The 54,362-nt window shown below is 62.9% G+C and carries 61 protein-coding genes and 1 tRNA gene (2 of these 62 cut by a window edge); 40 read left to right on the forward strand and 22 right to left on the reverse strand.

Annotation, left to right across the window (positions count from 1 at the left end; all coding sequences use genetic code 11):
- From NKJ04_RS01360 to NKJ04_RS01370, 3 genes are all read left to right on the forward strand, one after another.
- Nucleotides 1-194 carry the end of a transglutaminase-like domain-containing protein gene (locus NKJ04_RS01360; protein ID WP_023810752.1) on the forward strand. 616 nt of this gene lie to the left of the window's left edge, so only the last 194 of its 810 coding nucleotides appear in the window; the start codon falls outside the window, past its left edge; its stop codon occupies nt 192-194.
- A gap of 143 nt (nt 195-337) precedes the next feature.
- Nucleotides 338-1,303, forward strand: coding sequence for a cation diffusion facilitator family transporter (locus tag NKJ04_RS01365; protein WP_023810753.1), 966 nt, complete (start codon nt 338-340; stop codon nt 1,301-1,303).
- Between the two features lie 62 nt (nt 1,304-1,365).
- Entirely contained in the window at nt 1,366-1,770 is a 405-nt protein-coding gene (locus tag NKJ04_RS01370; protein WP_023810754.1) for a GFA family protein, read from the forward strand.
- 20 nt (nt 1,771-1,790) lie between these two features.
- Here NKJ04_RS01370 and NKJ04_RS01375 read toward each other — a convergent pair whose 3' ends face one another.
- A complete protein-coding gene (locus NKJ04_RS01375) occupies nt 1,791-3,062 on the reverse strand; it encodes a DNA recombination protein RmuC (RefSeq protein ID WP_352673009.1) in 1,272 nt (423 codons plus the stop codon).
- 103 nt (nt 3,063-3,165) lie between these two features.
- On the opposite strand from NKJ04_RS01375, the gene def reads away from it, so the two are divergent.
- The 6 genes from def to truA all read left to right on the forward strand — a co-directional run bounded on the left by def (nt 3,166) and on the right by truA (nt 6,887).
- Nucleotides 3,166-3,696, forward strand: a complete 531-nt coding sequence (def, locus tag NKJ04_RS01380) for a peptide deformylase (protein WP_352673214.1) — start codon at nt 3,166-3,168, stop codon at nt 3,694-3,696.
- A gap of 116 nt (nt 3,697-3,812) precedes the next feature.
- Nucleotides 3,813-4,073 (forward strand): hypothetical protein, encoded by a 261-nt coding sequence (locus NKJ04_RS01385; RefSeq protein WP_023810757.1) that lies wholly within the window; start codon nt 3,813-3,815, stop codon nt 4,071-4,073.
- A 5-nt stretch (nt 4,074-4,078) separates the two neighbouring features.
- Nucleotides 4,079-4,495, forward strand: coding sequence for a type II toxin-antitoxin system VapC family toxin (locus NKJ04_RS01390; protein WP_023810758.1), 417 nt, complete (start codon nt 4,079-4,081; stop codon nt 4,493-4,495).
- A gap of 43 nt (nt 4,496-4,538) precedes the next feature.
- On the forward strand, nt 4,539-5,492 hold the full coding sequence (gene fmt / locus NKJ04_RS01395; protein WP_023810759.1) for a methionyl-tRNA formyltransferase: 954 nt from the start codon (nt 4,539-4,541) through the stop codon (nt 5,490-5,492).
- Nucleotides 5,489-5,995, forward strand: coding sequence for a GNAT family N-acetyltransferase (locus NKJ04_RS01400; RefSeq protein ID WP_023810760.1), 507 nt, complete (start codon nt 5,489-5,491; stop codon nt 5,993-5,995). Before fmt ends, NKJ04_RS01400 begins: the two co-directional genes overlap by 4 nt.
- Nucleotides 5,996-6,116: 121 nt before the next feature.
- Nucleotides 6,117-6,887, forward strand: coding sequence for a tRNA pseudouridine(38-40) synthase TruA (gene truA / locus NKJ04_RS01405; protein WP_023810761.1), 771 nt, complete (start codon nt 6,117-6,119; stop codon nt 6,885-6,887).
- Here the strand turns inward: truA and NKJ04_RS01410 are convergent.
- Nucleotides 6,854-7,489 carry a transporter gene (locus NKJ04_RS01410; protein WP_352440611.1) on the reverse strand — a complete coding sequence of 212 codons (636 nt, stop codon included), beginning with the start codon at nt 7,487-7,489 and terminating at the stop codon, nt 6,854-6,856. The genes truA and NKJ04_RS01410 overlap by 34 nt on opposite strands.
- Nucleotides 7,490-7,494: 5 nt before the next feature.
- Nucleotides 7,495-8,688, reverse strand: a complete 1,194-nt coding sequence (dapE, locus tag NKJ04_RS01415) for a succinyl-diaminopimelate desuccinylase (protein WP_352440610.1) — start codon at nt 8,686-8,688, stop codon at nt 7,495-7,497.
- Nucleotides 8,689-8,815: 127 nt separating this feature from the next.
- On the opposite strand from dapE, the gene NKJ04_RS01420 reads away from it, so the two are divergent.
- The gene (locus NKJ04_RS01420; protein WP_023810764.1) at nt 8,816-9,856 is read left to right on the forward strand and encodes a 2-dehydropantoate 2-reductase; all 1,041 of its coding nucleotides are present in this window, start codon (nt 8,816-8,818) and stop codon (nt 9,854-9,856) included.
- On the opposite strand, the gene NKJ04_RS01425 is transcribed toward NKJ04_RS01420, so the two are convergent.
- The 4 genes from NKJ04_RS01425 to dapD form a co-directional block, all read right to left on the reverse strand.
- Complete coding sequence (locus NKJ04_RS01425; RefSeq protein ID WP_023810765.1) at nt 9,759-10,532, reverse strand: hypothetical protein; 774 nt, start codon at nt 10,530-10,532, stop codon at nt 9,759-9,761. The two genes, NKJ04_RS01420 and NKJ04_RS01425, sit on opposite strands and share 98 nt — an antisense overlap.
- A 13-nt stretch (nt 10,533-10,545) precedes the next feature.
- On the reverse strand, nt 10,546-10,923 hold the full coding sequence (locus NKJ04_RS01430) for a DUF805 domain-containing protein (RefSeq protein ID WP_023810766.1): 378 nt from the start codon (nt 10,921-10,923) through the stop codon (nt 10,546-10,548).
- Nucleotides 10,916-11,278: a DUF805 domain-containing protein gene (locus NKJ04_RS01435; protein WP_128304182.1), complete on the reverse strand. Its 363-nt coding sequence runs from the start codon at nt 11,276-11,278 to the stop codon at nt 10,916-10,918. Before NKJ04_RS01435 ends, NKJ04_RS01430 begins: the two co-directional genes overlap by 8 nt.
- A gap of 72 nt (nt 11,279-11,350) precedes the next feature.
- Nucleotides 11,351-12,205 carry a 2,3,4,5-tetrahydropyridine-2,6-dicarboxylate N-succinyltransferase gene (gene dapD / locus NKJ04_RS01440; RefSeq protein ID WP_023810768.1) on the reverse strand — a complete coding sequence of 285 codons (855 nt, stop codon included), beginning with the start codon at nt 12,203-12,205 and terminating at the stop codon, nt 11,351-11,353.
- Nucleotides 12,206-12,432: 227 nt separating this feature from the next.
- On the opposite strand from dapD, the gene NKJ04_RS01445 reads away from it, so the two are divergent.
- Nucleotides 12,433-13,278, forward strand: a complete 846-nt coding sequence (locus NKJ04_RS01445; protein WP_013528481.1) for an LOG family protein — start codon at nt 12,433-12,435, stop codon at nt 13,276-13,278.
- A 79-nt stretch (nt 13,279-13,357) separates the two neighbouring features.
- Here the strand turns inward: NKJ04_RS01445 and NKJ04_RS01450 are convergent, their stop codons facing one another.
- A complete protein-coding gene (locus NKJ04_RS01450; protein ID WP_127272323.1) occupies nt 13,358-14,083 on the reverse strand; it encodes a pyrimidine 5'-nucleotidase in 726 nt (241 codons plus the stop codon).
- 160 nt (nt 14,084-14,243) lie between these two features.
- On the opposite strand from NKJ04_RS01450, the gene NKJ04_RS01455 reads away from it, so the two are divergent.
- The 3 genes from NKJ04_RS01455 to NKJ04_RS01465 all read left to right on the forward strand — a co-directional run bounded on the left by NKJ04_RS01455 (nt 14,244) and on the right by NKJ04_RS01465 (nt 16,812).
- On the forward strand, nt 14,244-15,005 hold the full coding sequence (locus NKJ04_RS01455) for a GGDEF domain-containing protein (RefSeq protein WP_127296470.1): 762 nt from the start codon (nt 14,244-14,246) through the stop codon (nt 15,003-15,005).
- A 194-nt stretch (nt 15,006-15,199) separates the two neighbouring features.
- Nucleotides 15,200-15,376 (forward strand): hypothetical protein, encoded by a 177-nt coding sequence (locus NKJ04_RS01460; RefSeq protein ID WP_352673017.1) that lies wholly within the window; start codon nt 15,200-15,202, stop codon nt 15,374-15,376.
- A complete protein-coding gene (locus NKJ04_RS01465; RefSeq protein WP_352673018.1) occupies nt 15,373-16,812 on the forward strand; it encodes a GMC oxidoreductase in 1,440 nt (479 codons plus the stop codon). The genes NKJ04_RS01460 and NKJ04_RS01465 overlap by 4 nt, the downstream gene beginning before the upstream one ends.
- A gap of 22 nt (nt 16,813-16,834) precedes the next feature.
- Here the strand turns inward: NKJ04_RS01465 and phhA are convergent, their stop codons facing one another.
- Nucleotides 16,835-17,671, reverse strand: a complete 837-nt coding sequence (gene phhA / locus NKJ04_RS01470; RefSeq protein WP_128304180.1) for a phenylalanine 4-monooxygenase — start codon at nt 17,669-17,671, stop codon at nt 16,835-16,837.
- 138 nt (nt 17,672-17,809) lie between these two features.
- Here phhA and NKJ04_RS01475 point away from each other — a divergent pair, with 138 nt between their 5' ends.
- From NKJ04_RS01475 to NKJ04_RS01485, 3 genes are all read left to right on the forward strand, one after another.
- Entirely contained in the window at nt 17,810-18,286 is a 477-nt protein-coding gene (locus NKJ04_RS01475) for an Lrp/AsnC family transcriptional regulator (protein WP_023810775.1), read from the forward strand.
- A gap of 117 nt (nt 18,287-18,403) precedes the next feature.
- A complete protein-coding gene (gene bchE / locus NKJ04_RS01480; RefSeq protein WP_352673021.1) occupies nt 18,404-19,990 on the forward strand; it encodes a magnesium-protoporphyrin IX monomethyl ester anaerobic oxidative cyclase in 1,587 nt (528 codons plus the stop codon).
- A 207-nt stretch (nt 19,991-20,197) separates the two neighbouring features.
- A complete protein-coding gene (locus tag NKJ04_RS01485) occupies nt 20,198-20,596 on the forward strand; it encodes a RidA family protein (protein WP_352440605.1) in 399 nt (132 codons plus the stop codon).
- 37 nt (nt 20,597-20,633) lie between these two features.
- Here the strand turns inward: NKJ04_RS01485 and argB are convergent, their stop codons facing one another.
- Both argB and NKJ04_RS01495 read right to left on the reverse strand, forming a co-directional pair.
- Complete coding sequence (gene argB, locus NKJ04_RS01490; RefSeq protein ID WP_013528489.1) at nt 20,634-21,527, reverse strand: acetylglutamate kinase; 894 nt, start codon at nt 21,525-21,527, stop codon at nt 20,634-20,636.
- A gap of 159 nt (nt 21,528-21,686) precedes the next feature.
- Nucleotides 21,687-23,186, reverse strand: coding sequence for an amidase (locus NKJ04_RS01495; RefSeq protein WP_352673024.1), 1,500 nt, complete (start codon nt 23,184-23,186; stop codon nt 21,687-21,689).
- Nucleotides 23,187-23,337: 151 nt separating this feature from the next.
- Here NKJ04_RS01495 and NKJ04_RS01500 point away from each other — a divergent pair, with 151 nt between their 5' ends.
- The 4 genes from NKJ04_RS01500 to msrB all read left to right on the forward strand — a co-directional run bounded on the left by NKJ04_RS01500 (nt 23,338) and on the right by msrB (nt 26,097).
- Nucleotides 23,338-23,877: a sigma-70 family RNA polymerase sigma factor gene (locus NKJ04_RS01500; protein WP_013528490.1), complete on the forward strand. Its 540-nt coding sequence runs from the start codon at nt 23,338-23,340 to the stop codon at nt 23,875-23,877.
- On the forward strand, nt 23,874-24,602 hold the full coding sequence (locus NKJ04_RS01505) for an anti-sigma factor (RefSeq protein WP_023810778.1): 729 nt from the start codon (nt 23,874-23,876) through the stop codon (nt 24,600-24,602). Before NKJ04_RS01500 ends, NKJ04_RS01505 begins: the two co-directional genes overlap by 4 nt.
- 223 nt (nt 24,603-24,825) lie before the next feature.
- On the forward strand, nt 24,826-25,383 hold the full coding sequence (locus NKJ04_RS01510) for a fasciclin domain-containing protein (protein ID WP_352440603.1): 558 nt from the start codon (nt 24,826-24,828) through the stop codon (nt 25,381-25,383).
- Between the two features lie 210 nt (nt 25,384-25,593).
- Complete coding sequence (msrB, locus tag NKJ04_RS01515) at nt 25,594-26,097, forward strand: peptide-methionine (R)-S-oxide reductase MsrB (protein WP_352673028.1); 504 nt, start codon at nt 25,594-25,596, stop codon at nt 26,095-26,097.
- Nucleotides 26,098-26,210: 113 nt separating this feature from the next.
- On the opposite strand, the gene NKJ04_RS01520 is transcribed toward msrB, so the two are convergent.
- Entirely contained in the window at nt 26,211-27,806 is a 1,596-nt protein-coding gene (locus NKJ04_RS01520; protein ID WP_023810781.1) for a DHA2 family efflux MFS transporter permease subunit, read from the reverse strand.
- 22 nt (nt 27,807-27,828) lie between these two features.
- Complete coding sequence (locus tag NKJ04_RS01525; protein ID WP_352673032.1) at nt 27,829-29,028, reverse strand: HlyD family secretion protein; 1,200 nt, start codon at nt 29,026-29,028, stop codon at nt 27,829-27,831.
- 132 nt (nt 29,029-29,160) lie between these two features.
- Here NKJ04_RS01525 and NKJ04_RS01530 point away from each other — a divergent pair, with 132 nt between their 5' ends.
- Complete coding sequence (locus NKJ04_RS01530) at nt 29,161-29,895, forward strand: TetR/AcrR family transcriptional regulator (RefSeq protein WP_352553170.1); 735 nt, start codon at nt 29,161-29,163, stop codon at nt 29,893-29,895.
- A gap of 152 nt (nt 29,896-30,047) precedes the next feature.
- Here NKJ04_RS01530 and yihA read toward each other — a convergent pair whose 3' ends face one another.
- The 3 genes from yihA to NKJ04_RS01545 form a co-directional block, all read right to left on the reverse strand.
- A complete protein-coding gene (gene yihA / locus NKJ04_RS01535; RefSeq protein ID WP_352673035.1) occupies nt 30,048-30,707 on the reverse strand; it encodes a ribosome biogenesis GTP-binding protein YihA/YsxC in 660 nt (219 codons plus the stop codon).
- Nucleotides 30,704-31,342: a CatB-related O-acetyltransferase gene (locus tag NKJ04_RS01540; protein WP_023810785.1), complete on the reverse strand. Its 639-nt coding sequence runs from the start codon at nt 31,340-31,342 to the stop codon at nt 30,704-30,706. The genes yihA and NKJ04_RS01540 overlap by 4 nt, the downstream gene beginning before the upstream one ends.
- A gap of 124 nt (nt 31,343-31,466) precedes the next feature.
- Complete coding sequence (locus tag NKJ04_RS01545; protein WP_128304173.1) at nt 31,467-31,781, reverse strand: hypothetical protein; 315 nt, start codon at nt 31,779-31,781, stop codon at nt 31,467-31,469.
- A gap of 176 nt (nt 31,782-31,957) precedes the next feature.
- Between NKJ04_RS01545 and NKJ04_RS01550 the strand changes: the two genes are divergently transcribed.
- From NKJ04_RS01550 to NKJ04_RS01560, 3 genes are read left to right on the forward strand one after another with little or no spacing between them, the layout of a single operon-like run.
- The gene (locus NKJ04_RS01550) at nt 31,958-32,422 is read left to right on the forward strand and encodes a MarR family winged helix-turn-helix transcriptional regulator (RefSeq protein WP_352628994.1); all 465 of its coding nucleotides are present in this window, start codon (nt 31,958-31,960) and stop codon (nt 32,420-32,422) included.
- A complete protein-coding gene (locus NKJ04_RS01555) occupies nt 32,415-33,707 on the forward strand; it encodes an HlyD family secretion protein (protein ID WP_352673038.1) in 1,293 nt (430 codons plus the stop codon). Before NKJ04_RS01550 ends, NKJ04_RS01555 begins: the two co-directional genes overlap by 8 nt.
- Nucleotides 33,704-35,245 (forward strand): DHA2 family efflux MFS transporter permease subunit, encoded by a 1,542-nt coding sequence (locus NKJ04_RS01560; RefSeq protein WP_352673041.1) that lies wholly within the window; start codon nt 33,704-33,706, stop codon nt 35,243-35,245. The genes NKJ04_RS01555 and NKJ04_RS01560 overlap by 4 nt, the downstream gene beginning before the upstream one ends.
- Nucleotides 35,246-35,428: 183 nt before the next feature.
- Here the strand turns inward: NKJ04_RS01560 and NKJ04_RS01565 are convergent, their stop codons facing one another.
- The 4 genes from NKJ04_RS01565 to rpmH form a co-directional block, all read right to left on the reverse strand.
- Nucleotides 35,429-35,989 (reverse strand): fasciclin domain-containing protein, encoded by a 561-nt coding sequence (locus NKJ04_RS01565; RefSeq protein ID WP_352440596.1) that lies wholly within the window; start codon nt 35,987-35,989, stop codon nt 35,429-35,431.
- A 176-nt stretch (nt 35,990-36,165) separates the two neighbouring features.
- On the reverse strand, nt 36,166-37,977 hold the full coding sequence (gene yidC, locus NKJ04_RS01570; RefSeq protein ID WP_352440595.1) for a membrane protein insertase YidC: 1,812 nt from the start codon (nt 37,975-37,977) through the stop codon (nt 36,166-36,168).
- A gap of 14 nt (nt 37,978-37,991) precedes the next feature.
- Nucleotides 37,992-38,345: a ribonuclease P protein component gene (gene rnpA, locus NKJ04_RS01575; protein ID WP_013528505.1), complete on the reverse strand. Its 354-nt coding sequence runs from the start codon at nt 38,343-38,345 to the stop codon at nt 37,992-37,994.
- Between the two features lie 16 nt (nt 38,346-38,361).
- Nucleotides 38,362-38,496 carry a 50S ribosomal protein L34 gene (rpmH, locus tag NKJ04_RS01580; protein WP_008833937.1) on the reverse strand — a complete coding sequence of 45 codons (135 nt, stop codon included), beginning with the start codon at nt 38,494-38,496 and terminating at the stop codon, nt 38,362-38,364.
- 278 nt (nt 38,497-38,774) lie between these two features.
- Here rpmH and NKJ04_RS01585 point away from each other — a divergent pair, with 278 nt between their 5' ends.
- The 4 genes from NKJ04_RS01585 (at nt 38,775) to NKJ04_RS01600 (ending at nt 42,195) form a co-directional block, all read left to right on the forward strand.
- Nucleotides 38,775-40,277 (forward strand): sensor histidine kinase, encoded by a 1,503-nt coding sequence (locus NKJ04_RS01585; protein ID WP_352673045.1) that lies wholly within the window; start codon nt 38,775-38,777, stop codon nt 40,275-40,277.
- A 277-nt stretch (nt 40,278-40,554) separates the two neighbouring features.
- Nucleotides 40,555-40,631, forward strand: a tRNA-Arg gene (locus tag NKJ04_RS01590).
- A 383-nt stretch (nt 40,632-41,014) separates the two neighbouring features.
- On the forward strand, nt 41,015-41,203 hold the full coding sequence (locus tag NKJ04_RS01595; RefSeq protein ID WP_352673048.1) for a hypothetical protein: 189 nt from the start codon (nt 41,015-41,017) through the stop codon (nt 41,201-41,203).
- Between the two features lie 161 nt (nt 41,204-41,364).
- Nucleotides 41,365-42,195, forward strand: a complete 831-nt coding sequence (locus NKJ04_RS01600; protein WP_352673050.1) for a hypothetical protein — start codon at nt 41,365-41,367, stop codon at nt 42,193-42,195.
- Between the two features lie 63 nt (nt 42,196-42,258).
- Here NKJ04_RS01600 and NKJ04_RS01605 read toward each other — a convergent pair whose 3' ends face one another.
- Nucleotides 42,259-42,450 (reverse strand): Rmf/CrpP family protein, encoded by a 192-nt coding sequence (locus tag NKJ04_RS01605; RefSeq protein ID WP_352673052.1) that lies wholly within the window; start codon nt 42,448-42,450, stop codon nt 42,259-42,261.
- A gap of 150 nt (nt 42,451-42,600) precedes the next feature.
- Between NKJ04_RS01605 and NKJ04_RS01610 the strand changes: the two genes are divergently transcribed.
- On the forward strand, nt 42,601-43,581 hold the full coding sequence (locus tag NKJ04_RS01610; protein WP_352673055.1) for a HEPN domain-containing protein: 981 nt from the start codon (nt 42,601-42,603) through the stop codon (nt 43,579-43,581).
- A 244-nt stretch (nt 43,582-43,825) separates the two neighbouring features.
- Nucleotides 43,826-44,584 carry an SDR family NAD(P)-dependent oxidoreductase gene (locus NKJ04_RS01615; protein ID WP_352673057.1) on the forward strand — a complete coding sequence of 253 codons (759 nt, stop codon included), beginning with the start codon at nt 43,826-43,828 and terminating at the stop codon, nt 44,582-44,584.
- 62 nt (nt 44,585-44,646) lie between these two features.
- On the opposite strand, the gene NKJ04_RS01620 is transcribed toward NKJ04_RS01615, so the two are convergent.
- Nucleotides 44,647-45,348, reverse strand: coding sequence for a GntR family transcriptional regulator (locus tag NKJ04_RS01620; RefSeq protein ID WP_352440618.1), 702 nt, complete (start codon nt 45,346-45,348; stop codon nt 44,647-44,649).
- A gap of 239 nt (nt 45,349-45,587) precedes the next feature.
- On the opposite strand from NKJ04_RS01620, the gene NKJ04_RS01625 reads away from it, so the two are divergent.
- The 9 genes from NKJ04_RS01625 to NKJ04_RS01665 form a co-directional block, all read left to right on the forward strand.
- Complete coding sequence (locus NKJ04_RS01625) at nt 45,588-46,628, forward strand: ABC transporter substrate-binding protein (RefSeq protein WP_352440619.1); 1,041 nt, start codon at nt 45,588-45,590, stop codon at nt 46,626-46,628.
- A 79-nt stretch (nt 46,629-46,707) separates the two neighbouring features.
- On the forward strand, nt 46,708-47,790 hold the full coding sequence (locus NKJ04_RS01630; protein WP_352628983.1) for an ABC transporter ATP-binding protein: 1,083 nt from the start codon (nt 46,708-46,710) through the stop codon (nt 47,788-47,790).
- On the forward strand, nt 47,790-48,716 hold the full coding sequence (locus tag NKJ04_RS01635) for an ABC transporter permease (protein ID WP_128304158.1): 927 nt from the start codon (nt 47,790-47,792) through the stop codon (nt 48,714-48,716). The genes NKJ04_RS01630 and NKJ04_RS01635 overlap by 1 nt, the downstream gene beginning before the upstream one ends.
- Nucleotides 48,713-49,513, forward strand: a complete 801-nt coding sequence (locus NKJ04_RS01640) for an ABC transporter permease (protein WP_352673062.1) — start codon at nt 48,713-48,715, stop codon at nt 49,511-49,513. Before NKJ04_RS01635 ends, NKJ04_RS01640 begins: the two co-directional genes overlap by 4 nt.
- A gap of 64 nt (nt 49,514-49,577) precedes the next feature.
- Nucleotides 49,578-51,164, forward strand: coding sequence for a gamma-glutamyltransferase (ggt, locus tag NKJ04_RS01645; protein WP_352673064.1), 1,587 nt, complete (start codon nt 49,578-49,580; stop codon nt 51,162-51,164).
- 90 nt (nt 51,165-51,254) lie between these two features.
- The gene (locus NKJ04_RS01650; RefSeq protein WP_352673067.1) at nt 51,255-52,781 is read left to right on the forward strand and encodes an acyl--CoA ligase; all 1,527 of its coding nucleotides are present in this window, start codon (nt 51,255-51,257) and stop codon (nt 52,779-52,781) included.
- Between the two features lie 2 nt (nt 52,782-52,783).
- Nucleotides 52,784-53,764: a 2-dehydropantoate 2-reductase gene (locus tag NKJ04_RS01655; RefSeq protein WP_352673069.1), complete on the forward strand. Its 981-nt coding sequence runs from the start codon at nt 52,784-52,786 to the stop codon at nt 53,762-53,764.
- A 95-nt stretch (nt 53,765-53,859) separates the two neighbouring features.
- Nucleotides 53,860-54,243, forward strand: coding sequence for an SMU1112c/YaeR family gloxylase I-like metalloprotein (gene gloA2 / locus NKJ04_RS01660; RefSeq protein WP_352673072.1), 384 nt, complete (start codon nt 53,860-53,862; stop codon nt 54,241-54,243).
- 104 nt (nt 54,244-54,347) lie between these two features.
- On the forward strand, nt 54,348-54,362 hold the beginning of the coding sequence (locus tag NKJ04_RS01665) for a hypothetical protein (protein WP_352611502.1). Its footprint extends 216 nt past the window's final position; the window shows 15 of its 231 coding nt (coding positions 1-15); the start codon lies at nt 54,348-54,350; the stop codon falls past the right edge of the window.

Raw genomic sequence — 54,362 nt, forward strand, 5'->3', positions numbered from 1 at the left:
TGGATTTCTGCGCCTGGATGGAAGTCTATCTCGGCGGCCGCTGGCATGTCTTCGACCCGCGCAACAATGCACCGCGCATCGGCCGCATCCTGATCGCCTCCGGCCGCGACGCCGCCGACGTTCCGTTGACCCATATATTCGGGCCGGGAACGCTTGCCGGCTTCAAGGTGTGGACCAGCGAGATCATCGAGTAGTCGTTCTGCCTACCAGTCTCTAACGACAGACCTCTTTAACGACCGCCGTTTTTGAACGAGCCAGCGGTTCACACGTTGTGGTGGCTGTGGAGCTTCTTCCATCTGACCATTAGACTGGGTGTGCATCGAATGGGGACAGCACCATGGCCGGGCACGGCGGCTCAAAAAAGGTGATCTACGCGGCGCTCGCCGGCAATTTCGCCATCGCGCTGACCAAGTTCGCCGCCGCCGCCTTTACCGGCAGTTCGGCGATGCTGTCGGAGGGCGTGCATTCGCTGGTCGATACCGGCAATGGCGGCCTGCTGCTCTACGGCATGCACCGTGCCGCCCGCCCGGCCGACCGGACGCATCCCCTCGGTCACGGCCGGGAACTCTACTTCTGGAGCTTCATCGTCGCGCTCCTCGTCTTCGCGCTGGGCGCCGGCGTGTCGTTCTACGAAGGCGTGATCCATATGATGGCGCCGGAGCCGGTCGCCAACGCCGAGGTGACCTACATCGTGCTCGGCCTTTCCTTCCTGTTCGAAGGCAGTTCGTGGTGGGTGGCGCTGAAAGAGTTCCGCCAGCAGAAGGGCAAGCAGGGCTGGCTGCGGGCGGTGCAGTCGAGCAAGGACCCGAGCGTCTACACCGTGCTGTTCGAGGACAGCGCAGCACTTCTCGGCCTGATCGTCGCGTTCGCCGGCATCCTGGCGGCGGAAGTTCTGGAGATGCCGGAACTCGACGGCGCCGCCTCCATCGGCATTGGGCTGATCCTGGGCGCGACGGCAATCTTCCTGGCCCGCGAAAGCAAGGGCCTGCTGATCGGCGAGCCGGCCTCGCTCGAGGTGCAGATGAAGGTGCTGGCGATCGCCCAGCAGGATCCGGCGGTGCAGCGGGCGAACGGCGTCCTGACCGTCCATATGGGGCCGGCAGAGATCGTCGCCGGCCTGAGCATCGAGTTCGAGGACCATTTGACGGCGCCCGAGATCGAAGCTTGCGTCGAGCGCCTGGAGGCGCAGCTGAAGAAGGAGATGCCGGAGATCACACGGCTGTTCGTCAAGCCGCAGACGTCAGGCACCTGGGAGCAGCGGCGCAGGCTGATCGAGAACGCATCCGATCCGGCTCTGGACTAGCGCTGCGCCATTGCCTCACGGTCTTCCCCCGCTAGGATTAAAGGGACTTTGGAGGAGCGAAGATGAAAATCGACGGCGGCTGCCATTGTGGCGCCATCACCTACGAGGCGGAGGTCGACCCGGAGAACACCGGAATCTGCCACTGCACCGATTGCCAACAACTGACCGGAACGGCTTTTCGCGTGACCGTGGGCGCGCCGGAAGGCCACTACCGGATCACCAAGGGTGCGCCAAAGGTCTATATCAAGACAGGATCGAGCGGCGACAAGCGCGCGCAGGGCTTTTGCGGCGAGTGCGGCTCGCATCTCTACGCGACATCGGTTGGCGACGGGCCGAAGGTTTATGGCATCCGGGTCGGCACGGCGCGGCAACGTGAACAGCTGGTCCCGAGACGGCAAAGCTGGCACCGCTCGGCGCTGCCCTGGTTGCCGGAATTCCCAGGTATGACGACCAAGGAAGAGCAGTAGGGCGGATCCGGCGCTGCTGCTCAGTCGTCGCCTTCGACGACCCTCAGCCTGAGCTGCCCGGTTTTCGAATCGGCAACGCGCGCGCCAGTATCGACTTTCGCGGCGGGAGCCCGTGACGCTGCGTCCGCGGCGGCATCGCCGTCGGGCTGCGCGCCGAACTCCAGCGCTTCGATCTTCTGGCCGCGCTTGGTGACCTTCGACGTCGAAACCAGGATGTCGTCGATGTCCTTGGCCGACTGGCCGAAATGGACCTGCAGCTTGCGCACCCGCTCATCGACACGCGCGACATCCTCCATCAGCCGAATGACCTCGCCCTGGATCAGATGCGCCTGTTCGCGCATGCGGGCATCCTTGAGGATCGCCTGGATGACCTGGATCGACAGCATCAGCAGCGACGGCGAGACGATGACGATTCGGGCACGGTGCGCCTTATGGACGATCGCCTCGAAATTCTCGTGGATCTCGGCGAACACCGATTCCGACGGCACGAACATGAAGGCCGTGTCCTGCGTCTCGCCCTGGATCAGGTATTTTTCCGAGATATCGCGGACATGGATCTCGATGTCGCGGCGGAAGGCCTGCGAGGCGGCCTTCTGCAGGTCGGCGCCGTCGGCGGCGCGGATGGCATTCCAGGCCTCGAGCGGAAACTTGGCGTCGATGGCCAGCGACGGCGCGCCGTTCGGCATCTTCACCAGGCAGTCGGGACGGCTGCCGTTCGACAGCGTCGCCTGGAATTCATAGGCGCCATGCGGCAGGCCGTCGGCAACGATCGCCTCCATGCGCGACTGGCCGAAAGCACCGCGCGTCTGCTTGTTGGAGAGGATCGCCTGCAGCTGCACGACCTGGCCGGCGAGCGATTGGATGTTGCCCTGCGCGACATCGATGATAGCCAGCCGCTCCTGCAACTTGGCCAGGCTCTCATGCGTGGATTTCGTCTGCTCGGTCATGGTCTGGCCGAGCCGGCCGGTCATGGTGTCCAGGCGCTGGCCGATCGATTGCGTCAGCTCCGCCTGCCGTGCGCCGAACACTTCCGCAATGGCGCCCATGCGACCCTGCATTTCGGCCTGGCTTTGCAGAATTCCGGCCATCCGCGCCTCGGCATCGCGGGCATGATCGGCGGCTTCCGCAGCCGCCACGGCGCGCGCCTTCGCCGACCGCCACAGCGCAACGACCAGCGCCACGAACAGGGCCAGAAACAGCAAAGCGCCGAAGGCCAGCGCATGGCCGAGCGTGATGGTTGTGGCGCCAAGCCGGGCGACAGGCTCCGAAAGGATGGTGCTCAAATCATTCATGTGGACAGCATAGACGATTCGCCGCGATAGCACAGATCAAAACGTGAACGAGCCTCATGCCAACCGGTTGACGCTTTTCGCTGGAGGTCTTACGTGGAACGCCATGCCGATCAAGCCGCTCATCATCCTTCCCGACCCCATCCTGCGCCAGGTTTCCCAACCGGTGGAGCGTGTCGACGCGCCCCTGCGCAGATTAGCCGACGACATGCTGGCGACCATGTATGACGCGCCGGGCATTGGGTTGGCGGCAATCCAGGTCGGCGAGCCGCTGCGCTTGCTGGTGATCGATCTCGCCAAGGAAGACGAGACGCCGGCGCCGCATGTCTTCATCAATCCGGAAATCCTGGAGAGCGCCGACGCGCGCTCGGTCTACGAGGAAGGCTGCCTGTCGATCCCGGATTATTACGCCGAGGTCGAACGCCCGGCCGCCGTACGGGTCAAATATCTCGACCGCGACGGCAAGCTGCAGGAGATGGAGGCCGAGGGCCTGATGGCCACCTGCCTGCAGCATGAGATCGACCACCTCAATGGCGTCCTGTTCATCGACCACATCTCGAAGCTGAAGCGCGACATGGTCGTGAAGAAATTCAAGAAGCTCGCCAAGGACAAAGCGCCGGGCAAGCTGGTGGGATAGGGCATGCTCTGTCGGAGCACGGCCCCTCCGCTCAGCCTCGGCGGTTCAGCTTCACGAACCTTCGATTGAAAATACCGACCTGCTGTGATATCAGTGATATCACGTAGGAGGTGTCTATGGGTGACATGCTGATCCGTGGGATCAATCCGGAATTGAAACGGCGTCTCGAGGAAAGTGCGCGGCTGAACAGGCGCAGCCTTTCGGAGGAAGCGGTCGTCTTGATACAGAAGGGTTTTGCAACACAATTTGCTGGCGCCGAAAAAGTCGGCGATCGCCTCTATTCGCTCGTCGGCGATGATCGTTTCACAAGCGACGAGATTCAGGAAATAGCGAGGTCGCGAAGTGAGGCCGATCGTGGGCCGCCTGATTTCCGTTGACCGAAATGATTATACTGGACACCAACGTCATATCGGACGTGCTATCGCGGCAACGGAGCAAAAACGTTCTCAACTGGTTGAATGGCCAAGAGCCTGCGACCCTTTTCCTCTCCACCATTGTTTTTGCAGAGCTCTATTTCGGAGCCTACCTCGTTCAGGAGGCCATCCGGCGGGATGGTCTTCTCCAAAGCATTTCGAGGATCCGGGGCGAATTTTCGGGTCGGATCCTGGTTTTTGGGGATCTGCCCGCAGAACACTATGGCCGCATTGCCGCGGCAAGACGACTCGCTGGCAGACCTGTCGAAACCAAGGACGCGATGATAGCTGCGATCTGCCAGGTGCACGACGCCACGCTTGCCACCCGCAACGTTCGAGACTTCGACGGACTTGACCTGAAGCTGGTAAACCCGTTTGAAGCCTGAGCTGACTTCCCGGCGCAGGTAGAGAGAAGGTCTCGGAAGAAAAATGCCCCTTCGCGTCATCTTCATGGGCACGCCGGAGTTTTCGGTGCCGACTTTGCGCGCGATCGCCGAGGCTGGCCATGAGATATCAGTCGTCTATACCCAGCCGCCGCGCGCTGCCGGACGGCGCGGGCTGGAGCTGACACCGTCGCCGGTGCAGCGCGAGGCGGAGCGACTGGGCATCGAGGTGCGAGCGCCGGTTTCGCTCAAAGGCGAGGCCGAGCAGACCGCCTTCCGTGCCTTGCGGGCCGACGTCGCTGTGGTCGTCGCCTATGGCTTGCTGCTCCCGAAGGCGGTTCTGGAGGCGACCCGGCTTGGCTGCATCAACGGCCATGCGTCGCTTCTGCCGCGCTGGCGCGGGGCCGCGCCGATCCAGCGCGCCATCATGGCCGGCGACCTGGAAAGCGGCATGATGGTGATGCGCATGGAAGAGGGGCTGGACACCGGCCCGGTCGGGCTGATTGAAAAATGCGCCATCGAACCCGATATGACAGCCGGCGATTTGCATGATCGGTTGATGAGCGTCGGTGCTGCCTTGATGGTGGAAGCGCTGGCGCGGTTGGAAGGGAACACCCTGACATTCACCACACAAGCTGTGGAGGGGGTGACCTACGCCAAGAAAATCGATAAATCCGAGACTCGCGTGGACTGGACTCGCTCAGCAAGTGAGGTCCACAATCATATTCGCGGCCTGTCGCCCTTTCCCGGCGCCTGGTCGGAGATAGGAATTGGCGGCCGCCGGGAGCGGCTGAAACTGCTTCGCTCGACGCTGTCGCAAGGCCTGTCGCTTTGGGAAGAGTTGGGCGAGTCGGGAGGAATTCTCGATGACCGGCTGACGGTCGCCTGCGGGGCAGGCGCGATCAGGCTGGTCGAAGTTCAACGGGCGGGCGGAAAGCCCGCTGCCGCGTCGGAATTCCTGCGCGGGGCCAAGATCGAAAAAGGACTGAAATTCTCATGAGCATGATGTCGATACGCGCGGCAACGCCGCGGGATCGCGAGGCCATCCGCCTCGTCGAGGAACACGCTTTCGGCCAGCAGGCGGAGGCCGGTCTGGTCGACGCGCTGGTGACTGGCGGCAACGCTGTTGCCGAACTGGTGGCGGAAGAGGACGGCCAGGTGGTCGGCCACATCCTGTTTTCGCGGCTGTTCGTCCAGAATGGCGGCAAGACCTTCGCCGCCGTGGCGCTCGCGCCGCTGGCGGTGGAGCCCTCGTTCCATGGCAGCGGCATCGGCGGCGCGCTGATCCGCGAGGCGCATATCCGCCTCAGGGATGCCGGCGAAACGCTGGCCGTGGTGCTCGGCGACCCCACCTATTACGGGCGTTTCGGATATAGCCACACGCGTGCCGAGAACTTCGAGAGCGAATACCAGGGCGAAGCGCTGCAGGCGCTGGCTTGGGGCGACGCGCCTGACGCCGGCAGGCTGGTATACGCCTCCGCCTTCACCGCTCTCGCCGCCTAGAACAGTCCACCGTTTCATGGAAACGGCGAACTGCTCTACCTCTTTGTTTGAACGCAATTCCGAACGGAAAACCGTTTCACACTTTTCCTGGAATTGCCCGAGGCGAGAGCTCTAGTCGCAAATGCCGCGTTTTCGCCTCGACATCGAATATGATGGCAGCCTGTTTGCCGGCTGGCAGCACCAGGCGGATCAGCCTTCGGTGCAACAGGCGATCGAGCGGGCGATCGAAAAATTCTGCGGCGAAGCGATCAGGCTGCGCGCCGCCGGCCGCACCGATGCCGGCGTGCATGCGACAGCGCAGGTGGCGCATGTCGATCTCGTCAAGGCGTGGCCGGGCGACAAGGTGCGCGATGCCGTCAACGCCCATCTGCAGGCGGCCGGGGCGCGCATCGCCATCTTGAAAGCGACGGTCGTTTCCGACAGCTTCGACGCCCGCTTCTCGGCCATCGGCCGCCACTATCTCTACCGCATCCTAAACCGCCGTGCCCCGGCCGCGCTCGACAAGGGCAAGGTGTGGTGGGTGCCGAAGCGGCTCGACGCCGGCGCCATGCACGAAGCGGCGAAAGTCCTGCTCGGACGGCATGACTTCACCACCTTCCGCTCGACCCAGTGCCAGGCCAACAGCCCGATCAGGACGCTGGAACGGCTCGATGTGAGCCGACAGGGCGACATAGTCGAGGTCAGGGCTTCGGCGCGCTCGTTCCTGCACAACCAGGTGCGTTCGATGGTCGGCTCACTGAAGCGCGTCGGCGACGGCGGCTGGAGCGCGGCCGACCTGAAAACGGCGCTCGAGGCGCACGACCGCGCCGCCTGCGGCCAGGTGGCGCCGCCCGACGGGCTGTTTCTCACCGGTGTCGATTATCCAGTCGAGACGAGCCCGGACAGGCTCTGAACTCCGACATCGTCCGGCACGGTGATGCCGAGCAGCGTCTGCAGGCCGAACAGCACCAGCAGCGAGGCGATGAACATGCCGACGAAAACGGCGGTGCCGACCGATGCGCCCCTGCCGATCGTGGCGTTGGTCATGCGCCAGGTCAGCACCATCGACAGGGCAAACAGGAACAGCGACACAAGGCTCGCAGCCTGGCTTGCGGACGACAGGAAAAGCCGGATCAGCGCCGAGGGCAGCATCAGCCAGGCGGTGATGGCCGAAGCCCAGTTGCTGGCGACGACGTAGTGGACGAAGCGGCCGCCGATGCCGGCGCGCGGCGCGATCAAAGCGAGCGCAACCAGCGGCAGCACCCAGGAGCCGATGTCGACCGTCGCCAGGCGCACCAGCATGCTGAAGCGCCCCGCGAAGGCGTCGGGATCGCCGATTTCGTTGGCGATGCCGACCCAGCCGACGATCAGCGCCGGTGCTGCAACGACAATGGCGAAGAAGGAATTCCAGAAGCCGTCGGCCGATAGGTCGAGCAGGCGCAGGCCGTCGACCTTGCCGAGCATCAATCGCCAGGCGCCCGTCAGCGAAGCTTGGGTTTCGTCCGCCGAAAGCATGCCGTTCAGCCCTGTCCGAACCAGTCTTCTATGAAGCGCTGGTAAATTTGCGTCAGCGTTTCGAGATCGGCAATGGCGACGCGCTCGTCGACCATGTGCATTGTCTTGCCGACCAGCCCGAACTCGACCACCGGACAATAGTCCTTGATGAAACGCGCGTCGGACGTTCCACCGGAGGTGGACAGCGTCGGCTCCTTGCCGACCGCCGACTTGATCGAGCCGCGCAGCGTTTCGATAAGCCTGTCGTCGCGCGTCAGAAAGACATGGCTAGGCCGGTCGCGCCAGACGAGCTCGTAGTCGACCGGCGTCTTCTTGCCCTGCCGGTACTTCTTGCGCCTGGCCGCCTGGTCGAGCCGGTTGTGGATCTCGGCCTGCAGGGTCTCGTCCGTCCAGGTGTCGTTGAAGCGGATGTTGAAGGTCGCGGTCGCTTTGGCCGCAATGACATTGGTGGCGGGGTTGCCTACATCGATGGAGGTGATCTCCAGATTGGTCGGCTGGAAATCCCTGGTTCCCTTGTCGAAAACCGGATGCAGCAAGGCGTCGACCAGGCTCATCAGCCCGCGCACCGGATTGTCGGCAAGCAGGGGATAGGCGACATGGCCCTGGCGGCCATTGACGGTGACGGCGCCGGACATCGAGCCGCGGCGGCCGATCTTGATCATGTCGCCGAGAGCGTCCGGATTGGTCGGCTCGCCGACGACAGAGGCATCCCATTTCTCGCCCCGCGAAGCCGCCCATTCGAGCAGCTTCACCGTGCCGTTGATCGCGGGGCCTTCCTCGTCGCCGGTGATCAGCAGCGAGACCGACCCTTTCGGACCGCCATTGGCCTCGACATGGCGCGCCACGGCGGCGATGAAACAGGCAATGCCGCCCTTCATGTCGACGGCGCCGCGGCCATACATCTCGCCATTGGCGATCTCGGCGGCGAAAGGCGGATGCGTCCAGGCGGCTTCGTCGCCGACAGGCACCACGTCGGTGTGTCCGGCGAACATCAGATGCGGGCCATTGCCGGAGCGCCTTGCATAGAGGTTTTCGATATCGGGCGTGCCGTCTTCGGAAAACACCGGCCGATCGACCAGGAAGCCGAGCGGTTTGAGCATCGTCTCCAGCGCGGTCAGCGCGCCGCCCTCAGCGGGCGTCACCGAAGCGCAACGGATAAGGGCGGCGAGGTTTTCGGCGGGATCGGTCGGCAGCGTCATGGCAAAAGCGATAGTCGAAAGCGCAGGGCCTGTCACGGCCAGACATAGGGGCCAGCGTCATGGCTGGCGATACCGCCGATATTATGGTTTTCATGTCTTATAGTTGCGACCCGGCGCGGGCGGCAGGATGGCAGACAAGCACAAACGGATCGTCATAGCCGGTGCCGGCAGCATCGGCTGCTATGCCGGCGGCTGCCTGGCGCTGGCCAACCGAGAGGTCATTCTGCTGGCTCGGCCTCGCATCGAGGCAGCGTTGCGGCAGGGTGGATTGCGGGTCAGCGACCTCCAGGGCCCCGATCGCTCGATCAAGCCCGAGGCGCTTGTCGTCACCGCCGATCCGGCCGTCGCCCTGCCGCCGGCGGACGTGATCTTGGTCACGGTCAAGAGCGGCGCCACCCAGGATATGGCGGACCTCATCAAGGCCCATGCCCGCCCCGATGCCGTGGTGATCAGCCTGCAGAACGGTGTCGGCAATGCCGACAGGCTGCGCGCTGAACTTGCCGGACGTACGGTGCTGGCCGGCATGGTGCCGTTCAATGTGGTGCAGTCGCCGGACAGCGAACTGCCGCTGCGCGTTCACCGCGCCAGCGACGGCACGGTAATGGTCGAGGATGGCGACGCCGGCTTGGCCGACCTGCTTGGAGTCGAAGGGTTTGCGGTCGAAACCCGTGGCGACATGAAGGCTGTGCTGTGGGGCAAGCTGCTGATGAATTTGAACAACGCACTGGTGGCGCTTTCCGGCCTGCCGCTGACGGCCGAACTGGCCGATCGGCGCTGGCGGCTGATCCTGGCCAGCCAGATCGACGAGGCGCTCACGGCGATGAAAGCGACCGGCATCGAGCCGGCGCGGATCGCCGGCCTGCGGCCGGCGCTGCTGCCGAAGGTGCTCAGGCTGCCTGACTGGCTGTTCAAGCTTCTGGCGCGGCGCATGCTGGCGATCGACGCGCAGGCGCGCTCGTCGATGTGGGACGATCTTCAGCGCGGCCGGCCGACGGAGATCGACGACTTGCAAGGCGCCATCTTGCAGCTGGCGGGGAAGGTCGGCACGCCCGTGCCGACGGTTCAGCGGATCACCGCCTTGGTGCGCGCGGCGGAAGCGGAGCGGCTTGGCTCGCCGGGCCTGCCGCCGGAGCAGGTTGTTGCACCGGCCGGCCGTCGATCAACGTGATCTTCTGCCAGATTTTCCGCGACAGGTTTGACGCCAGGTTCTCGATGTCGTTGACGCCGTCGATGACCACGTCGTCATTGACCGACTGTGCGAACAATGCGGCGATCTTGCCCGTGATCGACAGCATTTCGGAGCAATAATCGAGGTAACGGGCCAGGTCGGCGGCATTGGTGATGCGGGCGGGCGAATGCGACGTCGGCTTGAAATCGGCCGACAGCGCCGCCGGATCCTTGGTCAGCTGATGCATGTCGATGACGTGGATCAGCGAGCGCAGGCCATGCAGCTGGCGAAAGACCTGCTTGCGCTTGATGCGCTCCTCGGAGCGGATCAAGGCGAGAAATCCGACAATGGCGAGGATGAACATGTTGAGCGAAGCTTCGATGCCTTGCACCGACTGGACGGCATCACCGGGTTTGGAAATGCGGTCGAATGGCAGGACGGTGCCGACGAAGATGAACATCAATGCGCCGGCAACGACAGCGGCGACGATGAGGCCGCGCAGCCACCAGATCGGCGCTTCCAGGGCCTTGGCGCCCTGTGCCAGATCGCGCGACAGCGAGACCAGTTCGGCGGCAACGCCGCGCAGGCCGGCCTTGGGGAAACGCTCCGCAACACGCGTCTCCAGCCGTTCCGCGGTCTCGATGATCAGCTTCGGATCAAGCGTGCGGTAGCGCATGTCCGATCGGCCCTCAGGATTGTTCCGGCTCGTTGGTGCGCCGGCCATAGCGGTTGGGTCCAGGCTGCCCCGGAAACAGGCACAACACAAGGAAGGCGACGATCGAGACCACCGGCACGAACAGGATCAGCGCGGCAATGCCCGGCTTGTCCAAATCGTGCAGCCGCTTCACCGCCAGGGCGATGTTCGACCACAGCGAGGCGATGAAGGCGACGAAGAAGATGAACGACCACATGTTGCTCTCGGCCGAACCTTCCGGCACCAGCGTGAAGCGGTAGAGCGGGAAGGCCTGGATGATGGCGACGAGCAACCCGCCAAGAAAATAGGCCGCGCGACTGACGCGGCCCGAGGTTTTGAAGAAAAGCCAGGTGAGATCTGATCTGTCAGGCAAGCGGGTCCGGTCCATATTGATTGGCGCCCCTGGCGCCTTCGAGAATGCCGCATTCCACCAGAAACCAGATCGGGCCGATGAGCGGCACCAGCATGATCAGGCTCCACCAGCCCGACTTGCCGCGATCATGCCAGCGCTTGGCGTAGACTGCGAGTGCGAAATAGATCGAGGCCAGAGCGATGAGAATGCCGATGATGCCGATCTGGGCGCCACTGGCGGTGGTGATGCGTGTACCGAGAATCGCATCGAGAATAAAGGCAACGATGCCAATGACGATGAAAACGCCAATCGCTGCCCAGAACTTGCCACGGTTTATGCGACCATCAAAACTTGTGAGCAGATCCTTCCAGTCCATGTCACCCCTCCATGTTGAACCAGCGCGACCGATTGTCGCGCCGGCGGAAGGTGCGCTCGCTTTGCGCAAAGATCAATCGCGCAGCAATTCGTTGATCGAGGTCTTGGAGCGGGTCTTGGCGTCGACACGCTTGACGATGACGGCGCAGTAGAGGCTCGGACCTGGCTCGCCGTTAGGAAAGGACTTGCCCGGCATCGTTCCGGCGACGACGACGGAATTCGGCGGCACTTCGCCATAGAAGATCTCGCCGGTGGCGCGGTCGACGATCTTGGTCGACTGGCCGATGAAGACGCCCATGCCGAGCACCGAGCCTTCGCGCACGATGCAACCTTCGACCACTTCCGAACGCGCGCCGATAAAACAATTGTCCTCGATGATGGTCGGGCCGGCCTGCATCGGCTCCAGCACGCCGCCGATGCCGACGCCGCCGGAAAGGTGCACGTTCTTGCCGATCTGGGCACAGGAGCCTACCCCGACCCAGGTGTCGATCATGGTGCCTGTATCGACATAGGCGCCGACATTGACGAAGGACGGCATCAGCACGGCGCCCGGCGCGATATAGGCCGAGCGACGCACGATCGACCCCGGCACGGCCCGAAAGCCCGACTTTTCGAAATCGACAGCGCCCCAGCCATCGAACTTCGACGGCACCTTGTCCCACCACATCGCTTCGCCGGGACCACCCTTGATGATCTCCATCGGATTGAGCCGGAAGGACAACAGCACGGCCTTCTTCAGCCACTGGTTGACATGCCACTTGCCGTCGGCCTGCCGCTCGGCGACGCGGACGGCGCCGCGGTCGAGCAGGTCGAGCGCCGACTGGATGGCATCGCGCGTTTCGCCGCGCGTCGCAGTCGAAATCGCGTCGCGTTCCTCGAAGGCCTTCTCGATGGTCTTTTCGAGGCTCGCCAGATCGGGCTTCGACATGAATTCGCTCCATTACCAAGCTGTTAAGGGGCTGCGCCTTAACCTGTTTTGAAAGTCGCGCGGACCCCCATGCATGCTTCGCATGCTTGCGTCTTTGCATGTAGCAGGTTCTTGTCACAAAACCGCGGGACACTTTTGCGGAACCTGCTTATGTGAAGCCTTGGTGAGGGTCAATCGCGGCTGCGTCATGGGGCGGCGCAAGTTAAGAATTTGGACGGGTAGAGCGTATGACACCTATGGAAAAGGCGGGCTGGACGCCACTGCCGCATTCGGACGAGGATCTGGAGCGGTCGAAGAGTGTGCCGGACACGCCGCAGACGCGTGCCGAAACCTACCGGCTCGCCTGGAACGATCCCGACTTCATGACGCGGCGCGAGTTGCGCGCGGTCCGGCTGCAACTCGAACTCCTGAAACCGGAGATGATCCTGGCCGAACGCGGTATCCGCTCGACGGTGATCCTGTTCGGCGGCGCGCGCCTGCCGGAACCCGGCGGCGAGGCCTGGGCGGCCAAGAACGAGACGCAGAAGAAGAACCTCGAGGAAAACAGCAAATACTATGAGGAGGCGCGGAAATTCGCCCGCCTCTGCTCGCAACAGTCGGCTACCTCCTATTACCGCGAATATGTCGTGGTGACCGGTGGCGGGCCCGGCGTGATGGAAGCGGGAAACCGCGGCGCCGACGATGTCGGCGCGCCGTCGATCGGCCTCAACATCGTCCTGCCGCACGAGCAGGCGCCGAACATCTATGTGACGCCGGAGCTCTGCTTCAACTTCCATTATTTCGCTATCCGCAAGATGCATTTCGTCATGCGCGCCAAGGCGGTCGCGGTGTTTCCGGGCGGCTTCGGCACGATGGACGAATTCTTCGAGACGCTGACCCTGATCCAGACAGGGCGCATGGAGCGCGTGCCGGTGATCCTGTTCGGCAAATCGTTCTGGAAGCGGGCGATCGATCTCGATTTCCTCGCCGAGCAAGGCACGATCAGTCCCGGTGACCAGGACATCATCGACTTCGTCGACACCGCCGATGAAGCCTGGGGGATCATCAGCCGGTTCTACAAATTAGGGGAGTAGGGGAGTGGAATTGAAGAACTGACGAATTGAAGAACTGGGGGAATTGATCCGTAGAGACCGTCCTTCATTCTTCAATTCTTCAATTCTTCAATTCCCCTCTTCCTTCCCCCTCCACAATCGCCGTCAGAAACCCCGCCAGATCGTCGGTGACGAAATCGACGTCGTCCTCGTTGGTCGGGTCGCGCTCCCAGATCTCGGCAAAGGTCGGCTCGAAATTGCGCGGCACGATAAGCACCGTGGTCATGCCGAGCGACTTCGGCACCGACAGGTTACGGGCAAGGTCTTCGAACATCACCGCATTGTGGCCGGTGACGGCGTGCAGTTCGGCGAACTTCTCGTAGGTCTGGCGCGCCGGCTTGGGATTGAGCCCGGCGGCGACGATGTCGAAGATGTCGTCGAAATGGTCGAGGATGCCGAGTTGGCGCGCGGTGCGCTCGGCGTGCCTGCGGTCGCCATTGGTGAAGATGAACTTGCGGCCCGGAAGCTGGCGGATGGCGGTGCCGAGAACGGGATCGGGCACCAGCCATGAATAGTCGATGTCGTGGACCTTCTCGAGGAAATCGTCGGGGTCGATGCCATGACGTGTCATCAGGCCGTTCAGCGTCGTGCCATATTCGCGGTAGAGTTCCTTCTGCAACTTGCGCGCATCGTCGCGCGGCAATGCCAGCAGTTCGCCGACATAGGCGGTCATCTTGACGTCGATCTGCGAGAACAGATTCGAATGATGCGGATAGAGCGTGTTGTCGAGATCGAAGACCCAGTCGGTGACATGGGCGAAGCGGGCGGGGTCAGGGAGCGTGGTCATGGGCTCCTTATGGCATGAAACGCGCATTCCGAAAGCGACTTTATCCACAACTTCTGCTCGTTGAGGTTGCGTAAATCGCCTCACGATTCAAATTTTAGGCATCTGGGAAAGGTGGCCTTCAGGGCTTGCTGGCAGAGAGGCAGTCTTGTGGGAGCAAGCGATGAACAGCATAATTCTGAGATCCGCCGCCGTTGCTTTCGCCTCAGTCGCGGCCTCTCTCCTGCTGACCCTGATCATCGTTCCGGCCATGGGATTTCCGGTCAACCGCACGATCTGGCTGACCTCCACCCTCTGTCCGCTGGTGCTGGCGTGGGCCGCCAGCGCAAGCACTTTCTGGCAAAGCGACAGGCTGAAAAACGCGCATCGCGATCTCGCCCGCGCTCATGCCCAGCTCGCCGCCGCGCATCGCCGACTGGCGGAAAAGGCGAGCCGCGACGACATGACCGGCATGCTCAACCGGGAAAGTTTCTTTGCCGCGCTTGACGGTTCGCGCCGCAAGTCCGATCGCGGCGCGCTGCTGATCATCGACGCCGACCACTTCAAGACCATCAATGACAATTTTGGCCACCTGACAGGCGATGACGCGCTGCTTTTGATCGCCAGCGCGATCCAGCGCGGCGTGCGCAGCGGCGATGTGCTCGGCCGCATCGGCGGCGAGGAGTTCGGCGCCTTCCTGATCGGCGCCACCGAGCAGGAGGCCAAGCGCGTCGCCGAGCGCATTCGCCGCGAAGTCGAGCTGATCCGCTTCCGGCCCGTCGACGAGCGGACCATCCCGCTCACGGTCAGCATCGGCGGCACTGTCTGCAGCGAGGAAGCCAGTGTGTCGGAGCTGATGCGCGCCGCCGACCGGCGCCTCTACCAGGCCAAGCACCAGGGCCGTAACCTGACGATCATCGACACCGGCATTTCCGAGGCGGCGTGATCCGATCTGCCGCAACCGGCCTGTTAAGAAAACTCTAACCCTGTTTGCACTCGGTTGTACCGCTTAGCCGGGTTTTCACTGCTTTGCGGCCAGACTTGGCACGATACTGGCTTCCACGGTGATGCATGTGTCGTTCCGGGAATTGCCGTTCTGGGAACGCCATGCAGTGCCGAAGCCCAGCCGAGAGACCAGCCATGAGTTTCATCATCAAAAGAATGTCACGCCGCGCGCTCATGCAGGCGTTGATCGCATTGCCTGCCCTGTCTTTGTTCCGCAGGCTGCCTGATGCCGATGCCGCCGATCCAGAGCCTGACCCGAACGAGATCGTCGAGGTCAATGGCTGGATCCTGAAGCGGAGCGACCTGGCATGATCTTCGACAGCTACCAGGCGTATCGCGCCGCGAACTTCACCCCGAAGGTCTGCATCCTCGGCTCCGGCCCGGCCGGTACCACCATTGCCCGCAAGCTGGGCGCCGCCGGCATTCCGGTGGTGGTGATGGAAGCCGGTCCGCGCGAATTCAGCGACGACTCGCAGGATTTCTACCGGGGCAGCACGGTCGGGGATTTCTATTTCGATCTCGACATAACCCGGCTGCGGTTCATGGGGGGCAGTTCCAACCACTGGGCAGGCTGGTGCCGCGTGCTCGACAAGCAGGATTTCGAGCCGAAGGCCTGGGTACCCGACACGGGCTGGCCGATCCGCCACACCGACATCGAACCCTATCTGCCGGAAGTGCGCGACATTCTCGACCTTCCTGCCCTCCGGCCCGATATGCCGATCTCGGACGACATTCGCTGGGTGCAGCTGATCAAGAGCCCGGCCGTGCGCTTCGCCGAGAAATTCGGCGATGAACTCGACAAGGCCACGAACATCGCGGTGGTGCTCAACACTTGTGCCACCGAACTTGCCGGCGACGGCAGACGCGTGACTGGCGCCAGACTGTGGTCGAACGGGCAGGATGCCGGCTCCTTCAGCGCCGACTATTTCATCGTCTGCACCGGCGGGCTGGAGAATTCGCGGCTGCTTCTGTGGTCCAACCAGCGCTCGAACGGCGGCGTCGTGCCGAATGCGACGGCGCTTGGCCGCTACTGGATGGAGCATCCGACCTTCGAGGGCGGCAATGCCATCCTGACCGACTACAACGCGTTCGAGGTCGATGCCGTCAACGAGGCCTTCTTCTCGCCGACACTTGCCGCCATGGAGCGGCTGCAGATCATGAATTTTGGCATCCGGCTGATCGAGACGCCGTATCCCGGCGTCAAGAGCCTTATCGCCGACCTCGCCTGCACGGCGCCCGACATGGCCGAGTGGATGTCCTCCAAGCTCAACCAGAGGCTGCGTTGCGCCGCCCAGCTCTACGTCGCCTGGGAACAGGCGCCGCTGGCATCCAACCAGATCGAGTTATCGAAGACCGATGTCGACCACGCCGGCGTGCCGCGCATCGAGCTACACTGGAAGAAATCGGAAATGGAGCGCCGCACACTGCTCGAAGGGCTCAGATTGTTCGGCAAGACACTGATCGAGAAGAATCTCGGCCGCGTGCGCATTGCCGATTGGATCAGCAACGGCCAGGACTATCCCACCAACGACGAGACGGCGGGCCATCATCACATGGGCGGCACGCGCATGGGCACCGACGTCACCAAAAGTGTTGTCGACGCCAACTGCAAGATGCACGGCATGGACAATCTCTATGTCGGCGGCTCCTCGGTGTTCTGCACGTCAGGTCAATGCAACCCGACGACGACAATCACCGCGCTGGCCTGCCGGCTCGGCGACCATCTGAGCAAGGTGGTCACCGCCTGACGGCTGCAGGGCAACGTGCTGCCTAGAGCATCGCCGGGTCAAGCGCCGGCTGGTCCTTGCGCCGGGCGACGATCGCCTCGAAATCGGCGGTCTGGAAGGCATCGCGCAAGGCGTCGAAGGACGGCAGCACGAAATAGGCGCGCTGGAACTTGTCGATCTCGTAGCCGGTGCGCATCACCGTTTCCAGGTCGAAGGGCACGTGGTGGGCGTCCTTGCCTTCGACCGCGAACTGCAGCTCGGTAAACGACGACATCAGGCCGGCGCCAAAGGCCTTTAGCGGCTGGCCGGCCTCCTGCATCAGGCCATATTCGGCCGTGTACCAGTAGAGCCGGGAAATCATCTCGTCGCCACCCAGCGCGATGATGTCGCCGGCCTTCTCGCCATACATCTGCATGAAATCGGCGAACACCGGTTGCGACAGCGCCGGCACGTGGCCGAAGAAATCATGGAACATGTCGGGCTCGACAATGTAGTCGAGCTCCTGCCTGGTCCGCAGCCAGTTGGTGACCGGGAAGCGGCGATCGGCGAGATGATCGAAAAACGGGGCCGCGGGAATGAGCCCCGGCACCGCGACGATCTGCCAACCGGTCAGTTTGCGCAGCTTGGCGCTGACCTCGTCGAAATCGGGAATACGGTCGAGCAGGCCGAGTTTTTCGACGCCGTCGAGATAGGAATGGTGGGCGAGCTTGCGCGTCAACTTGGTCTGGCGGTCGCACAGCGTGCGCCACACCGCCTGCTCTTCTTCGCTGTAATCGTAACCCTGCGACACGGTGAAATCGGCACGGCAGACCGAATAGTCGCCGCGCAATCCTTGCGCCGCGCAGTCGCGGGCGTATTCGGCAACGCTCATCGTCGTCATGGTTTTCTCCTCGCAAATCATGAATGGCAGACGTGCCGAAAGGCTACCCGGATTTGCCGAGGGAAATCGGTTTTGATGATGGCTCGAACGGAATATTCGAGATAATATCCACTCACAAAACCCTCTCTCGGAGTGAAAATGCCTCAGTTCGACGATTTCGAGATCAAGATGCTCGATGTCCTGCAGCGCGACGGGCGCAAGCCGGTTTCCGAACTGGCGCAAGAGATCGGCCTGTCGACGACGCCGTGCGCGCGGCGTTTCGAGGCGCTGCAGGATGCCGGCATCATCAAGGGTTTTGCCGCGGTGATCAGCCGCCGCGCGGTCGGCCTGATGGTCGAGGTGTTCATCCAGGTGCGCCTGGTGAGCCACAGCGACGGCTCGCCCGAAAGCTTCATCGCCGCCGTGCAGCGCATGGACGAGGTGTCGTCGTGCTGGACGATGACTGGCGACCATGATTTCCTGCTGCATGTCATGGTGCCGTCGGTCGACGAGCTCAACGCCTTCGTCATGCATCGGCTGATGCGGCTCGACGGCGTGCGCGACGTCCACACCCAGCTCGTGCTGCAGAACATCAAGGGACCCGGCCACGTGCCGCTCGCCCACCTCCGGCGGTGACAATGCCTGCCTTCGCACTCCCTTGGGGAAAAACTGCACGCAAACTGCTGAAACGGGCCAAGCGCGTGTCCACATCGCCGGCCAGCTTGCGCGGACCAAATGCCCAAGAGGTCCGCCATGAAAATCGTCCTGATCAATCCGCCGCACACCGCCATCGGCAGCCGCGTGCCCGACGATCATTTGCCGCCGCTCGGCCTGCTGGCGATCGGCGGGCCGCTGATCGATGCCGGGCACGAAGTACGGCTCGTCGACGCCGAGTTCGGGCCGATGCCGCTCGATGACGTCGTGCGCAACGCACTGGAGGACCACCCCGACTTCGTCCTGATCGGCCATTCCGGCTCGACCTCGGCGCATCCGACCGCCTTGCTGATCGCTGAGCAGATCAAGCAGCGGGAGCCGGCGACCATCATCATCTATGGCGGCGTTTTCCCCACCTATCATTGGCGCGACATCCTGTCCGCAACGGATACATTCGACTTCATCGTGCGCGGCGAGGGCGAAGCGACCGTCGTGGCGCTGGTCGAGGCGCTGGAAAAGCGCCAGCCACCGGCGAGCGTGGCCGGCATCGCCTATCGCGACGATCTCAGCCGTCCCGTCGCCACGCAACCGGCCATGACCATTGCCGACCTCGACGCCTACCGCGTCGGCTGGGAGCTGATTGAGCACTCGCGGTACAGTTACTGGGGCGGCAAGCGGGCCGTGGTCATGCAGTTTTCGCGCGGCTGTCCGCATCTGTGCAACTATTGCGGCCAGCGCGGCTTCTGGACCCGATGGCGGCATCGCGACCCAGTGAAGTTCGCCAAGGAGATCGCCTGGCTGCACCGCGAGCACGGCGTCGAGCTGATCAATCTCGCCGACGAGAATCCGACGGTCTCGAAGAAGGCCTGGCGCGTCTTCCTCGACGCCCTTATCGCCGAGAACGTGCCGGTGCTGATCGTCGGTTCGACCCGCGCCGACGACATCGTGCGCGATGCCGACATCCTGCATCTCTATCGTAAGGCCGGTGTCATCCGCTGGCTGCTCGGCATGGAAAACACCGACGAGCAGACGCTTCAATTGATCCGCAAGGGCGGCAGCACCTCATCCGACCGCGAGGCGATACGGCTGCTGCGCCTGCATGGCATCCTGTCGATGGCGACCTGGGTGGCCGGCTTCGAGGATGAGGGGTTTCGCGACCTGTGGCGCGGCTTTCGCCAGCTCATCGCCTACGACCCCGACCAGATCCAGGCGCTTTATGTGACGCCGCATCGCTGGACGCCGTTCTTCCGCATTGCGCGGGATCGCAAGGTGATCCAGCAGGACGCGCGCCTGTGGGACTACAAGCACCAGGTGCTGCAGATGACGCGTCTGAAACCCTGGATGCTGTTCTTCAGCGTCAAACTGATCGAGCTCGCAGTGCAATCGCGGCCCAAGGCGCTGGCGCGCATCCTGTTCCACAGGGATCCCGAGCAGCGGCATTCGATGCGCTGGTACACGCAGATGGGCCGCCGCGTCTGGTTCCGCGAGGTCTGGGGTTTTCTGGTCCGCGACGTCAGGGTGAAAGACGGCCCGACGCTGGCTGAATTCTGGGGCGCGCCGCAGGACGCCGAGGAGGAGTCAATGACCGTTCGACGCCCAGCGCGCAAGCTGACTCTGCCTGGGACCGCGATTCGTCGAATGCCTGACCGCGCAAATGAGCTTGGCCCGCAGCCGATACTATCCTGAAAATAACATACGCTGCGTATGCATATTGACATACGTCGCGTATGCACCCACATCGCGCATGCGGGGCGTATGTCAAAAATCACCCCGGATTGGTGGAGCGCAGCGATCCAAAACCCCGAAGCCTTGCGAACGGCTCTCGCCCTCTCGGCGACGCCACGTCGCGATCGTCGGGAGGTCGGACCTGCCTTGTCTAGATGGAGTGAAACTATGACCAAACGCGACGCGATCTTCCCTGCTGGCCGGCAGGCTCTCTACGAGATCAACCGCTATTCGGCGGCGATCCGCTCGGGCGACCTTCTGTTCGTCTCCGGCCAGGTCGGCAGCCGCGAGGACGGATCGCCCGAGCCGGTCTTCGAAAAGCAGGTCCAGCTGGCCTTCGACAATCTCGCGGCGGTGCTGAAGGCCGCCGGCGGCACGTTCGACGACATCGTCGACGTGACCACGTTCCACACCGATCCGGCCGCGCAATGGGAGGCGATCGATGCCGTTCGAAAGAAGGTATTCGGTGAGCCGCCTTACACGAACTGGACCGCGGTTGGCGTGAACTGGCTGGCGGGATTCGATTTCGAGATAAAGGTCATCGCGCGCCTTCCCCAATCTGCCTGAACGACCGGCGGCGGACGATCAGCAGATCGGCCGCCGCTCAGGGGACGATCAACGTGCCGGCGCCGTGTTCGGTGAACAGTTCCAGCAGCACCGCATGCGGCGTCTTGCCGTTGAGGATGACGACGCCTTCGACACCGCGTTCGATCGCTTCGATGCAGGTCTCGACCTTGGGGATCATGCCGCCCGAGACCGTGCCGTCCTTGATCAGCGCCTTGGCCTCGGCCACGGTCAGTTCGTCGATCAGCTTCTTGTTCTTGTCGAGCACACCCGGCACGTCGGTGAGGAACAGCAGGCGCGTCGCCTGGCAGGCGCCGGCAATGGCGCCGGCGAAGGTGTCGGCATTGATGTTGTAGGTGTGGCCGTCGCGTCCTGGCGCCACCGGCGCCAGCACCGGGATCATCTCGGAGCGTGCCAGAAGATCGAGCAAGGTGCGGTCGACCTCGACCGGCTCGCCGACGAAGCCGAGATCGAGCACGCGCTCGATGTTGGAGTCCGGGTCGATCATGGTCTTGCGGGCCTTTTCGGCGAACACCATGTTGCCGTCCTTGCCGCACAGGCCGATCGCCCATTCGCCCTCGGCGTTGATCAGTGCGACGATCTCCTTGTTGATCGAACCGGCCAGCACCATTTCGACGATCTCGACCGTCTTCTGGTCGGTGACGCGCAGGCCGCCCTCGAACTTCGATTCAATGCCCATCTTGGCCAGCATGGCGCCGATCTGCGGGCCGCCGCCATGGACGACGATCGGGTTGACGCCGGACTGCTTGAGCAGCGCGATGTCGCGCGCGAAGGCCTTGCCAAGCTCGATGTCGCCCATGGCATGGCCGCCATATTTCACCACGACCGTCTTGTGCTCGTAGCGCTGCATGTAGGGCAGCGCCCGCGACAACAGGGCTGCCTGCATTTCGGCGGTGGCGGTTATTTCCGTCATCGGCTTGGTTCCCGGCTTTTTATTTTAAGCATGTCGTTGTCGCAAAACCGCTGGACCCTTTTGGGCGACATGCATCAGGTAAGGACGGCGGCGTCTTAGCGGGAATTGGCGTCGCCCGCAAATGGCTTTGCAGTCATATTCGAGCGCTTCACGACCTCGTCATTGTGGCGGCACCATCAGCGGCGCCCTGCGGTCCAGCCAACCCGAGATCTTCTCCATCTGCGCGGCGAGCGACAAAAGCGTCTCCTCGCCGCCCGGACGGCCGGCCGCCTGGACGCCGAGCGGCAGGCCGGCGTCAGTCACATGGACCGGCAGCGCGATCGACGGCTGGCCGCTGACATTCTGGATCGCCGGCCAAGGGGTGAACCAGAGGCTCTTGTCCATCAGCTGCCCGAAGAACGGCTTCAGCTTCAGCAAAGGCGTCAGATGAAGCTTGTCGAGCAGGTTCTCGATGAGTTCGTCGGCGCCTTTCGGATCCATGGCGCCGCAGGCGAGCGGCGGGTGGGCAATGACCGGCATCAGCACGGCGTCGTACTGCACGGTCTCCGAAATCAGGCGTCGCGAGGCGGCATGCAGCCGCTGCAGGTCGGCATAGGTCTCGCCGGCCGACACCAGTTCGCCGAAGCGGGCGAGCACGCGCGTCGCCCGCTCGATGTCGCCGGTAACGGAGCGCCCGACACGCAGCGCTTCGGCGCGCATCGTGCCGGCAACGGCGGAGGCAACCGTCCTGCAGAAATCGGCGAAGAAATCGCGGCCGATAAAGGGCAGGTCGATCTCTTCGACCGTGTGGCCGCCCTCGCGGGCAAGCGCCACCGCCTTGTCGAGCGCCTTGAGCGTCTCGTCCGAGATCGGCAGGCCAAGCGGCGATTTGCGGTACACGGCCAGGCTGAGCTTGCCGGGATCGCGCGCGGCGGCAGCCGCGAACGTGCCTTTCGGCGGCGGCGCGGCATAGGGCGACAGAGGATCGGGGCCGTGGGTGAGGTCGAGCAGCAGCGCGCAATCGCGCACCGAACGGGTGAGCGCATGATCGACGACCATGCCGTACCAGCTTTCGCTCACCAGCGGCGTCAGCGGTGTGCGGCCGCGCGACGTTTTCAGGCCGACAAGCCCGGTGCAGGCGGCAGGCACGCGAATCGAGCCGCCGCCATCGGAGGCATGCGCCACCGGCACGACGCCGGCTGCGACCAAGGCTGCCGAACCGCCCGAAGAGCCGCCGCTGGTATGGCCGGTGTTCCACGGATTGCGGGTGATGCCAAAGGCCCTGGATTCGGTCATCAATCGAAGCCCGTGCTCCGGCGATGCCGAGGTGACGATCGGGATAAGCCCGGCAGCGAGATAGCGGTCGGTCAGCACCGAATTGACATCGGCCAGCCATGCCGGAATGCGGCTGCCGCCATGCGTCGGCACGCCCTTGATGGCGATGCCTAGATCCTTGATGGCGAAGGGAACACCGGCCAGCGGCAGCGAGCGGTCGATGGTCTTGGCGCGGGCCCGGGCGGCATCGTAGAGCGGTTCGGCCGTGGCATTGATGTCGGGACGGGTGGCCTCAGCGCGGGCAATCGCGGTGTCGGTCAGCTCGACGGCCGAAACGTCGCCCTTGCGGACCAGATTGGCGAGGCCCGTGGCATCTTCTTCCCAAAGGATCCGTTCGACCGACATGCGCGCTCCCCATCATTGAGGGCAAGCTAGCCAGTGGCGATTCCATTGGCAATCGGTGGACGGATCCGGGCTGGCGACACACAAAAGCTTAGGCGTGCACAAGATTATTTCCGCCGTTGCAAATACATCGTAATCGCCTAACTTGCCTGCAATGACGCCGCAGGACATCACCAAGCTGATCGTTCGGACTTCGATGAAGGATCGGGCCGCGTTCGATCTGCTTTACCGGCAGACCAGCGCGAAACTTTTTGGCGTCTGCCTTCGTGTCTTGAACGACCGGGGAGACGCGGAAGAAGCGCTGCAGGAAGTCTTCGTCAAGATATGGACGAAGGCGGATCGTTTTGCGGTCTCCGATCTAAGCCCGATCTCCTGGCTGGTGGCAATCGCGCGCAACCATGCGATCGATCGCATACGAGCGCGGCGCAAGCCTGCCGCCGACATCGATGCCGCGCTCGACGTGGCCGATCCGGCGCCGGGGCCTGAAGCGATGGCGGTGGCGGGAGACGAATCCGAACGTATCCACCATTGTCTCGATGAGTTGGAGAAGGACCGGGCAGCCGCCGTACGGGGGGCCTATCTCAAGGGCGAGAGCTATGCCGAACTGGCGGAGCGCCATGGCGTGCCGCTGAACACGATGCGGACATGGCTGCGCCGCAGCCTGTTGAAACTCAGAGAATGTCTGGAAAGATGACGCTGGCAGAAGACACAGGACCGGAACGTGGAGGCGACGACCTGCTCGCCGCCGAATACGTTCTCGGCGTGCTCGATGCCGACGAACGCCAGATCGTCTCCCGCCGCATCGATGCGGATACGGTTTTCGCTCGTCTTGTCGAGAGTTGGGAGGTCAGTCTCTCACCGCTTGCCGCCGCCTATCGGGAAGTCGAGCCGTCGGTTTCGGTGAAGACCGCTGTCGACCGCCGCCTGTTCGCCAACGCTGCCGCCGTGACCACGCCCGCCGAATCGCGCGGCGGCCTGTGGTCCAGCCTGGCCTTCTGGCGCGGCCTTGCCGCGGCCGCGGCTGCGGCACTGGCGATTTACATCGCCGTGCCAGTCCTCAACCCCCCGGTCGAGCAGCCGCAGGCGCGCCTCGTCGCTTCGCTGGCCGCCGAAGGCAGCGACGTCAGATATCTCGCCGTCTATGATGCCGCGCATCACGAAATCGGCCTGTCGCATGTCTCCGGTGAGCGTGCTTCCGGCAAGGACTTCGAGCTGTGGATGATCGAGGGCAAGAACCCGCCGGTGTCGATGGGCGTCATTCCGGCCGGTGCTACGGCACATATTGTCGTCTCGCCGGCGGCCCAGCAGAAGCTTGCCCAAGGCGCGGTGCTTGCCGTCAGCCTCGAGCCGTCAGGCGGTTCGCCGACCGGACAGCCGACCGGACCGGTAGTCGCCGCCGGCGACCTGAAGAGCATCTGACCGGCTCCGCGCGCTTGAAAAATCACAAAAGACTATCATAAGTCTATCCCTCACTGAACATGCCCATAGACAGCATGTCGGCCGCGACCGATTACTTGGGAAATCCGCCGGGCGCGTTAGATAAAATAAAAAATCACGATATTTCTGAAACTCGGGCGATTTTGTCCCGTATCTCCTCGCGTCCCCAAAAATGGGAAGAGAAAAACCCGAGGAGTTCGACATCATGCGTAGATACGTCACCCTTTTGCTCGCCGGTACGATCGCCGTTTCGGCCCTTGCCACCGCCGCCTATGCTGAAAACCCGATGGTTGGCGGCGCCGCGATGTTTGCCGACAAGAACATCGTCGAGAACGCCGTGAACTCGAAGGACCACACCACGCTGGTCGCCGCCGTGAAGGCCGCCGGCCTTGTCGAGACGCTACAGGGCGCCGGTCCGTTCACTGTGTTCGCTCCGACCAACGAGGCCTTCGCAGCCCTTCCGGCCGGGACGGTCGAGACGCTGCTCAAGCCTGAAAACAAGGACAAGCTCACCAAGATCCTCACCTGCCATGTCATCGGTGCCAAGGCGATGGGGGCGGACGTGGCCTCGATGGCCAAGGCTGACGGCGGCACCCACAAGGTCAAGACGGCCGGCGGCTGCGAGCTGTCGCTCAAGGCTGACGGCGGCAAGGTCACCGTCACAGACGAGAACGGCAATGTCGCCAATGTGACGATCGCCGATGTCGAACAGTCCAATGGCGTCATCCACGTCATCGACAAGGTTCTTTTGCCGAAGATGTAACAAGGGGCTTGCTGCCGGCGAACTGGCAGCAAGGGCCCTCCGTCGATTGCACGATCCCGCTCTGTGATCCGCAATTGACCCGCGCACTCCGCGCCTCCCACATTCGGATGTGGGCGGGCGCGGAGTGTTCGTTCGAGGGGCTTCCGTCACCGGCTTTTGATTTCCGCGCGACGGTATAGTTTGGCAAAAGGACATCAGGAGGAACTGGTCATGAACCGTCGCGACTTTCTTTTGAGCGGTGCCGCCGCCATCGGCGTCGTCGGGATCGCGGCAACGATGCTGCGCATGGGCGATCCGCAGGCAGCACAGGCCGCCGAAAAATTCGAAGTCACCAAGACCGACGCCGAGTGGAAAGCCATCCTGTCGCCTGCCGCCTTCAACGTGCTGCGCAAGGAAGGCACGGAGTATCCCGGCACCAGCCCGCTGCTCAACGAACACCGCAAGGGCATCTTCGCCTGTGCCGGCTGCGCCCTGCCGCTCTATTCGTCGGAGACGAAATTCGATTCCGGCACCGGCTGGCCGAGCTTCTGGCAAGAGATCCCCAAGGCTATCGGCACGACCGTGGACCGCTCGCTCGGCATGACGCGCACCGAGGCGCATTGCCGCCGCTGCGGCGGCCATCTCGGCCACGTCTTCGACGACGGTCCGGCGCCGACCGGCCTGCGCCACTGCATCAACGGCGTCGCGCTGACCTTCAAGCCCGCCACAGCCTGACAAATTCCAACTGGATATGAAAAACTCCGGGCTTGCGGGCCCGGAGTTTTTTGCGCGGTCAGAGCTTTTTCAGGCGTGGACTGGAGGAGCTTCCCGAAACAGCTGCCCACGTATCAGTGGCCGCCGCCGCCACCTCCGCCCGCCGCGGCCGGCTTGCGGATCAGCATGGTGAACATGCCAAGCGTCGCAAACAGCACCGTCAGCATGAAGAACACATCCATGAAGGACAGCAGCGCCGCCTGCTGCTGGACCATGCCAGACAGCTTGGAGATCGCGGCACTTGTCGCGTCGAGGCCGGGGGTTTGCTCGAAATTGAGCGTCATGTTCTGCAGCTTGGTCTGCGCGGCTTCACTGCCCCATTGCACATGTTCGGAGAGCCTTGCGTAGTGGAAGGCATTGCGGTCGATCAGCACGGTATTGATCAGGGCGAGGCCAACCGCACCGCCAAGGTTGCGGGTGAGGTTGAACAGGCCTGAAGCGTTCTTCAGCCGCTCGGGCGGCAAGGTGCCGAGCGCGATGTTGTTGATCGGCACCATGCACAGCATCATCGAACAGCCGCGCAGGATTTGCGGGATGAGCAGCTCATAGAAATCCCAGTCGGCGGTCAGATGCGTCATCCACCAGGTGCCGGTGGCGAAGCCGAAGAAGCCGATCATCATCATCAGCCGCGGGTCCATCTTATTCGACAGGATGCCCGAGATCGGCGCGGTGAAGAACATGGCCAGGCCGCTGACGAACAGCGCCTCGCCGATCATCATCGAATCGTAGCCACGGATGCGCCCGAGATACACCGGGTAGAGATAGGTCAGGCCGTAAAGGCCGATGCCTATGACGAAGGAGAACAGCGAGCCGAAGGCGAAGTTGATGTTGGTGAAGGCCTTCAGGTCGACGATCGGCTCCTCGGCGGTGAACGCCCGCCAGAAGAACAGCACCGCGCCGATGGTCATGACAATGGCGCAGATGAAGACGCCCTGATCCTGCATCCAGTCATTGTTGGGACCCTCCTCGAGCACATATTCCATGCAGCCCAGGAGAGCCGCCATGCCGGCGAGGCCCCACCAGTCGAACTTGCTGAACAGCTTGAGGTTGGGTTTGTCGAAGTCGATCAGCGTCCAGGCCGCCGCTGTGACCAGGATGCCGGGCACGACATTGACCAGGAACAGCCAGTGCCAGGACATGGCATGGCTGATGTAGCCGCCGACAGTCGGGCCGATGGTCGGCGCCAACGTCGCCACCAGGCCGATCATCGGCGAGACGAAGGCGCGGCGCGAGGGCGGGAAGATGGTGAAGGCAGCGGCGAAGACGCTCGGGATCATGCCGCCGCCGATGAATCCCTGGACGGCGCGGTAGACGATCATCTGGTCGATGTTGGTGGCGGTCGCCGCCAGCGCACTGGCCGCGGTGAAACCCGCCGCCGAGATCGTGAACAGCACGCGCGTCGACAGCATCCGGCTGAGGAAGCCTGACAGCGGGATCATCACCACTTCGGCGATCAGATAGGCGGTCTGCACCCACGGGATTTCGTCGGAGCTGGCGCTCAGGCCGGCCTGGATTTCCGACAGCGAGGCGGAGACAATCTGGATGTCGAGGATGGCCATGAACATGCCGAACACCATCGCCAGGAAGGCGATGACGCGCCGCGTCGAAATGGTGTCAGGCACAGCCGGCCTCGCCGGCGGCGCTCCTGCTGTCAGGGTTGCGGTTGCCATGGCATTGCTCCCCGGCGGCCGCTCAGTTCGACGCTGCCGCTGATGCCGAACCAGATGGGGCGGTACGGCTGTCGACGGCGACGACGACGCTCAGGCCGGCGCGCAGCTTGCCGCTCTTCAGCGCATCGGCGGGCACATCGATGCGGACCGGAACGCGCTGCACGACCTTGGTGAAGTTGCCGGTGGCGTTTTCGGGCGGCAGCAGCGAGAACACGGCACCCGAAGCCGGCGCCAGCGACGAGACGGTCCCCTCGAAGTCCTGGCCGTCGGTCGCATCGACCGAGATCTTGACCTTCTCGCCGGGCACCAGCCGGGCAAGCTGCGTCTCCTTGAAGTTGGCGACGATGTAGAGCTTGTCCATCGGCACGATGACGGCGAGCTTCTGGCCGGGGCTGACAAGGTCGCCCTGTTCGACCGAGCGGTTGCCGACGATGCCGTCATAAGGCGCCTTGAGCACGGTGAAGGAAAGATCGCGCAGCGCCTTGTCATGGCTGAGCTGCAGGGACGCCAGCGTGCTCGCCGATTCCGCGCGTTGCGCCTGCAGCACGCCGATATTGGCCTGCGCGGCGGCGATCTGTGCGTCGGCGCCGACAAGGGCGGCATCGGCTTGCTGGACCGCCGTCTGGGCGTCGTCCAGCTGCGCCTGCGTGCCGACATGGGTCTTGAGCAGTTGCGAGGCGCGCGCCGCGACCTTGGCCGCATTGTCGGCGGCGGCCTGATCGGCGACCTTCTGCGCCTGGGCCTGCTGCAGCGAGGCGCGGGCTGCTTCGGTCTGGGCGTCGATGCGGTCGAGCGTTTTGCTCAAGGTGGCGATCTGCGCCTCGGCCTGGGCGACGGCAATCTTATAGTCGCCGTCATCGACGACGAGCAGCGGATCGCCGGCCTTGACCAACTGGTTCTCGCTGACCTTGACCTGATCGACATAGCCGGAAATCTTGGGCGAGATGAACGCCATGTCCGCCTGGACATAGGCGTCGTCCGTCGAGATCATGAAGCGGCCCGTTGTCCAGTAATCGTAACCGTACCAGGCGCCGGCGCCGAGCAAGGCAACGCCGATGATCGGCAGCAGAAATGAACGAACCGAGCGCTTCTTCTTGACCGGAGCCTCTGCCGGCGGCGACGAGACGGGCTGGACAGGCATATCCGGCGCTTCCGTAGCCGGCGCAACCTTGGCGTTGGGGAAGGGACGGACTTCGGCTGTGGTCGGCGCGTTCGAGGACATGACATCTCTCTAAAGTTATAATATGATACTGAACCGTTCGGTTCGATCCGGCCGTTGACATAGCGCGTAAAGAGGACCATATCAAGGGCAATCGAACCGCTTGGTTCGAATTATTTTCGAGGTGTGACTTTCATGGCCGAGACCCCGCCCAATGTCGAAAACGAGTCGTGCGACGACCTGTTGGAAAGCTTGCGCCGTGGCCGCCCGGCCGCGGGGCAGGATCCGGTCAAGCGCAGCCAGATCATCGACGGCGCCCGTCGTGTCTTCATCGACAAGGGCTTCGAAGCCGCCTCGATGAACGACATCACCCGCGAGGCCGGTGTCTCCAAGGGTACGATCTACGTCTACTTCGCCAACAAGGAGGAGTTGTTCGAAGCGCTGATCGAGGAAGAGCGCGGCACCATCTTCAAGAACATGTATGACGTGCTGGACAATGCCGACAACCTGCGCGAGACGCTGGTGAAGTTCGGCAAGGTGCTGGCCCTCAAGATCACGTCGGCCAAGGTCATCCAGGCACAGCGCACGGTGATCGGGGCATCCGACCGGATACCCGACATGGGCGCGCGTTTTTACGAGCGCGGTCCCAAGCGTGGCCACGACAAGGTCGCGGCCTTTCTCAATGCCGCCATCGAGCGCGACCTGCTGCGCATCGACGATGTCGATCTTGCCGCCTATCAGTTCACCGAACTGTGCCTTGCCGGTCTGTTCCGCCAGTGCATCTTCGCCTACCGCACGAAAGCCCCGACCCCGGACGAGATCGATCACATCGTCAGGTCAGGCGTCAGCATGTTCCTCAGGGCATACGGCACCGAAAGGCTTGTGGCGGAAGAAGGCCATCAGACGATTGCTATCGAGGCCAAGCCTTAACCCAGTTCTAAGGTGTGTTGAGATTCAGGTCAGGCCGAGCCGAAAACGGTGGCTTTCGAGAACCGGAGCGGAGCGGACATTCGGGTCCGTGAGCACCGGAAGCGCAGAAAGCCGTCGTTTGCAGGCCGGCATCACCTGAATATCGACATAGCTTAGCCGCCATTGGCGGCAAGCACGATGGCCGCCTGCAATTCCTGAAGGCCCTCGCCTTTTTCCGAAGACGTCGCCAGCACGAACGGGAACGCCGCCGGCCGCTTCTTGATCTTTGCCAGCGTCTCCTCGATCAGCCTCGGCACGCCGGCAGTCTTGATCTTGTCGGTCTTGGTCAGGACGATCTGGTAGGACACCGCCGCCTTGTCGAGCAGCGACAGCACTTCATCGTCCTTGGCCTTGATGCCATGACGGGCGTCGATCATCACATAGACGCGCTTCAGCGTGACGCGGCCCTTGAGATAGTCGAAGACCAGCTTGGTCCACTCGTCGACTTTCTCCTTCGGCGCGGTGGCGTAGCCGTAGCCGGGCATGTCGACCAGCGCCAAGGGCGGCAGGTCGGCGCCCTCACCCGAAAATCCATCTGGCACGAAATAGTTGAGCTCCTGGGTGCGCCCCGGCGTGTTGGAAGTGCGCGCCAGCCCCTTCTGGTTGACCAGCGCGTTGATCAGCGACGACTTGCCGACATTCGAGCGGCCGGCAAAGGCGATTTCCGGCGGCCCTTCCGGCGGCAAGAATTTCATGGCCGGCACGCCGCGGATGAAGATCCATCCTCGCGTGAACAGTTCGGTGCCGATTATGCTGCTGTTCAGAGCGTTCAAGCTGCTGCCTCCAGAAGAGAAATATTGGCACCCCGGATAGCATCGAGGTTGCGGCTGACCTTGTCCACCGGCCAGTCCCACCACGCCACCGCCAGCAGCCGCCTGATTGTCCGGTCGTCGAAACGCATCTTTACCACCTTGGCCGCGTTGCCGGCGACGATCGCATAGGGCGGCACGTCGTGCGTCACCACCGATTTCGCGGCAACGATGGCGCCGTGGCCGATTTCCACCCCGGGCAAGATCACCGCCTCCATGCCGATCCAGACGTCGCTGCCGACAATGGTGTCGCCGCGCACTTCCCTGGACCAGGTCGCCGGGTCAAAACCCTTTTCCCAGCCATGGCCGAAAATATTGAACGGATAGGTCGAAAAGCCGGACATAGCGTGGTTGGCGCCGTTCATGATGAAGCGCGCGCCCTCGGCGATGGCGCAGAACCTGCCGATGATCAGCTTGTCGCCAATGAACGGATAATGGTGCAGGACGCATTTTTCGGCGAATTTGTCCGGACCGTCGGGGTCGTCATAATAGGTGAAGTCGCCGACCTCGATGTTCGGCGCGTTCACCAGCCCCTTGAGGAAGCCGACGCGGGTATGCATCGGGATCGGGTGCTTGATGTCTGGGTTGGGTCCGTCCATGTCGAAATCCGTCAGAGAAATGGCCGCCAGGCGCATCCGAAACTCGAATGCGCCCGTTCAAAATAGCGTGATCCGCCCTATAGCACCAATCGGGCGACGAGCGAGCTTTCCTTGACGGTCTTGCTCATTTGCTGCCGCGGCAGATCACGATCGGATCGGACAGCGCGCTGTCGAAACCGCTGCCCTGATAGACGGTGACGTTCGCCGCGCCGGGCGGCAGCATGAAGCTGCCTTCGACGATTTTCTGGTCTCCGGTCGGCATGTGGAGAGCCCAGCTATAGGTGCAAAACTGAGGCGGCGCCTGGGGTTCGACGTGGCTGCAGTTCAATTGCGCGCCACCCAGCATGGCGGCGCCACCGCAGCTGACGGCGTCCTTTGCGAACGCAATGCCCGGCCATCCCGCGATGGCCGATACGGTCAAGATCTTCAGCCAATTCATCGTCTCATCCCTGCGCGGCAACAGCCTACTACCGGAGCCTTTTTGTGGCGTCGCAGCCCATGCGTCATTTTTTCCAGGCGGGCTAGTCCGTCTTACGCACCGCGTCCAGCGGGATTATGTGCATGATGATAATAAGCATGCTCACTAAAAGTTGCGCCGAAACTCCAGTACCTCCCATGCCATCGTCACCCAACATCAGCTTCGTGCTGCACGATGTCGCGCGCCTGCTTCGAAAGCGGTTCGAGCAGAGGTCGCGGGCATCGGGGCTGACCCGCGCCCAGTGGCAGGTGCTGGCCTATCTCTGCCTGCATGAAGGCATCCACCAGAGCAAACTGGCCGATCTTATCGAGATCACGCCGATCACGCTCGCCCGGCTGCTCGACAGGATGGAGGCACGCAGCTTCATCGAGCGCCGGCCCAATCCCGCCGACCGCCTGGCATGGCTGCTTTACCTGAAGCCGCAAGCCCATCCGCTTATCGAAATCATGCGCAGCAATGGGCAGAAGACGCGTGACGAGGCCTTCGTCGGCCTTTCCGCGGATGCGCAACTGCATCTGCTGCAAACCCTATCCCTCATCAAATCCAATCTGCTCGCGGCTTGCGCCCAGCCTGCCGCCGACCGGGAGAAAACACATGGCTGAATCAACCTCACCAAAGAAGCCTGTCGAAGAAGATGGATCCGCCGCCGACCGGGCGCGCGATCAGGTCATCCGACTGGACAGCGAACGCGAGCAAAGGCGAGCCGGCACCCTCATCGACAATGACGAGCTCGAAGCACCGGTCGCCCTGGAGCCGGCGGCGCTCGAGGCTCCGTCCAAGGAGCCACGCCAGGCCGGGGTTGCGGTGGCGCCTCCGGCGACGGTCAAGCCCAGGCGCAGCCTGACGCGGCCGATCCTGTTTGCCCTGCTTCCGGTCGCCCTGGTCGTCGGCGGCTACTACTACGTCATCGGCGGCCAGGTCATGACAACGGACAATGCCTACATCCAGGCGCAATCGCTCGGCGTGTCCACCGATGTCTCCGGCACCGTGCTCGAGATCGATGTGCACGAGAACGAGGCGGTGAAGAAGGACCAGGTGCTTTTCCGGCTGCGGCCGGCCTCTTTCGAAACCGCTCTTGCCGCCGCCCAGGCGCAGCTCGGCACGGTGCGCAACCAGGTGCTGACCCTGCAGGCGAGTTACCTGCAGTCGCAGGCGCTGATCGAGCAGGCGCAGGCCGACATCCCCTACTACGAGGCCGCTTTCCAGCGCCAGCAGGATCTGCTCAAGACCTCCACCTCCTCGAAGGCGACCTTCGACAGCGCCCAACACGACCTCGTCGCCGCCCGCCAGAAAGTGTCCGTTGCCCAAGCGCAGGCACAGGCGAGGCTTGCCCAGCTTGGCGGCGACGCCAGCCAGCCGGTGGAGAAGAATCCGTTCTACCTTCAGGCGCAATCGGCGGTCGACGACGCCCAGCGCAACCTTGCCGATTCCATCGTCAAGGCGCCGTTCGACGGCATCGTCACCAATGTTGACGCGCTTCAGGTCGGCAAGTACCTGCCGGCTTCGCAGCCGGCCTTCAGCCTGATTTCGGCGACCGATCTGTGGATCGGGGCGGAGCCGAAGGAAACCGAACTGACCTATGTGCGGCCGGGACAGACGGCGACGATCAGCGTCGACAGCTACCCGGGTGCCGTCTGGCACGGTACGGTCGCCTCGATCAGCCCGGCGTCGTCGTCGAGCTTCTCCTTGCTTCCGGCGCAGAACACCACGGGCAACTGGGTCAAGGTCGTACAACGCATTCCGATGCGCGTGACGTTGGACGATCTCCAGGGCAAGCCGCCGTTGCGTGGCGGGATGAGCGTCGTGGTCGGCATCGATACCGGCCATGCGCGCGGCCTGCCGGACTTCGTGACGGACCTCCTCGGCAGGTTCGGACAAAAGTCATGACCGGCGCGTCCGCGACAGGTGGCGTGGTCGCCAATCGCGGCGCCATCACCGCCTGCGTGATCCTCGCCGTCATCATGCAGGCGCTGGACACGACCATCGCCAATGTGGCGCTGCCCTATATCCAGGGCAGCGTTTCGGCGAGCGCCGACCAGATAAACTGGGTGCTGACGTCCTACATCGTCGCGGCGGCCGTCATGACGCCGCCTTCGGGCTATCTTGCCAATCGTTTCGGCCGCAAGCGCATCCTTTTGATATCCATCACCGGCTTCGTCGTCGCATCGGTGCTGTGCGGGTTCGCGCAGTCGCTGCCGCAGATCGTCGGCTTCCGCCTGCTGCAAGGCCTGTTCGGCGCGGCCCTGGTGCCGCTGGCGCAGAGCATCCTGCTCGACATCTACAGCGTCGAGGAGCGCGGCTCGGCGATGGCGCTGTTCGGCGTTTCGGTGATGGTCGGGCCGGTGCTCGGACCGGTCATCGGCGGCTGGCTCACCGAGAATGTCAGCTGGCGCTGGGTGTTCTACATCAACGTCCCGATCGGCGCCCTGGCTTTCGCCGGCGTGTCGATGTTCGTCCAGGAAACCAAGACGGACCTCAAGGCGAGGCTGGACTGGCTGGGCTTCGGCATGCTCAGCGTCACCATCGCATCGCTGCAGATGTTCCTCGATCGCGGCGAGCAGCTCAACTGGTTCTCGTCGTCCGAAATCATCGTCGAGGCACTGATCTGCGCGTCGGCTTTCTACATCTTCCTCGTCCACACTTTCACCGCCCGCAACAGCTTCGTGAATCCGAGGCTTTTCCTCGACCGCAACTTCGCCGTTGGCATGGTCTTCATCTTCATCATCGGCATCACCTATCTGGCCTCGCTGGCCCTGATGACGCCCTATCTGCAGACGCTGATGGGCTATCCGGTGGTGACGGCCGGCATCGTCATGGGGCCGCGCGGTCTCGGCACCATGGCTTGCATGTTCCTGGTCGGCAGGCTGATCGGCAAGGTGGACACGCGCTGGCTGCTGCTGACCGGCCTGCTGGTCACCGCCTGGGCGATGTACGACATGACCGGCTGGACCCCTGATGTGTCGCAATGGACGATCATCAGCACCGGCTTCGTCCAGGGCGCTGGCCTGGGCTTCCTTTTCGTACCGCTGACCACCATCACCTTCGCCACGCTGGCGCCGGAGCGGCGCGCGGAAGGCACAGGCCTTTACAATCTGTCGCGGAACATCGGCTCCAGCGTCGGCATATCGGTGGTCACCGCGCTGTTGACGGAGAACGTGCAGATCAACCACGCCAGCATCGCCACCTATGTGACGCCCTACAACCAGGCGTTCGGCAATCCGGCGATCTTCCAGGCGATGGACCCCTACAGCGCCGCCGGGCGTGCCGCGCTCGACGGCGTGGTGACGCTGCAGGCGACCATCATCAGCTACATGAACGACTTCAAGCTGATGATGATCCTGTCGCTTGCCGCCATTCCGCTGGTTTTGTTGCTGCGCAAGCCGGCGACTCCGGCCAAGATCGACCACAGCGCCGTGATGGAGTGACGGTCGAAGCTCATCCGGCAGGACAAGCAACAGCCGAAAAGAAACCGGGGTCCTGTGAGGGACTACAGGACCCCGGCCGATGCCGATACGACTTCCCAAGAAACATGGCACCTCGTCATGAGGTGGGACGGCAGGCCGAGAAAGCCCCAACGGACCTGCCTTGATCCCCTTTGCCGAAAGCCGTTACTTCGGCAACAGCACCTTGTTGACGACATGGATGACGCCGTTCGACTGGTTGACGTCGGCGATCGTCACTCGCGCCTCGCCGCCTGACTCATCCATGATGTAGAGCTTGCCCTTCTTGACTTCGGCGGTCAGCGTGTCACCGGAGACGGTTTTCATCTCGTACTTGCCGCCCATCGCCTTGGCCTTCTTCATCATTTCGGCGCCCGAAATCTTGCCGGCCACGACATGCGCGGTCAGCACCTTGGTGAGCTTGTCCTTGTTCTCCGGCTTCAGCAGCGTGTCGACGGTGCCCTTGGGCAATTTCGCAAACGCTGCATTGGTCGGGGCAAAGACTGTGAACGGGCCAGCGCCCTGCAGCGTGTCGACCAGGCCGGCGGCCTTGACCGCGGCGACCAGCGTCGTGTGATCCTTCGAATTGACGGCGTTCTCGACGATGTTCTTGGTGGTGTACATCGGCGCGCCGCCGACATTCGGGTTTTTGGCATAGGCGGGCGCGGCAATCGCCACGCCGGCGATGAGCGCGGAAAAGGCGATGGTCCTGAATGACGGCAAGCGCATGTGGTCTTCCTCCGGGTGAGGGCTGATCGGAATTGATAGCCTTTGGAAACGCACAGGCAGTCACGCCCCCGGCGAGGCGCAAGTTTCGCCGATCACGGGAACGTGATCCCGGAGTTGCTTAAACGGAAAAAGCCCCGCGCGAGCGGGGCTTTGAGGCTGGAGAAAGCGCTGCGCTTCTATTCGGCCGGCGATGGTTTCTTTCGGAACAGCGCGACCAGATTGTCCCACAGCTCGATCTTGGCGCCCTGGCGCTTCATGATGATGCCCTGCTGGAGGATCGACAGCGTGTTGTTCCAGGCCCAGTAGATGACCAGGCCGGCCGGGAAACCCGCCATCATGAAGGTGAAGATGACAGGCATCCAGGTGAAGATCGCCGCCTGCGTCGGGTCCGGCGGCGTCGGGTTCATGCGCATCTGCAGGAACATGGTGACGCCCATGATCAGCGGCCAGACGCCGATCATCAGCATGTGCGGCAGGGTGACCGGGATCAGGCCGAACAGGTTGAACAGCGACGTCGGGTCGGGTGCGGCCAGATCCTGGATCCAGCCGAAGAACGGCGCGTGCCGCATCTCGATGGTGATGTAGAGCACCTTGTAGAGCGAGAAGAAGACCGGGATCTGCAGCGCCACCGGCCAGCAGCCGGCAAGCGGGTTGATCTTCTCGGTCTTGTACAGCTCCATCATCGCCTGCTGCTGCTTCATCTTATCGTCCGCGTATTTCTCGCGGATCTCGAGCATTTTCGGCTGCACCTTCTTCATGTTCGCCATCGACGCGTAGGACTTGTTGGCGAGCGGATAGAAGATGGCCTTGACGATGACGGTGGTGGCGAGGATGGCCAGGCCGAAATTGCCGAAGAATTTGTAGAGCGTGTCGATCAGCCAGAACATCGGCTTGGTGATGAAGTGGAACCAGCCCCAGTCGATCAGGAGATCGAACCGCTTGATATGACGGTCTTCCGCATAGGCGTTGATCTTGCCGACTTCCTTGGCGCCGGCGAAGATTTCGCTCTCCACCGTCGCCGACTGGCCGGCATCGACGGTGATCGGGTCGGTGAGGAAGTCGGACTGGTAGCGATGGCGGCCGTCCTCGAAATAGGCGTAGCGCGGCTGGAACGGCTGCTTCTCCGTCGGCACCAGCGTCACCGCCCAGTATTTGTCGGTGATGCCGAGCCACCCGTCGGTCGACTTGCCCGGCGTGAACTGCTTGTCCTTCTCGATGGACGCGTATTTGTGCTCCTGCAGGCCTTCGGTGCCGGTGAAGCCGATCAGGCCCTCATGCAGCACATAGGTGCTGGCAACGAGCGGCTTGTCGAAGCGGGTGACGCGGCCGTAATTGGACAGCGAGACAGCGGCCGTGCCCGCATTCTGCACCGTATCGGACACCGTGAACATGTAGTTGGTGTCGACGGAAAAGGTGCGCTTGAAGGTCAGGCCCTTGTCGTTCGAATAGGTCAGCGTGACCGGGGTCGTCGGCGTCAGCGTCGCATTGCCGTCGACGGCCCACACAGTCTCGGGACCAGGCACCGCGCCGGTCTTGTCGTTGCCGACGAAGCCGATCTCGGCATAGTAGCCATTGGGCAGTGCCGCCGGGTTGAGCAGGCTGATCTCGGGCGAGTTCTTGTCGACCGTCTCAGTGTAGTGCTTGAGCTTGAGGTCGTCGAGACGGGCGCCGGTCAGGTTGATTGAACCCTCGAGGCTCGGCGTGTCGATCCTGGCGCGGGTGGTCGTGGCGAGTGCCTGTTCGCGGCCGGCCGGCGTGACGGCGTCTGTTCCCGGTGCGTTGGGAATGGCGCCAGGGGCGACGGGCGTTCCGGTGTCGGTACCGGGATTTGTGCCGGCGGCCTTCTTCTGCTCCTCGACGCGCTGCTGTTCGACGCGGGCTGCCTCGCGCTGCGCTTCGCTGCGCGGCAACACGTAAAAATATTGCCATACCGCCAGGATCAGCACCGACAGCGCGATGGTGATGAAGAAGTTCCGGTTGTTTTCCATCGAAAGCCCTTGGCCTATCGTGTTCCGCGCAGTCGGCGGGAGAGTTCGGCCTTCAACTGGCCGAACGGAGTGGTAAGCACGTCTTCGCGCCCGACGATGACATAGTCATTGCCAGGCGCCATGTCACTTGCAGCATGCGTGCGGACGGCTTCTCGCAGCCGCCGCCGGACACGGTTGCGGACAACCGCATTGCCGACCTTCTTGGTGACGGTGTAGCCGACGCGCGGCGACAGGCCGTCGCCGCGGTCGAGAACCTCAACGAGAAAAAGCCGCCCGCGTCGCTTTTCACCACGACGGACGGCCAGGAATTCCGCGCGCTTCAGAAGCCGCTTGGGATTTGGTCCCACTGGCTTGCCGGATGCGGGCAACGATCTCGTCTTCCGTTCAGGCGCTGAGCCGCTTGCGACCGCGGTTGCGGCGAGCTGCGACGACGCCGCGACCACCCTTGGTGGCCATGCGGGCACGGAAGCCGTGCCGACGTTTGCGGACGAGTTTAGACGGTTGGTAGGTACGCTTCATTTGTTTTAATACCGCGGGGTGCGGCCCTTCTTGATTCTGTCACTGTGTAACAGGAGCTTTGCCGGGCCGGCTTTGGCGCGATCGAAACCGCGCCGGGACGAATGGCCCGAGCGTGTGCGGGCTTATAGAAAGAAGGCTTTTGGAAGTCAATCCGGAGTCGTCGGGCGCAATCCGGCTCCGTTCAGGCCGGTTTATGTTTGCGACCAAGGATGAAATTGGCAAGAAAGCCGTAATCGCCTAATCTGCGTTGATCAAGTGATCGTGAAGACATTAGCCGCATGAGCGAAACCATACAGGCACAGGAAGGGATCGGCACGGCGGGGTCCACCGAGGCGCCAGCCACCGTGCGCACGGTTCCGCTGTCGCGCGGCCTGTCGACCAAGCTGCTGCTGCTGACCATCGTCTTCGTGCTGTTGGCCGAAGTGCTGATCTTCCTGCCCTGGATCGCCAGCTACCGGCTGAACTGGCTGAAGGAGCGGCTGAGCACGGCGGCGGCGGTGTCGATCGTGCTGGTGCAAGGTGAATCCACCTCGCTGTCGCGCACGGCCCAGAACGACGTGCTGATGGCGATCGGCGCCAAGGCGATCGCGGTGCGCGACGGCGGCGTCTCGCGGCTGCTGGTGGTGGCCGAAATGCCGCCGAAGGTCGACGAGCACATCGATATCGCCTCGATCGGCATGATCAAGGGCATGACCGGTGCGCTCGACACGCTGTTTTTCGGCGGCGACCGGATGCTGCGCGTCTTCGGCCCGGTCGGCGAGTCCGACAAGGAGTTCGAGCTGATCATGCCGGACAACAGCCTGCGCAATGCGATGCTGCGCTATTCGCGCAACGTCGCCTTCGTCTCGCTGCTGATCTCGCTGTTCACCGCCATGCTGGTCTACGCCGCCATCGACCTGATCATGATCGGGCCGATCCGGACCATGACGCGCTCGATGCTGTCCTTCTCCGAAGCGCCCGACGATCCCGGACGGATCATCCATCCGGCTGCCCGCGCCGACGAGATCGGCGTTGCCGAGCGCGAGCTGTCGCAGATGCAGGAGCGGCTGCAAAAAATGCTCTCCGAGCAGAAGCATCTTGCCGACCTCGGCCTCGCGGTCTCCAAGATCAACCATGACATGCGCAACATCCTGGCCTCGGCGCAGCTGATGTCGGACCGCCTGCGCCAGGTCAAGGATCCGACCGTGCAGGCCTTCGCGCCGAAACTGCTGCGCGCACTCGACCGCGCCGCGTCTTATTCCGAAGGCGTGCTTCACTACGGCCGCACGCAGGAGCCGCCGCCCGCGCGGCGCCGGCTCCGGCTGCGGCAGCTGGTCGAGGACGTGCAAGGCTTGCTCGACATCGAGCAAGGCATCGAGTTCGTCAATTCGGTCGAGCCGACCTTCGAGGTCGATGCCGATTCCGACCAGTTGTTCAGGGTGCTCACCAATCTGTGCCGGAATTCCGTGCAGGCGATGGCGGCCGACAGCGAAAACGCCCTGGTGCGCCGCCTGGCGGTGTCGGCCGTGCGCCTGGGCAGCGTCAGCCGCATTGCCGTCAGCGACACCGGCCCCGGCCTGCCGCCGAAGGCGCGGGAAAACCTGTTCGCGGCGTTCCGCGGCTCGGCCCGCAGCGGCGGCACCGGCCTTGGCCTGGCGATCGCGCATGAATTGATCCGCGCCCATGGCGGCACGGTGGAGCTGGTCGAGAGCATCGGCGGACGCACCACATTCGCGGTCACCATTCCCGACCAGCCGGTCCGGCTCGACCAGGCCCGCAACGGCCTGCGCCGCCCGGCATGATGTTTCGGGCGCGTTTTGCTCCGATGCTCGTGCCTCCGGGTCCGGCGCTCCTTTTCTCAGGGATCGGCGCTCTTCCCTTCAAGGATTGAGTTCGGGCTCAACTCCGGAGCCATTTCAAGCGCCGGGATCCGGGCCGTCATCGTCAACAAAGGCACTTGTGACAAAACTTTTGCCGGATCGACTTGCTTTTCGGAAATTCAGTCGCTAGGGAACACGTCTCGTCGCGACCGGTCGTTTACGATCGGATTGCGGGGTCATGGAAAGCATGGCCTGTTGCGCGCCCGTAGCTCAGCTGGATAGAGCACCAGACTACGAATCTGGGGGTCAGGAGTTCGAATCTCTTCGGGCGCGCCATTACAATTGTATGAGACCGTTGGGATTTCCGGCCTTTTCTAGCCTTCAACAGCCTAGAAGGAACAAAAAGGCCACAAAATCCCGGAATGGGGCTCAAAGCTCCACAAATACCCCCACTAATTTCATATGCGGTTCACCGGCTGTTCTACTCTCATGCGAGGGTGACAAACCGTGAGGAAGCCATTCTCGATCATTGACGCTTCCGACTTCAAAGCGTGGAAGCAACAGAACCCCAATGCCGAAAAGCTCCTCTTCAAGATCATCTTGCGTGGCGGGTATCGTCCATCACAGTGAGCAATCCGGCAAATGGATTGCGAACCCAATCGCCTATTGGGCGAAGGACGCGGAGCTTTCCCGCGATCAGACGAAGCGGGTGCTTCGCATTGTCATCCGCGCACCAAGAACACCGGGCAGCATTGGAGGCCAGGACGCTTGCCCTTGCCAGCGGCGGCATGGTGCACGGCGGGAACTTCGCCAACGCCTATGCGCCGTCCCTTGAAATTAATATCAACGATTCGGGCAATCCTCGGAACGATGCGAGCCTTGCCAGTCAGATCGCGGCCCATAATTGACCGCGCCCCGAAGGCGAACACGCCAGCAACTTCAGGCGTTCGCAGGGGCAAGCCCTCGCCAATCAGGCGGTGGAAATGCGGCGGGCAGCCTCACGGAACGGGTAGTAGTTGCGCATTGCCGATCTTCCCGCCATCTATGCAAGAAGACGTGGGGATCAATAATGACAATGCTCAAACCCTTTGGGAAGTGGTTCGTTACGAATTGGGAACGGGTCTTGTTTGTGATCGTCGGCTTGGCCCTGCTCGGCGCGAGCCTGACATTGATCTATCAGGAAAAAGTGACAGAAGCCGCCGCAGTCTTTGGCCTTGGCTTTCTCAGCTTTCTCTACGCCAACGTTTCGCGCTTCAAACGCTTCAAAGGGCTGGGCTTTGAAGCGGAGCTTTGGGAGGACAAGCAGAAAGAAGCCGCTGACCTCATTGAACGCTTGCGCGATATCGTTTCGATCTACACGCGGGAAGTTATACTTGGAAAGGTGAAGGCGGGGCGTATCGGGGTTGCGGGAAAGTGGAATGATCATTGGAAGCTCTATGATGATCTTGTCACGCAGCACAACACCCTTGGACAGAAGGTCGATTTTTCGGACATCAAAAAGGAAATGGATGACACCTTCCTTTTCGACATGACGATGCCTGAAATCAGCAAACTAAGAGCCGCTGCGAATAAGGGAAAAGAGGCGGCAAGGCAAAAAATCGAGCAGGAGTTTGGAAGTCCCGTCCGTGACAATGAAGGCTACAATCGGCGCTGGGCGCAGTTTCGCGAGATACCTGAAGACATCAAAGACCCCTTCAAGATTTCGATCAAGGAGGATTTGGCAGGTCACGCCTTGAAGGTCCGGGAGGAAACCAAAGAACGGCTCAAACGAGATTTTGACGTGGACACGGATGTTGACCAGAAGGTCATTGATCGGCTCGTAACAATCTCAAAGCTCTATCAATCCCGACCGGTTCAAGTGACGGACGAAATGATCGCGTGGGCGAACCGGGAGGACTGAAATACTCCTTGCGCTTCGGTTCAAGTCCGGCAGACCTCATGGATCTCATAAGTCGCGAATGACCTAGCTGGCCATGAACTCAGCCTGTTCATCGTGCCAGCCCTTCATCCACCTTTCACGGCGGCCGCTATCCGTATAGGGGCATTTGCGCAGCGGCACGTTGCGGCGACAGGCTTTCTGCCCCTCTTCATCGACCGACCCGCCACCGTGAAGGTGCTCTTGTAAAAGGGCGGCACTGATTGTTGACTTCGGCATTTCATTGTCTCCGGTTTGAGTGCCGGAACATGGGAACGCCGCGACGGGGTAACAATCCGCAATTTTCGAACATCTATGGGAAAAGCGTCGACCTGTTCCGTTACTTCCTCCTCCATTGTATATTGTTCCGCACACCACTGGAGGTCCTAAGTGACGCTTGAAGAAGCTATTGCCGAGCATATGCAGCTAATCGACTTGGAGCTTCAGGTGGAGGAACTCCCACTTTGGCAGCGTCCGCTTAAGGCTTCAATCAAGTTCGTTCTAGAAAGCATTCTGGACATTCGGGGCGACACGAAGGAGGATTTTGCAGGGAAACCATGGTTTGCGGTGATCTTCCACCATATTGAGACATGGTATCGCGATACCTACGGAAATGCTTTTGATCAGAGTAGCGGGGAGAGTTTTGCGTCGGGCGTAGTGCTTGTTCGGCATGTCCCGATTGAAATCCGCATTCCACTAACACGCACCACGCCGGGGACACCCGGTGAAACCGTTTGGCTTCATTTTCCCCTTAGCATTGAACAGGGCGAAACGCCCACCGACTGGCTCGTAAACCCGCCCAACCTCGCGAAGATAGACCTGACGGAGAGCCGAAAACTGAAAACGAGGACGACAGCGGTGGCCACCGCCTTGCGCAGGATCAGAATGAACACGATGGGAGTGACCGCGCCGTATCACGAAATCACGGAATTGATTGATGGGGTTCTTTCTGATCTTCAAAACGCGGCAATAGGTCTGCTTACTGATAGTGATACCGCAAAGGGCGCTGCAATGTGGTCGATGCAGATGGCAATCGAACGGACGATAAAGGCATTCATTCTTCAAAAGACAGGCAGAAAGTATCGTGAAACCCACGACCTTTTTTACCTTTACGACGACGCGCTTCCGCATTGTTCCGGCATCAATCGCAGCCTCCTAAAGAAGCTTCCCAATTCACGCGAGATGGTGGAAGGACGGTACGGTCTGGGTGCGAAATGGACAATCCACTATGCGACGGAAGCCTACTTCGCGGCGCTGATGCTCATTTCCGAGTTCTCAGCCCGATATGATCGCAAGCTAAGTGTCGGCGGCAGTCGGGTCCACCTCAAGCGTCCACCTTGGCTCACCTTGCCGAAGCCTGTCACAACCTAGGACTATTTCCCTCGTACTTCTTTTTCACAGCCACGAGCTGGTCGGACTGAATTTCCATGATGGAACGTGTTTCGGTTTCCATATCGTCGGCGCGCTGCATGCGATTTAACAGGGAAAATAGGCGCGCTATGTCACTTTCTACCTCTTCGGACGCGCCAAATCTCTCCCCATGGATTATATGGTTCGGCGATTGTGACCGCTGCCGTTCGACCGCGCACGGCAGGCGAACCCAACGGAGCCTGAATTGATATCCATCACTATCAAACGCGCTTTGATCACCGGGGCCGGTGCGGCCGACGGGATCGGCTTTGCCATTGCCCGGCAGCTCGGCCGTGCCGGCCATGCGGTCTTCCTCACGGGAGCCAGTACGCGCGTGCTCGATCGCGCCGCCGAGCTTTGCCGCGAAGGCATCGATGCCAAAGCCGTGGTCGCCGATCTCACCATCGCTGCCGATGTCGCGCGGCTGCGGGCCGATGTCGGGGCGGTCGGTATCCTGGTCAACAATGCCGGCATGGGCTCGCTGGCATCGCCCTCGGTCGACAAGGCGTTTCTCGCCATGACCGAGGCCGACTGGGACCAGGGGATCGACGTCAGCCTGAAGACCGCATTCCTCGTCACGAAGGCCTTTCTGCCGGCGATGGTCGAAGCGGGCTACGGGCGCATCGTCAATGTGGCGTCCGTCACCGGACCGCTGGTATCCTTCGAAGGCACATCAGCCTATTCCGCCGCCAAGGCCGGCATGGTCGGCCTGACGCGCACGCTGGCGCTGGAAGTGGCGAAAAGCGGCGTAACAGTCAATGCCGTGGCGCCCGGCTGGATCGAAACGGGTTCGTCGAGCGAGATGGAGCGGCAAGCCGCCCTGCATACGCCGCCGGCGCGGGCCGGGCGGCCGGATGAGGTGGCCGCAGCGGTGGTGTTCCTGGCCTCGGAAGGTGCCAGCTATGTCAATGGCGCCCTGCTGGTGGTCGACGGCGGCAACCGCCTTCAGGAGCGCAAGGGCTAAGCTCAAAGGCGCTTGTCGTCAGGGTCGGTCGGCGGGCAGGCCTCGCCCAAGTTCCTCACCCCTCAAGACGCCTTGGCCAGAAAGTTCCGATAATCCGACTTGGCCTGCAGCAGGCGCAGCACATTGTCGCGCGAGCCCCGCACATGGGCGCGCGCCAGCGTGCCGGCTCTGGCGGCGTCGCCAGCGCAGATGGCATCGACGATTTCGGCATGCTCGTCGCGGGCGATCTTCCATTCGTCCAGCCACAAAAGTTCGGTCCAGACATAGTGCTGGCACTTGTCGAGGATGCCGCACAGCATGCCGTGCAGCATCACATTGCCGCTGATTTCGGCGATGACGCGGTGCAGGTCAATGCCGACCTCAAGCTCCTGGAATTTTTCCCTGTTGGTGCGCTCCGGAATGGCGGCCAGCCGCTCGCATTCGGCCAGCATGGCGCGCAGCCGTGCCTTGTCCTGGTCCGTCGCCGCCGCTGCCGCCAGTTCCGTCGCGTGGCCGTCGAGCAGCTCGCGGATCTCGAAGGCCTCGCGGAACATGTTGATGTCGAACTCGGTGACGACATAGCCCTGGCGCGGCCGGCCGGTGACCAGCCCGTCGCGCTCGAGACGGTTGAAGGCCTCGCGCACCGGGGTGCGGCTGACAGTCAGCTTCGCCGCGATGTCGTTTTCGGTGACGCGCGAGCCCGGCGGAATCTGGCCGGTCACGATCATCGCCTTGAGCGCGGAGTAGACCGAGTCGCGCAACGTATTTTTGGTTTTCTTGGCCAAGCTTCCCTTCCCACTTCTCCGGCCTTTCAGCCGGAACACGCATAGCTGTAGCCGCAGTCGGCATAATTTGCCACGCCCCCGGCGACGCCGTTCCTCGCCACCTTGTCCGGCTCGAAACCCGTGAATTCGATCGAGCCGGCGGTGTTGACAACATCGATCGCTAGGCTACACTCAAAATTGTATACAAAACAGCATGCCAAGTCAAAAACAATGGGAACACCGGTTGGAGAGCCGAAAAAATGAACAGGACCAGAAGCGTTAGTATCGTTGCGATGGCGGGCCTCATGGCTTCGCTCGCGGCCCCCGCCATAGCGGGCGACACCATCACCGTCGCCTCATGGGGCGGCACCTACCAGGAGGCGCAGACCAAGGCGTTTTTCAAGCCTACCGCCGACGCGCTCGGCATCACCATCAAGGAAGACACCACCAACGGCCTCGACGACGTCCGGCTGCAGGTGACCGGCAATGCGGTGAAGTGGGACATCACCGAACTTGGCGCCGACGAATGTGCGCGCGGCTCGAAGGAAGGGCTGTTCGAGAAGCTCGACTACGGCATCATCGACAAGAGCGGCATCAACCCGAAGCTGGTCCACGACGACTGGGTCGGCATTTCCTACACATCCGTCGTGCTGATCTACCGGACCGACGTGTTCGGCGACAAAGGCCCGAAGACCTGGGCCGACTTCTGGAACGCGGAAAAGTTTCCGGGACGGCGCGCGCTGAGCGGCAGCCAGGCGACCGAAACGCTGAGCGTCGCGGCACTGGCCGAAGGCATTCCGATCGACAAGGTCTATCCGGTCAATATCGACGGCGCGTTGAAATCCGTCGACAAGATCCGTGGCCATATCGACGCCTGGTGGACCTCCGGCGCGCAGGCCATGCAGCTGGTGAAGGACGGTGAAGTCGACATGGCGAGCATCTGGAACGGCCGTGCCGGCACCTTGAAGAAGGAAGGCGCGCCGGTCAGCTTCTCCTTCGACCAGGGCGTGCTGACCGCCGACTGCATGGTCATCCCCAAGGGCTCCAAGAACAAGGAAGCCGCGATGAAGGCGCTGGCGATGTTCGTCAGCCCGCAATTGCAGGCCAATCTGCCGCTCTATGTCGACAATGGCCCGGTCAATGAGAAGGCTTTCGAGACCGGCAAGATCCCGCAGGACAGGATCAAGGATATCAATTCGGCGCCCGAAAACGTCAAGAAGCAGGTGTTGCAGGATGCAGAATTCTGGCGCGACAATTTGGTCGAGGCGACGGAAAAGTTCAACAATCTGATCCAGCAATAGGCTGCGGCCGCAATCCAAACCACGGCAGGGCGACGCCTCGCCCTGCTTTCGCCGCCTCAGCCCCTGGGAGAGAAAAATCTTGTCCATTGCGCCATCCGCGTTGCCGATCGGCATGCGCGGGATCGAGAAACGATTTGGCAGCGTGCCTGTGCTGCGCGACCTCAACCTCGACGTCGAGGCTGGTGAATTCCTGACGCTGCTGGGGCCTTCCGGTTCCGGCAAGACGACGCTGCTGATGATCCTGGCCGGTTTCGTGCGGGCCAATGCCGGCTCGATCAGGGTCGGCGGCGACGAGATCATCACCACGCCGCCGCACAAGCGCAACATCGGCATGGTGTTCCAGAACTACGCGCTGTTTCCGCATATGGACGTCTTTCACAACATCGCCTTTCCGCTGAAGCAGCGCGGCGTCGCCGCCGCCGAGACGGCCGAGCGTGTCGAGAAGGCGCTCGATCTGGTGAAATTGCAGGGGCTGGGCGAGCGCCGGGTCGACCAGCTCTCCGGCGGCCAGCGCCAGCGCGTGGCGCTAGCGCGCGCCATCGTCTTCGAGCCGCGCATCGTTTTGATGGACGAGCCCCTGTCGGCGCTCGACAAGGGCCTGCGCGAGCATATGCAGATCGAACTGCGCAGCCTGCACCGGCGGCTTGGCATGACCACGGTCTATGTCACGCACGACCAGCGTGAAGCCATCACCATGTCGGACCGCATCGCGGTGATGAACGCCGGGCGCATCGAACAGCTCGACAAGCCCGAAAGTCTCTACGCCAGGCCGCAAACGCAATTTGTAGCCGGCTTCATCGGCGAATCGAATTTCATTCCGGTCGAGTGCCGCAACGGCTCCGTCTGGTACGAGGAGCGAAGAATCCATACGGCGGCGGCGACGCCGGCGGCAGGCCAGTACCTGATGGTGGTGCGGCCGGAAAAGCTGCGGCTCTTGGCAAACGCCGAACCGACGAGCGGCGTCAACGTGCTCAACGCGACGCTCAGCGACATCATCTATCAGGGCGACAGCTTCGTCTGCTATGCCGTGCTGCGCGACGGCCGGCAGCTGACTTTGCGCGACTATTGCCGCAGCGATGTGCTGGCGAAAATGCCCGCACCCGGCCAGCCAGTCTCGTTCGGTCTCGATGCGCAGGACACGATCCTGGTGGCGGCAGACTGATGAGCGCGCAGACCGCCCTCATGCAGGAGAAAGCCGGCCGCTCGGGCCCGGATCTGAACACGCAGGCGCTGCATATGGACGCTCGGCGCGAGTCGTTGCGGCTGCTGGCGCTGCTGTCGCCGAGCCTGTTGCTGGTCTTCGCCATCATCATCGTGCCCATCGGCTGGCTGTTCTGGCTGTCGCTGTTCGACGAAGCCGGCGCCTTCAGTCCCGCCAATTATGCGCGCTTCTTCGAACAGGCCTCCTACATCAAGACCTTTATCACCACCTTCAAGGTCGCCTTCATCGTCACCGGCGCCTGCGTGCTGCTCGGCTATCCCTTGGCCTACATGCTGTCGCAACTGCCGCGCCGGGCGGCGTCGATCTGCCTGATCTTCGTCATCCTGCCGTTCTGGACATCGGTTCTGGTGCGCACCTATGCCTGGCTGGTGATCCTGCAGCGCAAGGGCCTGATCAACAGCTGGCTGATCGACCTCGGCGTGATCAGCCAGCCGCTGTCGCTCGCCAACAATTTTTCGGGCGTCGTCATCGGCATGACGCATATCCTGCTGCCGTTCCTGGTGCTGCCGCTTTACGCCTCGATGAAGACAATCGACACCGACTGCCTGCGCGCCGGCATGAATCTCGGTGCCGGCCCGGCCGCTACCTTCCGGCAGATCTTCTTTCCGCTGTCGCTGCCCGGCCTCGCCTCGGGCGTGGTCATCGTCTTCGTGCTGTGCCTGGGCTTCTTCGTCACGCCTGCGCTGATGGGCGGCGGCAAGGTGATCATGTGGGCGATGCGCATGGAACAGACCACCAGCCTCTATTCCAACTGGGGTGCGGGGGCGGCGCTTGGCGTGGTGCTGCTGGTGGTCACGCTGGCGCTTCTCGGACTGTTCCAGTGGCTGCTCGGCGCGCGCGCCACAGGTGTGTGGAGTTCACGATGAGCGAAGACGTCGGCCTGCCGATCTCGCACCGGCAACGTCTGTGGCTCTACGGCCTCGGCGGCCTCGTGCTGTTGTTCCTGATCGCGCCGTCGATCATCATCGTCATCATGTCGTTTTCGGATTCGACGCTGCTGCAATTCCCGCCGCAGCAATGGTCGCTGCGCTGGTACCAGACCTATTTTGGCTCACTGGAATGGCGCGACGCCACGATCGTCTCGGTCAAGGTGGCTGTTATGACCGTGCTCGTCGCGACACCGCTCGGCACCGCTGCAGCCTATGCCATCAACAGGGGCACGCTGCGCCTCAACGGCACCATCAACGCGCTGCTGACGGCGTCGCTGATCGTTCCGGTGATCCTGATCGGCATCGGCACCTTCTTCCTCTATGCCCGCATCGGGCTCAACAACACGCTGACCGGGCTGGTCATCGCGCATACGGTGCAGGCCTTGCCGCTGGTGGTGCTGACGGTGCTGTCGGGCTTGCGCTCCTACGACATGAACCAGGAGCGCGTGGCGCGCAGCCTCGGCGCCGGACGTGTCGCCGCGTTCTGGCAGGTGACGATGCCGCAGATCCGCTTCTCGATCGTCTCGGGCGCGCTGTTTGCCTTCATCACCTCCTTAGACGAAGTGGTGGTTTCGCTGTTCATATCGGGCGGCGAGACCACGACATTGACGCGCCGCATGTTCAATGCGCTGCGCGACCAAATCGACCCGACGATCGCTGCCATCTCGACCTGCCTGATCGTGCTCTCGGTCGTGCTGTTGTCGGTTGCGCAGATCTTCGGCCGGCGGCATTGATTTCACCAGACCAATTCGCAGAAGTGACCAACTTGCAGACGTGACCAGGGGATATCCAGACAGAATGCGTGATTTCCAGTTTCCCGGCCGCTCGCCGGTTCGTGCCACCGAGGCGGTTGCCGCGACCTCGCATCCGCTTGCAACCCTTGCGGCCATCGACATGCTGCGCTCCGGCGGCAATGCCATGGATGCCGCCGTCTGCGCCGCCGCCGTGCAGGGCGTCGTCGAGCCGCAATCGACGGGCATCGGCGGCGACTGCTTCGTGCTCTATAGCCCGGCAGGGCAAGGCAATGTGCTGGCCTTCAATGGTTCAGGCCGAGCGCCAGCCAAGGCGACGGTCGACTGGTATCGCGAAAAAGGCTTCGACCGCATCCCGCTGCAGGGACCGCACGCGGTCACCGTGCCGGGCGCCGTCGATGCCTGGAGCCGCCTGCTCGAAGACCATGGCCGCAAGGGCCTTGCCGAGGCGCTGGCGCCAGCCATCCATTATGCCGAGAACGGCTATGTCGTGCACGACCGCGTCGCCTTCGACTGGGCCGAACCGGAAACCGACCTTTCGGCGGACGAGCATGCCGCGCGCATCTTCCTGCCGGGCGGCAAGGCACCGAAGGCGGGTGACATCCACAGGCAGCCGGAACTGGCGGCGACGTTGCGCATCATCGCCAAACACGGCCGCGCCGGTTTCTACGAAGGCGCTGTCGCCGACGATATGGTTAGCCGGCTCAACGAATTGGGCGGACTTCATTCGGCCGAGGATTTCGCCGCGACCAGAGGCGATTATGTGGCGCCGGTCAGCACCTCCTATGGCGGCCACGAGATCCACCAGATGCCACCAAACAATCAGGGGCTGACGGCGCTTTTGATGCTCAATTTGCTGTCGGGCTTCGAGCTTGGCGGACTCGACCCCAATGGCGCCGAGCGCCTGCATCTGGAGATCGAGGCCGGGCGCCTGGCCTATCGCGACCGCGACCGCTATGTCGGCGACCAGGACCATGTCCCGGTGCCGGTCAAACAGCTCCTGTCCGGCGCCTATGCCGACCGGCTGCGCGCCGAGATCGACCGCGACCGCGCCATGACGCATCTGCCGCGCGTGGAGCTGCCCGGCAGCGACACGGTCTACATCTCCATCGTCGACCGCGACCGCAACGCGGTTTCCTTCATCAACTCGACCTATTATTCGTTCGGCAGCGGCGTCGTCGGCCCGAAGACCGGTGTCGTGCTGCAGAACCGCGGTTCGAGCTTCCGCCTCGACCCGGCACATCCGAACGCGATCGCGCCGGGCAAGCGGCCGATGCACACGATCATGCCGGGCATGGCGACGAAGAACGGCCGCGTCGTGATGCCGTTCGGCGTCATGGGCGGCGGCTACCAGCCGTTCGGCCATGTCCATCTGCTGACCAACATGATCGACTTCGGCATGGACCCGCAGCAGGCGCTGGATGCGCCGAGGGTGTTTTACAATGACGACACCGTGGAGGCCGAGCGTGGCGTTCCCGCCGAGGCGATCAAGGGCCTGCGCCGGCGCGGCCACCGCATCGCCGAACCGCATCACCCGCTTGGCGGCGGACAGGTGGTGCTGATCGACTGGGAGAAGGGCACGCTGACTGGTGCCTCCGATCCGCGCAAGGATGGTTTGGCGCTTGGATATTGAGGTGATCCGTTGTCCAATGGCGTATCCGTATCGAGGCAAGCCCGTCAGCGGGGCTCCCGCCAATAGTCGTTCGAAATCCAGCCGGTGATCATGACCCAAGCCGAAACCCACGCAGATCTCTCCCGCCGTCTCGCCGCCGGCGCCGACAACGCGCCGGCGATTTCGGCACCTGAAAGAACCACGCTCAGCCATGGCGGATTGCGCAGCCTGATCGCCGACACGGCAAAACAGCTGCATGCGCGCGGCATCGGCCGGGGCGACAGGGTGGCGATCGTGCTGCCGAACGGGCCTGAGATGGCCACCGCCTTCGTCGCCGTGGCGGCCGTCGCCTCGACGGCTCCGCTCAACCCCGCCTACCGGGCCGACGAGCTCGATTTCTACCTGACCGACATCGGCGCCAAGGCGATCCTTGTCGCGGAGGGCGAGACCGGACCGGCGGTGACGGTGGCCGAACGCCTCGGCATCGGCGTGCTGCGGCTTGTCGTGCAGCCCGCCACACCCGCCGGCAGTTTTGCGATCGAGGGCGCGGCGATCGGACCCCCGGCATCACCCGACATGGCGCAAGACGGCGACATCGCGCTTTTGCTGCACACCTCCGGCACGACGTCGCGGCCAAAACTGGTGCCGCTCAGCCATGCCAACATCGCAGCCTCGGCTGCCCATATCGGCGGCACGCTTGGCCTGACAGCCAATGATCGTTGCCTCAACATCATGCCGCTGTTCCACATTCACGGCCTGATCGCGGCGGTGCTGTCGTCGCTGGCATCGGGCGGCAGCATCTACTGCACGCCCGGCTTCAACGCGCTGCGCTTCTTCCAGTGGCTGAGCGACGCGCGGCCGACCTGGTACACGGCGGTGCCGACCATGCATCAGGCGATCCTGCCCCGCGCGGCACGCAACACCGAGGCGCTGGCGGCTGCGCGGCTGCGCTTCATCCGCTCGTCCTCGGCATCGCTGCCGGCGCAGGTGATGACTGAGCTGGAAGCGACCTTCGGCTGCCCGGTGATCGAATCCTACGGGATGACCGAGGCCGCGCACCAGATGGCGTCGAACCGGCTGCCGCCGGGCCAGCGCAAGCCGGGCAGCGTCGGGGCCTCCGCCGGTCCGGAAGTGGCTGTCATGGCGCCCGACGGGCGGCTGCTAAATGCCGGCGAGACCGGCGAGATCGTCATTTGCGGGCCCAATGTGACTGTTGGCTACGAGAAGAACCCGGATGCCAACGCCACCGCCTTCGCGCATGGCTGGTTCCACACCGGCGACCAGGGCGTACTGGACGAAGACGGATATTTGCGCGTCACCGGACGGCTCAAGGAGATCATCAACCGCGGCGGCGAAAAAATCTCGCCGCTCGAGGTCGACGACGTGCTGATGGACCATCCGGCTGTGGCGCAGGTCGTCACCTTCGCCATGCCGCATGACAAACTTGGCGAGGAGGTGGCTGCGGCGGTTGTGCTGCGCGAAGGCATCAGCGCCACCGAGGGCGACATTCGCACCTATGCCGCGACGCGGCTTGCCGACTTCAAAGTGCCGCGCAAGATCCTGATCCTGGACGAGATCCCCAAGGGCGCGACCGGCAAATTGCAGCGCATCGGCCTTGCCGCCAAACTCGGGCTTTGACGATGAAGATCACCATCTTCGGCGCCGGTGCGATCGGCGGCTATCTCGCGGCCAAGCTTGCCATGACTGGCCGTACCGGTCTCTCGATCGTGGCGCGCGGCGCCCATCTGGAAGCGATCAAGGCAAATGGCCTGCGCCTGATCGAGGACGGCCAGGAGACGTCCGTCCCCGTCCGGGCCGCCGCGAAAGCCGAGGAACTTGGCGTCCAGGATTATGTGGTTCTGGCGCTAAAAGCCCATTCCCTCACCTCGGCCCTTGACCAGATCGCACCGCTACTCGGGCAAGACACCGCCGTCGTCACCATGCAGAACGGCGTGCCCTGGTGGTATTTCCACGGCGTCGGCGGTCCGCTCGAAGGCACCAGGCTGAACGCGGTCGATCCGGGCGGCGCGATCTGGCAGCGGATCGGACCGCAGCGCATCATCGGCTCGGTTGTCTATCCCGCGGTCGAGGTCGATGCGCCGGGCCTCATCCGCCATGTCGAGGGCAAGCGTTTCTCGCTCGGCGAACCCTCCGGCGAGCGCAGCGAACGGGTCACGCTTCTGGCCGAGGAGATGGTCAAGGCCGGCTTGCAAGCGCCGGTGCGCGAGGACATCCGCAGCGAAATCTGGGTAAAACTGTGGGGCAATCTCTCCTTCAACCCGATCTCGGCGCTGACCGGCAGCACGCTGGCCGCGATTGTCGCCGACGATGGCACCCGCGCGCTCGCCCGCACCATGATGCTGGAAGCGCAGGCGATCGGCGAAAGCCTCGGCGTGCGTTTTCCCATAGCGGTCGACCGGCGCATCAAGGGCGCCGGCGATGTCGGCGAACACAAGACCTCGATGCTGCAGGACCTGGAGCGCGGCCGGCCGATGGAGATCGACGCGCTGGTGAGCGCGGTGCAGGAACTTGGCCGGCTAACGGACAAGCCGACCCCGACCATCGATGCCGTGCTGGCGCTGGTGCGGCGGCTGGCGGTGGAACGCGGGTGTTATGGGTGAGGTGGAAGGACAGGGCAAATCGGAGCCGTGGCGCGCGACGATCCAGGCCTTGAAGCCCCTTGGCCTCATATCCCAGCTTGACTGGAGTTAGCAGCATGCTGAACGCCATTCACCACGTCGCGCTCATCTGCACCGACTATGACCGGTCGCGACGGTTCTACGTCGAACTCCTCGGCCTCGATCTGATCCGGGAGGTTTATCGGGAGGAGCGGCAGTCATGGAAGGCGGATCTGCGGATCGGGTCGGCCCAACTGGAATTGTTCTCCTTCCCTGCACCGGCGATGCGGCCGTCCCACCCAGAGGCTACAGGCCTGAGACATCTGGCATTTGCTGTGGCTATTCTTGAGCCCGTAATTATCCGCCTGGAAGCCGCAGGCGTTGCCGTCGAGCCAATCCGGATCGACCCATACACAGACCAACGGTTTACCTTTTTCAGAGACCCGGATGGATTGCCGCTGGAACTCTACGAAGCCCCATAAGGAACGGTTCGCTTTCGCGACGGGCGCTGTGTACTGACGGTCTCGGTATCGGCGGACCGCGAATCTGTGCTAAGCGCCGCCCAACCAACCAAAGGACGACACCAATGAGCGAACTGACC

It is taken from the genome of Mesorhizobium sp. M0618 (assembly GCF_040320765.1).
Classification (GTDB): domain Bacteria; phylum Pseudomonadota; class Alphaproteobacteria; order Rhizobiales; family Rhizobiaceae; genus Mesorhizobium.

What these genes read in the sequence shown, in the direction of transcription:
- NKJ04_RS01650 (WP_352673067.1), top strand. Translation starts at nt 51,255, where the DNA reads ATGACCCAAGCCGAAACCCACGCAGATCTCTCCCGCCGTCTCGCCGCC.
- NKJ04_RS01655 (WP_352673069.1), top strand. Translation starts at nt 52,784, where the DNA reads ATGAAGATCACCATCTTCGGCGCCGGTGCGATCGGCGGCTATCTCGCG.
- NKJ04_RS01365 (WP_023810753.1), top strand. Translation starts at nt 338, where the DNA reads ATGGCCGGGCACGGCGGCTCAAAAAAGGTGATCTACGCGGCGCTCGCC.
- def (WP_352673214.1), top strand. Translation starts at nt 3,166, where the DNA reads ATGCCGATCAAGCCGCTCATCATCCTTCCCGACCCCATCCTGCGCCAG.
- NKJ04_RS01410 (WP_352440611.1), bottom strand. Translation starts at nt 7,489, where the DNA reads ATGCTTTCGGCGGACGAAACCCAAGCTTCGCTGACGGGCGCCTGGCGA.
- NKJ04_RS01500 (WP_013528490.1), top strand. Translation starts at nt 23,338, where the DNA reads ATGACGCCGCAGGACATCACCAAGCTGATCGTTCGGACTTCGATGAAG.
- yidC (WP_352440595.1), bottom strand. Translation starts at nt 37,977, where the DNA reads ATGGAAAACAACCGGAACTTCTTCATCACCATCGCGCTGTCGGTGCTG.
- NKJ04_RS01465 (WP_352673018.1), top strand. Translation starts at nt 15,373, where the DNA reads ATGATCTTCGACAGCTACCAGGCGTATCGCGCCGCGAACTTCACCCCG.
- NKJ04_RS01375 (WP_352673009.1), bottom strand. Translation starts at nt 3,062, where the DNA reads ATGAATGATTTGAGCACCATCCTTTCGGAGCCTGTCGCCCGGCTTGGC.
- NKJ04_RS01475 (WP_023810775.1), top strand. Translation starts at nt 17,810, where the DNA reads ATGCCTCAGTTCGACGATTTCGAGATCAAGATGCTCGATGTCCTGCAG.
- NKJ04_RS01385 (WP_023810757.1), top strand. Translation starts at nt 3,813, where the DNA reads ATGGGTGACATGCTGATCCGTGGGATCAATCCGGAATTGAAACGGCGT.
- bchE (WP_352673021.1), top strand. Translation starts at nt 18,404, where the DNA reads ATGAAAATCGTCCTGATCAATCCGCCGCACACCGCCATCGGCAGCCGC.
- dapD (WP_023810768.1), bottom strand. Translation starts at nt 12,205, where the DNA reads ATGTCGAAGCCCGATCTGGCGAGCCTCGAAAAGACCATCGAGAAGGCC.
- NKJ04_RS01460 (WP_352673017.1), top strand. Translation starts at nt 15,200, where the DNA reads ATGAGTTTCATCATCAAAAGAATGTCACGCCGCGCGCTCATGCAGGCG.
- NKJ04_RS01495 (WP_352673024.1), bottom strand. Translation starts at nt 23,186, where the DNA reads ATGTCGGTCGAACGGATCCTTTGGGAAGAAGATGCCACGGGCCTCGCC.
- fmt (WP_023810759.1), top strand. Translation starts at nt 4,539, where the DNA reads ATGCCCCTTCGCGTCATCTTCATGGGCACGCCGGAGTTTTCGGTGCCG.
- NKJ04_RS01525 (WP_352673032.1), bottom strand. Translation starts at nt 29,028, where the DNA reads ATGTCCTCGAACGCGCCGACCACAGCCGAAGTCCGTCCCTTCCCCAAC.
- NKJ04_RS01635 (WP_128304158.1), top strand. Translation starts at nt 47,790, where the DNA reads ATGAGCGCGCAGACCGCCCTCATGCAGGAGAAAGCCGGCCGCTCGGGC.
- NKJ04_RS01510 (WP_352440603.1), top strand. Translation starts at nt 24,826, where the DNA reads ATGCGTAGATACGTCACCCTTTTGCTCGCCGGTACGATCGCCGTTTCG.
- NKJ04_RS01605 (WP_352673052.1), bottom strand. Translation starts at nt 42,450, where the DNA reads ATGCCGAAGTCAACAATCAGTGCCGCCCTTTTACAAGAGCACCTTCAC.
- NKJ04_RS01505 (WP_023810778.1), top strand. Translation starts at nt 23,874, where the DNA reads ATGACGCTGGCAGAAGACACAGGACCGGAACGTGGAGGCGACGACCTG.
- NKJ04_RS01425 (WP_023810765.1), bottom strand. Translation starts at nt 10,532, where the DNA reads ATGCGCTACCGCACGCTTGATCCGAAGCTGATCATCGAGACCGCGGAA.
- NKJ04_RS01435 (WP_128304182.1), bottom strand. Translation starts at nt 11,278, where the DNA reads ATGGACTGGAAGGATCTGCTCACAAGTTTTGATGGTCGCATAAACCGT.
- NKJ04_RS01600 (WP_352673050.1), top strand. Translation starts at nt 41,365, where the DNA reads ATGACAATGCTCAAACCCTTTGGGAAGTGGTTCGTTACGAATTGGGAA.
- NKJ04_RS01520 (WP_023810781.1), bottom strand. Translation starts at nt 27,806, where the DNA reads ATGGCAACCGCAACCCTGACAGCAGGAGCGCCGCCGGCGAGGCCGGCT.
- NKJ04_RS01485 (WP_352440605.1), top strand. Translation starts at nt 20,198, where the DNA reads ATGACCAAACGCGACGCGATCTTCCCTGCTGGCCGGCAGGCTCTCTAC.
- NKJ04_RS01455 (WP_127296470.1), top strand. Translation starts at nt 14,244, where the DNA reads ATGAACAGCATAATTCTGAGATCCGCCGCCGTTGCTTTCGCCTCAGTC.
- truA (WP_023810761.1), top strand. Translation starts at nt 6,117, where the DNA reads ATGCCGCGTTTTCGCCTCGACATCGAATATGATGGCAGCCTGTTTGCC.
- NKJ04_RS01560 (WP_352673041.1), top strand. Translation starts at nt 33,704, where the DNA reads ATGACCGGCGCGTCCGCGACAGGTGGCGTGGTCGCCAATCGCGGCGCC.
- NKJ04_RS01400 (WP_023810760.1), top strand. Translation starts at nt 5,489, where the DNA reads ATGAGCATGATGTCGATACGCGCGGCAACGCCGCGGGATCGCGAGGCC.
- gloA2 (WP_352673072.1), top strand. Translation starts at nt 53,860, where the DNA reads ATGCTGAACGCCATTCACCACGTCGCGCTCATCTGCACCGACTATGAC.
- NKJ04_RS01450 (WP_127272323.1), bottom strand. Translation starts at nt 14,083, where the DNA reads ATGACCACGCTCCCTGACCCCGCCCGCTTCGCCCATGTCACCGACTGG.
- NKJ04_RS01625 (WP_352440619.1), top strand. Translation starts at nt 45,588, where the DNA reads ATGAACAGGACCAGAAGCGTTAGTATCGTTGCGATGGCGGGCCTCATG.
- rpmH (WP_008833937.1), bottom strand. Translation starts at nt 38,496, where the DNA reads ATGAAGCGTACCTACCAACCGTCTAAACTCGTCCGCAAACGTCGGCAC.
- NKJ04_RS01540 (WP_023810785.1), bottom strand. Translation starts at nt 31,342, where the DNA reads ATGGACGGACCCAACCCAGACATCAAGCACCCGATCCCGATGCATACC.
- ggt (WP_352673064.1), top strand. Translation starts at nt 49,578, where the DNA reads ATGCGTGATTTCCAGTTTCCCGGCCGCTCGCCGGTTCGTGCCACCGAG.
- NKJ04_RS01390 (WP_023810758.1), top strand. Translation starts at nt 4,079, where the DNA reads ATGATTATACTGGACACCAACGTCATATCGGACGTGCTATCGCGGCAA.
- NKJ04_RS01585 (WP_352673045.1), top strand. Translation starts at nt 38,775, where the DNA reads ATGAGCGAAACCATACAGGCACAGGAAGGGATCGGCACGGCGGGGTCC.
- NKJ04_RS01370 (WP_023810754.1), top strand. Translation starts at nt 1,366, where the DNA reads ATGAAAATCGACGGCGGCTGCCATTGTGGCGCCATCACCTACGAGGCG.
- phhA (WP_128304180.1), bottom strand. Translation starts at nt 17,671, where the DNA reads ATGACGACGATGAGCGTTGCCGAATACGCCCGCGACTGCGCGGCGCAA.
- dapE (WP_352440610.1), bottom strand. Translation starts at nt 8,688, where the DNA reads ATGACGCTGCCGACCGATCCCGCCGAAAACCTCGCCGCCCTTATCCGT.
- NKJ04_RS01530 (WP_352553170.1), top strand. Translation starts at nt 29,161, where the DNA reads ATGGCCGAGACCCCGCCCAATGTCGAAAACGAGTCGTGCGACGACCTG.
- NKJ04_RS01550 (WP_352628994.1), top strand. Translation starts at nt 31,958, where the DNA reads ATGCCATCGTCACCCAACATCAGCTTCGTGCTGCACGATGTCGCGCGC.
- NKJ04_RS01640 (WP_352673062.1), top strand. Translation starts at nt 48,713, where the DNA reads ATGAGCGAAGACGTCGGCCTGCCGATCTCGCACCGGCAACGTCTGTGG.
- argB (WP_013528489.1), bottom strand. Translation starts at nt 21,527, where the DNA reads ATGACGGAAATAACCGCCACCGCCGAAATGCAGGCAGCCCTGTTGTCG.
- NKJ04_RS01445 (WP_013528481.1), top strand. Translation starts at nt 12,433, where the DNA reads ATGACACCTATGGAAAAGGCGGGCTGGACGCCACTGCCGCATTCGGAC.
- NKJ04_RS01565 (WP_352440596.1), bottom strand. Translation starts at nt 35,989, where the DNA reads ATGCGCTTGCCGTCATTCAGGACCATCGCCTTTTCCGCGCTCATCGCC.
- NKJ04_RS01545 (WP_128304173.1), bottom strand. Translation starts at nt 31,781, where the DNA reads ATGAATTGGCTGAAGATCTTGACCGTATCGGCCATCGCGGGATGGCCG.
- NKJ04_RS01555 (WP_352673038.1), top strand. Translation starts at nt 32,415, where the DNA reads ATGGCTGAATCAACCTCACCAAAGAAGCCTGTCGAAGAAGATGGATCC.
- NKJ04_RS01420 (WP_023810764.1), top strand. Translation starts at nt 8,816, where the DNA reads ATGGCAGACAAGCACAAACGGATCGTCATAGCCGGTGCCGGCAGCATC.
- msrB (WP_352673028.1), top strand. Translation starts at nt 25,594, where the DNA reads ATGAACCGTCGCGACTTTCTTTTGAGCGGTGCCGCCGCCATCGGCGTC.